The organism is Haemophilus sp. SZY H56, assembly GCF_054332415.1.
In genome coordinates, this window is sequence record NZ_JBTGNX010000004.1 from 57,672 (window position 1) to 115,342 (window position 57,671).

At 40.3% G+C, this 57,671-nt stretch carries 56 protein-coding genes and 2 pseudogenes (2 of these 58 cut by a window edge); 25 read left to right on the top strand and 33 right to left on the bottom strand.

The genetic code is table 11. The features are described from left to right. Nucleotides 1-1,534: the 3' portion of a translational GTPase TypA gene (gene typA, locus ACXVWP_RS04180; RefSeq protein ID WP_289902199.1), read on the top strand. The gene continues 317 nt to the left of window position 1, outside the view; the window shows 1,534 of its 1,851 coding nt (coding positions 318-1,851); the start codon falls outside the window, past its left edge; it ends in the stop codon at nt 1,532-1,534. 83 nt (nt 1,535-1,617) lie between these two features. On the opposite strand, the gene rdgC is transcribed toward typA, so the two are convergent. Beyond that, on the bottom strand, nt 1,618-2,529 hold the full coding sequence (rdgC, locus tag ACXVWP_RS04185; RefSeq protein WP_289902198.1) for a recombination-associated protein RdgC: 912 nt from the start codon (nt 2,527-2,529) through the stop codon (nt 1,618-1,620). Nucleotides 2,530-2,597: 68 nt separating this feature from the next. On the opposite strand from rdgC, the gene proC reads away from it, so the two are divergent. The 3 genes from proC to xerD are packed head-to-tail and all read left to right on the top strand — an operon-like array spanning nt 2,598 to nt 5,469. Further along, entirely contained in the window at nt 2,598-3,413 is an 816-nt protein-coding gene (gene proC, locus ACXVWP_RS04190; protein ID WP_289902241.1) for a pyrroline-5-carboxylate reductase, read from the top strand. After that, nucleotides 3,413-4,573: a 3-phenylpropionate MFS transporter gene (locus ACXVWP_RS04195; RefSeq protein ID WP_289902197.1), complete on the top strand. Its 1,161-nt coding sequence runs from the start codon at nt 3,413-3,415 to the stop codon at nt 4,571-4,573. Before proC ends, ACXVWP_RS04195 begins: the two co-directional genes overlap by 1 nt. A gap of 2 nt (nt 4,574-4,575) precedes the next feature. Then, complete coding sequence (gene xerD / locus ACXVWP_RS04200; RefSeq protein WP_049357954.1) at nt 4,576-5,469, top strand: site-specific tyrosine recombinase XerD; 894 nt, start codon at nt 4,576-4,578, stop codon at nt 5,467-5,469. Between the two features lie 58 nt (nt 5,470-5,527). Here the strand turns inward: xerD and ACXVWP_RS04205 are convergent, their stop codons facing one another. From ACXVWP_RS04205 to epmB, 9 genes are all read right to left on the bottom strand, one after another. Continuing rightward, on the bottom strand, nt 5,528-6,658 hold the full coding sequence (locus ACXVWP_RS04205) for a glycerate kinase (protein ID WP_289902196.1): 1,131 nt from the start codon (nt 6,656-6,658) through the stop codon (nt 5,528-5,530). Nucleotides 6,659-6,672: 14 nt separating this feature from the next. Next, complete coding sequence (locus tag ACXVWP_RS04210; RefSeq protein ID WP_289902195.1) at nt 6,673-7,929, bottom strand: GntP family permease; 1,257 nt, start codon at nt 7,927-7,929, stop codon at nt 6,673-6,675. Between the two features lie 114 nt (nt 7,930-8,043). After that, the gene (locus ACXVWP_RS04215; protein ID WP_128786865.1) at nt 8,044-8,400 is read right to left on the bottom strand and encodes a diacylglycerol kinase; all 357 of its coding nucleotides are present in this window, start codon (nt 8,398-8,400) and stop codon (nt 8,044-8,046) included. A 20-nt stretch (nt 8,401-8,420) separates the two neighbouring features. Then, on the bottom strand, nt 8,421-10,670 hold the full coding sequence (gene relA, locus ACXVWP_RS04220) for a GTP diphosphokinase (protein ID WP_297568181.1): 2,250 nt from the start codon (nt 10,668-10,670) through the stop codon (nt 8,421-8,423). A 102-nt stretch (nt 10,671-10,772) separates the two neighbouring features. Next, nucleotides 10,773-12,083, bottom strand: coding sequence for a 23S rRNA (uracil(1939)-C(5))-methyltransferase RlmD (gene rlmD, locus ACXVWP_RS04225; protein ID WP_289902193.1), 1,311 nt, complete (start codon nt 12,081-12,083; stop codon nt 10,773-10,775). 36 nt (nt 12,084-12,119) lie between these two features. Next, entirely contained in the window at nt 12,120-12,824 is a 705-nt protein-coding gene (gene recO / locus ACXVWP_RS04230) for a DNA repair protein RecO (protein WP_289902192.1), read from the bottom strand. A 32-nt stretch (nt 12,825-12,856) separates the two neighbouring features. Then, nucleotides 12,857-13,237: an Opacity-associated protein OapB gene (locus ACXVWP_RS04235; protein WP_289902191.1), complete on the bottom strand. Its 381-nt coding sequence runs from the start codon at nt 13,235-13,237 to the stop codon at nt 12,857-12,859. 103 nt (nt 13,238-13,340) lie between these two features. Then, nucleotides 13,341-14,717 (bottom strand): opacity-associated protein OapA, encoded by a 1,377-nt coding sequence (gene oapA, locus ACXVWP_RS04240; protein ID WP_297568185.1) that lies wholly within the window; start codon nt 14,715-14,717, stop codon nt 13,341-13,343. A gap of 73 nt (nt 14,718-14,790) precedes the next feature. Next, entirely contained in the window at nt 14,791-15,807 is a 1,017-nt protein-coding gene (epmB, locus tag ACXVWP_RS04245) for an EF-P beta-lysylation protein EpmB (protein WP_289902240.1), read from the bottom strand. A 36-nt stretch (nt 15,808-15,843) separates the two neighbouring features. Between epmB and efp the strand changes: the two genes are divergently transcribed. Beyond that, nucleotides 15,844-16,410 (top strand): elongation factor P, encoded by a 567-nt coding sequence (gene efp / locus ACXVWP_RS04250; protein ID WP_049357938.1) that lies wholly within the window; start codon nt 15,844-15,846, stop codon nt 16,408-16,410. Between the two features lie 121 nt (nt 16,411-16,531). On the opposite strand, the gene ACXVWP_RS04255 is transcribed toward efp, so the two are convergent. The 8 genes from ACXVWP_RS04255 to rdgB all read right to left on the bottom strand — a co-directional run bounded on the left by ACXVWP_RS04255 (nt 16,532) and on the right by rdgB (nt 23,203). Further along, on the bottom strand, nt 16,532-17,035 hold the full coding sequence (locus ACXVWP_RS04255; RefSeq protein WP_128786861.1) for a surface-adhesin E family protein: 504 nt from the start codon (nt 17,033-17,035) through the stop codon (nt 16,532-16,534). Nucleotides 17,036-17,089: 54 nt separating this feature from the next. Continuing rightward, nucleotides 17,090-17,830, bottom strand: coding sequence for a pyruvate formate lyase 1-activating protein (gene pflA / locus ACXVWP_RS04260; RefSeq protein WP_049357935.1), 741 nt, complete (start codon nt 17,828-17,830; stop codon nt 17,090-17,092). 116 nt (nt 17,831-17,946) lie between these two features. Further along, a complete protein-coding gene (locus ACXVWP_RS04265; RefSeq protein WP_128786860.1) occupies nt 17,947-18,237 on the bottom strand; it encodes a putative quinol monooxygenase in 291 nt (96 codons plus the stop codon). Nucleotides 18,238-18,319: 82 nt separating this feature from the next. Then, nucleotides 18,320-20,632, bottom strand: a complete 2,313-nt coding sequence (pflB, locus tag ACXVWP_RS04270) for a formate C-acetyltransferase (protein ID WP_172621991.1) — start codon at nt 20,630-20,632, stop codon at nt 18,320-18,322. A gap of 53 nt (nt 20,633-20,685) precedes the next feature. Then, nucleotides 20,686-21,540 (bottom strand): formate transporter FocA, encoded by an 855-nt coding sequence (gene focA / locus ACXVWP_RS04275; RefSeq protein ID WP_289902190.1) that lies wholly within the window; start codon nt 21,538-21,540, stop codon nt 20,686-20,688. Between the two features lie 213 nt (nt 21,541-21,753). Beyond that, nucleotides 21,754-22,104 carry a helix-hairpin-helix domain-containing protein gene (locus tag ACXVWP_RS04280; RefSeq protein ID WP_289902189.1) on the bottom strand — a complete coding sequence of 117 codons (351 nt, stop codon included), beginning with the start codon at nt 22,102-22,104 and terminating at the stop codon, nt 21,754-21,756. Nucleotides 22,105-22,247: 143 nt separating this feature from the next. After that, nucleotides 22,248-22,565, bottom strand: coding sequence for a heavy metal-binding domain-containing protein (locus ACXVWP_RS04285; RefSeq protein ID WP_128786856.1), 318 nt, complete (start codon nt 22,563-22,565; stop codon nt 22,248-22,250). A 38-nt stretch (nt 22,566-22,603) separates the two neighbouring features. Next, nucleotides 22,604-23,203 carry an RdgB/HAM1 family non-canonical purine NTP pyrophosphatase gene (rdgB, locus tag ACXVWP_RS04290; protein ID WP_049357925.1) on the bottom strand — a complete coding sequence of 200 codons (600 nt, stop codon included), beginning with the start codon at nt 23,201-23,203 and terminating at the stop codon, nt 22,604-22,606. A 131-nt stretch (nt 23,204-23,334) separates the two neighbouring features. Between rdgB and copM the strand changes: the two genes are divergently transcribed. After that, nucleotides 23,335-23,706: a CopM family metallochaperone gene (gene copM, locus ACXVWP_RS04295; RefSeq protein ID WP_049357924.1), complete on the top strand. Its 372-nt coding sequence runs from the start codon at nt 23,335-23,337 to the stop codon at nt 23,704-23,706. 48 nt (nt 23,707-23,754) lie between these two features. Here the strand turns inward: copM and ispH are convergent, their stop codons facing one another. From ispH to glmU, 3 genes are all read right to left on the bottom strand, one after another. Then, a complete protein-coding gene (gene ispH / locus ACXVWP_RS04300) occupies nt 23,755-24,699 on the bottom strand; it encodes a 4-hydroxy-3-methylbut-2-enyl diphosphate reductase (RefSeq protein ID WP_065244609.1) in 945 nt (314 codons plus the stop codon). Beyond that, nucleotides 24,696-25,187: a signal peptidase II gene (lspA, locus tag ACXVWP_RS04305; protein ID WP_289902188.1), complete on the bottom strand. Its 492-nt coding sequence runs from the start codon at nt 25,185-25,187 to the stop codon at nt 24,696-24,698. Before lspA ends, ispH begins: the two co-directional genes overlap by 4 nt. A 116-nt stretch (nt 25,188-25,303) precedes the next feature. After that, nucleotides 25,304-26,674, bottom strand: coding sequence for a bifunctional UDP-N-acetylglucosamine diphosphorylase/glucosamine-1-phosphate N-acetyltransferase GlmU (gene glmU, locus ACXVWP_RS04310; protein ID WP_065242722.1), 1,371 nt, complete (start codon nt 26,672-26,674; stop codon nt 25,304-25,306). Nucleotides 26,675-26,801: 127 nt separating this feature from the next. On the opposite strand from glmU, the gene ACXVWP_RS04315 reads away from it, so the two are divergent. The 8 genes from ACXVWP_RS04315 (at nt 26,802) to pyrG (ending at nt 36,646) form a co-directional block, all read left to right on the top strand. Continuing rightward, nucleotides 26,802-27,551: a DeoR/GlpR family DNA-binding transcription regulator gene (locus ACXVWP_RS04315; RefSeq protein ID WP_065242721.1), complete on the top strand. Its 750-nt coding sequence runs from the start codon at nt 26,802-26,804 to the stop codon at nt 27,549-27,551. A 225-nt stretch (nt 27,552-27,776) separates the two neighbouring features. Continuing rightward, the gene (fucI, locus tag ACXVWP_RS04320) at nt 27,777-29,546 is read left to right on the top strand and encodes an L-fucose isomerase (RefSeq protein WP_369866737.1); all 1,770 of its coding nucleotides are present in this window, start codon (nt 27,777-27,779) and stop codon (nt 29,544-29,546) included. Between the two features lie 109 nt (nt 29,547-29,655). Further along, nucleotides 29,656-31,080, top strand: a complete 1,425-nt coding sequence (gene fucK, locus ACXVWP_RS04325) for an L-fuculokinase (protein WP_289902187.1) — start codon at nt 29,656-29,658, stop codon at nt 31,078-31,080. Between the two features lie 57 nt (nt 31,081-31,137). After that, nucleotides 31,138-31,572 carry an L-fucose mutarotase gene (gene fucU, locus ACXVWP_RS04330; RefSeq protein ID WP_065242718.1) on the top strand — a complete coding sequence of 145 codons (435 nt, stop codon included), beginning with the start codon at nt 31,138-31,140 and terminating at the stop codon, nt 31,570-31,572. A gap of 20 nt (nt 31,573-31,592) precedes the next feature. Continuing rightward, nucleotides 31,593-32,240: an L-fuculose-phosphate aldolase gene (fucA, locus tag ACXVWP_RS04335; RefSeq protein WP_049357912.1), complete on the top strand. Its 648-nt coding sequence runs from the start codon at nt 31,593-31,595 to the stop codon at nt 32,238-32,240. 42 nt (nt 32,241-32,282) lie between these two features. Continuing rightward, entirely contained in the window at nt 32,283-33,572 is a 1,290-nt protein-coding gene (fucP, locus tag ACXVWP_RS04340) for an L-fucose:H+ symporter permease (RefSeq protein WP_065242717.1), read from the top strand. Between the two features lie 82 nt (nt 33,573-33,654). Next, a complete protein-coding gene (fucO, locus tag ACXVWP_RS04345) occupies nt 33,655-34,809 on the top strand; it encodes a lactaldehyde reductase (protein WP_289902186.1) in 1,155 nt (384 codons plus the stop codon). 199 nt (nt 34,810-35,008) lie between these two features. Continuing rightward, on the top strand, nt 35,009-36,646 hold the full coding sequence (gene pyrG / locus ACXVWP_RS04350) for a glutamine hydrolyzing CTP synthase (protein ID WP_065242715.1): 1,638 nt from the start codon (nt 35,009-35,011) through the stop codon (nt 36,644-36,646). Between the two features lie 84 nt (nt 36,647-36,730). On the opposite strand, the gene ACXVWP_RS04355 is transcribed toward pyrG, so the two are convergent. Next, complete coding sequence (locus ACXVWP_RS04355; RefSeq protein WP_049357906.1) at nt 36,731-38,497, bottom strand: DUF4153 domain-containing protein; 1,767 nt, start codon at nt 38,495-38,497, stop codon at nt 36,731-36,733. A gap of 287 nt (nt 38,498-38,784) precedes the next feature. Between ACXVWP_RS04355 and eno the strand changes: the two genes are divergently transcribed. From eno to ACXVWP_RS04390, 7 genes and pseudogenes are all read left to right on the top strand, one after another. Beyond that, entirely contained in the window at nt 38,785-40,095 is a 1,311-nt protein-coding gene (gene eno / locus ACXVWP_RS04360; protein ID WP_297568200.1) for a phosphopyruvate hydratase, read from the top strand. A gap of 71 nt (nt 40,096-40,166) precedes the next feature. Beyond that, nucleotides 40,167-40,805, top strand: a complete 639-nt coding sequence (locus tag ACXVWP_RS04365) for an NUDIX hydrolase N-terminal domain-containing protein (RefSeq protein WP_297568202.1) — start codon at nt 40,167-40,169, stop codon at nt 40,803-40,805. An 8-nt stretch (nt 40,806-40,813) separates the two neighbouring features. Beyond that, nucleotides 40,814-41,233 carry a DUF2251 domain-containing protein gene (locus ACXVWP_RS04370; protein ID WP_297568204.1) on the top strand — a complete coding sequence of 140 codons (420 nt, stop codon included), beginning with the start codon at nt 40,814-40,816 and terminating at the stop codon, nt 41,231-41,233. 8 nt (nt 41,234-41,241) lie between these two features. Next, nucleotides 41,242-41,949 (top strand): HAD-IA family hydrolase, encoded by a 708-nt coding sequence (locus ACXVWP_RS04375; protein WP_297568206.1) that lies wholly within the window; start codon nt 41,242-41,244, stop codon nt 41,947-41,949. 373 nt (nt 41,950-42,322) lie between these two features. Then, nucleotides 42,323-42,583: pseudogene (locus ACXVWP_RS04380) on the top strand (hypothetical protein); the annotation flags it as partial. A 2-nt stretch (nt 42,584-42,585) separates the two neighbouring features. Further along, nucleotides 42,586-43,767, top strand: a complete 1,182-nt coding sequence (locus tag ACXVWP_RS04385; protein WP_289902183.1) for a glutathionylspermidine synthase family protein — start codon at nt 42,586-42,588, stop codon at nt 43,765-43,767. Nucleotides 43,768-43,815: 48 nt separating this feature from the next. After that, nucleotides 43,816-44,961: an iron-containing alcohol dehydrogenase gene (locus tag ACXVWP_RS04390; protein WP_265469400.1), complete on the top strand. Its 1,146-nt coding sequence runs from the start codon at nt 43,816-43,818 to the stop codon at nt 44,959-44,961. A 155-nt stretch (nt 44,962-45,116) separates the two neighbouring features. Here the strand turns inward: ACXVWP_RS04390 and rplA are convergent, their stop codons facing one another. The 8 genes from rplA to lysM all read right to left on the bottom strand — a co-directional run bounded on the left by rplA (nt 45,117) and on the right by lysM (nt 51,434). After that, nucleotides 45,117-45,806, bottom strand: coding sequence for a 50S ribosomal protein L1 (rplA, locus tag ACXVWP_RS04395; protein ID WP_005695230.1), 690 nt, complete (start codon nt 45,804-45,806; stop codon nt 45,117-45,119). 4 nt (nt 45,807-45,810) lie between these two features. Then, nucleotides 45,811-46,239 (bottom strand): 50S ribosomal protein L11, encoded by a 429-nt coding sequence (gene rplK / locus ACXVWP_RS04400; RefSeq protein WP_014064251.1) that lies wholly within the window; start codon nt 46,237-46,239, stop codon nt 45,811-45,813. Nucleotides 46,240-46,409: 170 nt separating this feature from the next. Further along, nucleotides 46,410-46,967 (bottom strand): transcription termination/antitermination protein NusG, encoded by a 558-nt coding sequence (gene nusG / locus ACXVWP_RS04405; RefSeq protein ID WP_005695227.1) that lies wholly within the window; start codon nt 46,965-46,967, stop codon nt 46,410-46,412. A gap of 1 nt (nt 46,968) precedes the next feature. Continuing rightward, entirely contained in the window at nt 46,969-47,385 is a 417-nt protein-coding gene (gene secE / locus ACXVWP_RS04410; RefSeq protein ID WP_289902182.1) for a preprotein translocase subunit SecE, read from the bottom strand. A 121-nt stretch (nt 47,386-47,506) separates the two neighbouring features. Beyond that, nucleotides 47,507-48,745, bottom strand: a complete 1,239-nt coding sequence (gene clpX / locus ACXVWP_RS04415; RefSeq protein ID WP_289902181.1) for an ATP-dependent protease ATP-binding subunit ClpX — start codon at nt 48,743-48,745, stop codon at nt 47,507-47,509. A gap of 9 nt (nt 48,746-48,754) precedes the next feature. Beyond that, nucleotides 48,755-49,336, bottom strand: a complete 582-nt coding sequence (gene clpP, locus ACXVWP_RS04420; RefSeq protein ID WP_289902180.1) for an ATP-dependent Clp endopeptidase proteolytic subunit ClpP — start codon at nt 49,334-49,336, stop codon at nt 48,755-48,757. A gap of 145 nt (nt 49,337-49,481) precedes the next feature. Next, nucleotides 49,482-50,780: a trigger factor gene (gene tig / locus ACXVWP_RS04425; RefSeq protein WP_289902179.1), complete on the bottom strand. Its 1,299-nt coding sequence runs from the start codon at nt 50,778-50,780 to the stop codon at nt 49,482-49,484. Nucleotides 50,781-50,993: 213 nt separating this feature from the next. After that, nucleotides 50,994-51,434 (bottom strand): peptidoglycan-binding protein LysM, encoded by a 441-nt coding sequence (gene lysM / locus ACXVWP_RS04430; RefSeq protein WP_128786841.1) that lies wholly within the window; start codon nt 51,432-51,434, stop codon nt 50,994-50,996. A 177-nt stretch (nt 51,435-51,611) separates the two neighbouring features. On the opposite strand from lysM, the gene ypfJ reads away from it, so the two are divergent. Continuing rightward, entirely contained in the window at nt 51,612-52,448 is an 837-nt protein-coding gene (ypfJ, locus tag ACXVWP_RS04435) for a KPN_02809 family neutral zinc metallopeptidase (RefSeq protein ID WP_128786840.1), read from the top strand. Nucleotides 52,449-52,537: 89 nt separating this feature from the next. Here the strand turns inward: ypfJ and ACXVWP_RS04440 are convergent, their stop codons facing one another. Further along, nucleotides 52,538-53,083, bottom strand: coding sequence for a carboxymuconolactone decarboxylase family protein (locus tag ACXVWP_RS04440; RefSeq protein ID WP_128786839.1), 546 nt, complete (start codon nt 53,081-53,083; stop codon nt 52,538-52,540). A gap of 127 nt (nt 53,084-53,210) precedes the next feature. Next, nucleotides 53,211-53,497: pseudogene (locus tag ACXVWP_RS04445) on the bottom strand (PTS sugar transporter subunit IIC); the annotation flags it as partial. A 133-nt stretch (nt 53,498-53,630) separates the two neighbouring features. Between ACXVWP_RS04445 and ACXVWP_RS04450 the strand changes: the two are divergent. Genes ACXVWP_RS04450 through ACXVWP_RS04460 form a run of 3 tightly spaced genes read left to right on the top strand, consistent with a single transcriptional unit; the run spans nt 53,631 to nt 57,094 of the window. Further along, nucleotides 53,631-54,107 carry a DMT family transporter gene (locus ACXVWP_RS04450; RefSeq protein ID WP_289902178.1) on the top strand — a complete coding sequence of 159 codons (477 nt, stop codon included), beginning with the start codon at nt 53,631-53,633 and terminating at the stop codon, nt 54,105-54,107. Nucleotides 54,108-54,155: 48 nt separating this feature from the next. Further along, nucleotides 54,156-56,891 carry a YdbH family protein gene (locus ACXVWP_RS04455; RefSeq protein ID WP_289902177.1) on the top strand — a complete coding sequence of 912 codons (2,736 nt, stop codon included), beginning with the start codon at nt 54,156-54,158 and terminating at the stop codon, nt 56,889-56,891. Further along, the gene (locus ACXVWP_RS04460) at nt 56,888-57,094 is read left to right on the top strand and encodes a YnbE family lipoprotein (RefSeq protein ID WP_289902176.1); all 207 of its coding nucleotides are present in this window, start codon (nt 56,888-56,890) and stop codon (nt 57,092-57,094) included. Before ACXVWP_RS04455 ends, ACXVWP_RS04460 begins: the two co-directional genes overlap by 4 nt. 526 nt (nt 57,095-57,620) lie before the next feature. Here ACXVWP_RS04460 and ACXVWP_RS04465 read toward each other — a convergent pair. Further along, nucleotides 57,621-57,671, bottom strand: the 3' end of a protein-coding gene (locus ACXVWP_RS04465; protein ID WP_289902175.1) for a GNAT family N-acetyltransferase. Its footprint extends 390 nt past the window's final position; 51 of the gene's 441 nt are visible here — the last part of the coding sequence; the start codon falls outside the window, past its right edge; its stop codon occupies nt 57,621-57,623.

Here is a 57,671-nt window from a genome sequence, read left to right on the forward strand (position 1 = left end):
TGCTTTTGACGGTCCAATGCCACAAACGCGTTTCGTGACACAAAAAGCCTTTGCTCACGGTTTAAAACCAATCGTAGTTATCAACAAAGTTGACCGTCCTGGTGCACGTCCTGATTGGGTGGTGGATCAAGTTTTCGATTTATTCGTTAACCTTGGTGCAACCGATGAGCAATTAGACTTCCCTATTATCTATGCTTCAGCATTAAATGGTGTAGCTGGTCTTGAACACGAAGATTTAGCGGAAGACATGACCCCATTATTTGAAGCGATTGTTCAACACGTTGAACCGCCAAAAGTGGAACTTGATGCCCCATTCCAAATGCAAATTTCCCAATTAGACTATAACAGCTATGTGGGTGTTATCGGTATCGGCCGTATCAAACGTGGATCAATCAAACCAAATCAACCTGTAACGATCATTGATGGCGAAGGTAAAACTCGTCAAGGCCGTGTCGGTCAAGTATTAGGTCACCTTGGTTTACAACGTTATGAAGAAGATGTTGCTTATGCGGGCGACATCATTGCGATTACCGGTTTAGGTGAATTAAATATTTCTGACACCCTTTGTGATATCAATGCGGTTGAAGCCTTACCTTCATTAACCGTTGATGAACCAACCGTAACCATGTTCTTCTGTGTAAATACTTCACCGTTTGCGGGTCAAGAAGGTAAATACGTGACTTCTCGTCAAATTCTTGAACGTTTAAACAAAGAATTAGTTCACAACGTGGCATTACGTGTAGAAGAAACACCAAATCCAGATGAATTCCGTGTTTCTGGTCGTGGCGAATTACACCTTTCTGTATTAATTGAAAATATGCGTCGCGAAGGTTACGAGCTTGCGGTTTCTCGTCCTAAAGTAATCTACCGTGAAATCAACGGCAAAAAACAAGAGCCTTATGAGCAAGTAACTATCGACGTAGAAGAACAACATCAAGGTTCTGTTATGGAAGCATTAGGTATTCGTAAAGGTGAAGTTCGTGACATGATGCCGGATGGCAAAGGTCGTGTACGTTTAGAATACATCATCCCAAGCCGTGGCTTAATCGGTTTCCGCGGTGAATTCATGACCATGACATCAGGTACCGGTTTACTTTACTCTAGTTTCGATCACTACGATGACATCAAACCAGGTGAAATCGGTCAACGTAAAAACGGTGTATTAATTTCTAACGCAACCGGTAAAGCATTAGCTTATGCGCTATTTGGTTTACAAGAGCGTGGCAAATTACTGATCGAAGCCAACGTAGAAGTTTACGAAGGTCAAATCATCGGTATTCACAGCCGCACAAACGACTTAACCGTAAACTGTTTACAAGGTAAAAAACTCACCAATATGCGTGCGTCAGGTAAAGATGATGCCATCGTCTTAACTACACCGGTGAAATTATCCCTTGAACAAGCCATCGAATTTATCGATGACGACGAGTTAGTGGAAGTCACACCTGAATCGATCCGTATCCGTAAAAAACTCTTAACGGAAAACGATCGTAAACGTGCAAACCGTACGACAACCAGTACGAGTACACACTAATTAAAAACGTGCGGAAATTTGACCGCACTTTTAAACAAACAAAAGGCGAACATGATGTTCGCCTTTTTTATTTTATGATTAAACTAACCTAATCTGACTTTCTCGCCACCGAATTCATCGAGTAAATTTTCGGTCAGTTTAGATAAAATACCTGTCATTAATACAAAATCAGCATCAAAGCGTTGCGCATAGTCTTCTTTTAAAATATCGGCATTTTTCTCACGCACCGCATCAGCAAATTTTAAACGTTTGAGCGTGCAATCTTCATTAAATACAAAAGTCAGCGTATCTTCCCATTCCAATGCGAGCTTGCTCACCACTTTTTTGCCATCTTGTAAAAGCGCTAAGATCTCCTCATTTTCCAAAGGCTGTTTCTTACAACGGATCACACTGTCTTCTTGGCTTCCACGCAGTTCAGCCTCTTCTAACGCCACCAACCAATGCGGAATTTTTTCCTGCACAATCCAATCCGTTAAAATGGTCGAAGGTTCATTCGCAAAAGCCAACGGCACAACCGGTAACGAACCAAGTGATTTACGTAATAATGCTAAGGCATCTTCTGCACGTTTACTGGATGCCGCATCAACATGAACAAGGTTATTTTCGGTATCAATCCACACGGCAGTTTGCTGATTTTTACTGAACGCACGCGGCAATAAATTCATCACCACATCATCTTTTAACGTTTGTTTTTCCGTTTTCTTCAATTTACGGTTTTCTTTTTGCTCAAGGCTTTCAATGCGTTCATCTAATTCACGTTTCACCACATTCGCCGGCAACATTTTCTCTTCTTTTTTCGCAACCAATAAAATGTGTTTACCGACAGAAAAATGCAATAATTCGCTGCCTTTCAAGGGATTCGTCCAACCGAATTTGCTTTGATCTTGTGAGCCACAAGGATGAAATTCACAATCTGACAACTGGCGTTGCAATTCATTAAGATCCCAATCTAGAGGCTTAGTCAGCCTATATGTCATTAAATTTTTAAACCACATCGTAACACTTCCTTCATAATAGGGTAAAATACACAGCATTGTAGCCCATAAACTCACGGGAAAAAATGATGCAACAGAAATTAATTGCCTTCATCGGCGGTGGCAATATGGCACAAGCCATTGTGTTAGGCCTATTAAAACAAGGTTATCCAGCCGATAAAATTATCGTTAATGATCCTAATGAAGAAAAACGTGCTTTTTTTGCTCAATATGGCATTTCCGTTTCGACTGACAACGAGCAATCCATCACACAATCTCAAGTAGTCTTATTTGCGGTTAAGCCACAAGTCCTCGCTGATGTTTGCAAGCCATTAAGTGCGGTTGATTTTTCTAACAAATTAATCATTTCTATTGCTGCGGGGATTTCGACCATCCGATTAGCCGAATTCATCCCAACAGCAAAATCCATTGTTCGTGTCATGCCAAACACGCCTGCATTAGTAGGTGAAGGAATGGCTGGCTTATTTGCCGATAAAAACACGCCTGAAACTGACCGCACTTTTGCGGAAGATTTGCTTTCTGCGGTCGGACAAACCACTTGGGTGGAGAATGAAGATCAAATGCATGCAGTCACTGCCGCATCTGGTAGTAGCCCTGCTTACTTCTTCCAATTTTTAGAGGCTATGCAACAAGGCTTAATAGAAATGGGCTTAGATGAAAAGCAAGCTCGTGAGTTGGTACAACAAGCCATGTTAGGCTCGGCGAAGTTGGTGATTGAAAATCCTCAAACTGCCCTTTCCACTTTACGAGAAAATGTCACCTCAAAAGGCGGTACCACCGCAGCCGCATTAAATGTGTTCAATCAACATCAATTTAACGACATCATTAAACAAGCGATGCAAGCCTGCGTGGCACGCTCACAAGAAATGGAAAAATTATTCTAATGCAAGTTCGTCCTTTTACTTGGCTCACCCTGAGCTTTTTTGGTTACTATTGTGCCTACGGTGTGTTTCTTCCCCTTTTCCCTGCGTGGTTGAAAACACAATCTTATAGTGAAGAAAGCATCGGTTTATTGCTGGCCTGTGGTTATATTTTCCGTTTTAGTGGCAGTATTTTATTTTCTGGCTTGATAAAACGCGTTTCTCTTTTAGTGAATGGCTTACGTTACTTAGCTGTTGCCAGCGCTGTCACCATGGCGTTAATCGGGCTCATGTCGCATAATTTTTGGTTATTATTTATTGGACTTGCCTTGTATTCCATGGTGAATGCGGCTGGCATGCCGATTGGTGATAGCCTCGCTAGCACGTGGCAACAACAAATTCATTTAGATTACGGCAAAGTACGCTTAATTGGCTCCTTTGCATTTGTTGTTGGTGTGATGGTGTTTGGGTATTTAGCGGGGATGATTGGTGAGCAATACATCACATGGATGATTACGGGAATCCTTATTTTCTATAGCATTGTGCAATTACTTCATCCCAATCCAATGCCACAAGATGAGCCACAAAGTGCGGTCGAAAATTCTGTTGGATTTTTAGGCTTACTCAAAAATAAAACGACACTTCGTTTATTTATCGCTATTGCACTGATTCAAGGATCACATGCCGCTTATTACTCATACAGCACTATCTTCTGGACAAGCCACGGTCATTCTGTTTCCGATGCGGGCTTATTTTGGGGAATTAGCGTATTAGTAGAAATTGTCGTCTTTTTCTTCTCCACCCGATTATTCAAAAATTGGAGCATTACGGCCCTTTTCTATCTCACTGGCATCGCTGCTATCGTACGTTGGCTTGCTTTCGGTTATGCCGACACCTTTGTTGAAATCGTTCTATTGCAATGTTTTCACAGCCTCACTTATGTGGCGGGGCATTACGCAACAGTGCGTTATATCACGACTCAACCACAAAACCATATTGCAAAATTACAAGGTTTATACAATGCTTTAGCGGGATGTGCAGCCATTGCTATTTTCACTGCACTTTCTGGCGTACTTTATCCAATTTCTCCAGTTTATGCTTTCAGCTTAATGGCTGCTTTTGCATTCATTGGTTTATTTATCACTCCGCGTGGCGTGAAAGCCTTTTTGGTACATAGAGTGTAAACATGAATAATCTCACGCTAGTCGATTTATTCTTAAATGAATATTGGATCGAAAAAGGGTTGTCCGAAAACACTGTGCAGTCTTATCGTCTCGATTTGACCGCACTTTGTGATTGGTTAGATAAACAAAATTTATCCCTCGAAACCCTTGAACCATTAGATCTGCAACAATTTCTAGGCAGCCGTTTAGAGCAAGGTTACAAAGCTACCAGTACTGCACGAATGTTGAGTGCGATGCGAAAATTGTTTCAATATTTATATCGTGAGAAATATCGTACGGATGATCCAAGTGCCGTACTGAGTTCGCCTAAACTACCAAGCCGTTTGCCTAAGTATTTAACCGAGCAACAAGTCACAGATTTATTAAATACGCCAGATGTAGAAATTCCGCTCGAGTTACGCGATAAAGCCATGTTGGAATTGCTGTACGCCACAGGATTACGTGTCACGGAATTGGTCACGCTCACTATTGAGAATATGAACCTGCAACAAGGTGTCGTGCGAGTGATTGGTAAAGGTAACAAAGAACGCATTGTGCCAATGGGAGAAGAAGCCGCATTTTGGGTGCGACAATTCGTGCTTTACGGTCGTCCTATTTTGCTTAATGGACAAAGCTCTGATGTGGTCTTTCCAAGTCAACGAGCTCAGCAAATGACTCGCCAAACCTTTTGGCATCGTATAAAACATTATGCGGTGTTAGCGGAAATCGATACAGATGCCCTTTCACCACATGTTCTCCGTCATGCCTTTGCGACGCATTTAGTGAACCACGGTGCAGATCTCCGTGTTGTGCAAATGCTCCTCGGACACAGCGATCTCTCCACTACGCAAATCTATACTCATGTGGCTAAAGAACGCTTGAAACACCTTCATGAAAGATTTCATCCGAGAGGATAAGATCAAAAAGTGCGGTCAAATTTATTGTTATTTTTGATCGCACTTTAGTATGAAAAGCTTATTTCAATGACAACAATCTCGCCACATTTTGAGCTGTTGAGATTAAATTCTGCTCGCCCTGTTTGAGAATTGTCGGTAAATCATCCAGATTACGGATAATTGGGAACACCGCATCAATGCCATGTTCATACACCACTTCATAATCCTCACGTAAACAACCTACGATCGCGATGACTGGCTTATTAAATTGTTTTGCTGTGCGTGCCACACCAATTGGGGTCTTACCTAAAATACTTTGTGCATCCATACGGCCTTCACCGGTAATGACTAAATCAGCCTCTTTAACTTGCTCAGCAAGTTTCAAATTATCCAAGACAATCTGCACACCGGCTTTGAGCTGCACATTGGGTAAAAGCAATAAACCACCGCCCATACCACCTGCCGCCCCCGCGCCTGGTTGTTCTTGAATTTGTTTACCACAATCCCGCTCGGCAATTTTAGCAAAATGGGCTAATGCAGCATCGAGTTCTTTCACCATATCAGGCGTCGCACCTTTTTGTGGACCAAAAATCGCAGAGGCACCTCGTTCACCACAAAGTGGATTATTCACGTCACAAGCTACTTCAATTTCCACATGTTGCAATCGAGGATCTAAATCAGTCATTTGGATTTCAGCAAGATTGGATAACGCTGCACCACCAAAGCCAATGGATTGACCATTTTTATCCAATAAACGTAAGCCTAACGCTTGCAACATACCCGCGCCACCATCATTTGTAGCACTCCCGCCAATTCCTAAAATGATATGCTGTACGCCAAGATCAAGGGCTTGCTTAATTAGCTCACCCGTACCAAAACTGGTGGTTTGACAAGGATTTCGTTTATCTATCGGGACAAGATGCAATCCCGATGCGGCCGCCATTTCGATAATCGCTGTTTTACCATCACCCGATAAACCGAAAAAGCTTTTTACTTGATTGCCTAACGGTGCAGTGACTTCTGTTTCAATCAGGCGACCTTGAGTGGCATCCACTAAGGATTGCACGGTTCCCTCACCTCCATCTGCCATCGGTAATTTCACATATTCGGCATTCGGGAAAATTCGTTTAAAGCCCGTTTCAATTGCATTTGCCACTTCGAGCGCGGTTAAACTTTCTTTAAATGAATCAGGCGCAATCACAATTTTCATACACTCTCCTGACATCAATAAAACACTCCGAAAATGAGCGTAGAAACGACCGTCATAATCAAACCAATCGCGCTTTCATAAGGAATCAGTTTTAAGCGTTCTTTCATATTCATATTCACACTGCCGCCAGTCGCATGGAAGAAAGAACCGTGTGGCATATTGTCGAATACAATCGCTCCCGCATGGATCATGGCGGCGGCCGCAAGGCTGCTTACACCCAGTTCTAATAATGTTGAGCTGAATACATTGGATGCGACTGCCGTGCCTGCCGTCGTTGACGAAGTCGCAAGAGACATCAATACACCAGAAATCGGGGCGAGAATATAAGGAGGCAAACCAGAGTGTTTTAAGCCCTCGATTAGCACATCTTTCATACCCGAGTTACCAATAATGCCCGATAAAGCACCGGTACCGAGCAACATAATCGCCACAGGTGCCATTTTTCCTAAGCCACTAATCGCATAGCTATTTGCGTGGCGAAGTTTTCCCATACATAACGCACCAATTAAACCACCTAGTGGTAATGCAATGAGAGGATCGACTTTAATGTCCGCCAATGGACGTAGCGCCAGTAATAAGATGGCCACTAATGGCGCTACAAGTGCGGTCAAAAATGAGGGTAAATTTTGAGTATCAACGGCAACGCTCTCTTGTTCGGATACAAAAGAGCCTTTATTTTTTAAACGTTTCGCTAAGAAATAGGTTAAGGCTAACCCAAAGATCCCGGGGATAATCCCCGCTACCATTACCGACGTTAAAGGCAGATGAAAGGTATCTGCAGCAGCAATGGCATTGGGATTCGGTGACATCAAGTTTCCAGCTTTCCCCCCACCAATCATCGCTAATAAAACAGCTGATTTTGATAAATTGGTGCGACGAGCTAACGCGAGCGCAATCGGGGAAACGGTAATAACAGCCACATCAATAAACACACCTACAGCGGTTAAAATCAGTGTTGCTAAAGCTAAGGCCAATAACGCTCTTGCTTCACCAAGTTTATGTGTAATAGTTTCGGCAATCGTGCTGGCCGCCCCCGATTCAATGAGTACACCTGCTAGTACGCCCGCCGCTAAAATTCGCATAACGGCTGTCGTAATGCCCTTTGCCCCACCGATCATTAAGTTCACCGTTTCGGATAAATCTGCGCCTCCAATTAGTCCGCCTATCAAGGCCCCCGTCAACATGCCATAGACTGGTGAGACTTTTTTCAAAATAAGAAAAATGGCCACAATAAGCGCAACTAATGCACCGAAAGATGAAACTGTTGTCATAAATACCTACTTATATCCAATACCGCTGAGATATATAAATGTTTGTGTACATTATACAAAAACGGCTTATGTAAAACACATAAGCCGAAATTGTTACTGAAAATTGACCGCACTTTAGAAAAATAAAATACTTCCCCAAATAACGGCAACGATGCAAAGCGCAATGAATACCGCTGCTGAGCCTTGGTCTTTCGCTCTTCCTGAAAGCTCGTGGCGTTCTGTACCGATACGATCCACCACCGCTTCAACTGCACTATTTAACAGCTCCACTGCCATCACGAGTAAAACCGATGAAATCATCAGCGCGATTTCAATTTTAGTGTCACCTAACAAAAATGCGAGCGGAATCAGAATGCACGCAAGAAAACATTCGTGGCGAAATGCAGTTTCATTTTTGAATGCACTCTTTAAACCTTGTAAGGAATATTTTGTAGAGTTAATTAAATGGGTTAATCCCGTGGTTTTATACATAAAAGTTCCTATGTTGCAATCTATAAACGTTTTGCTTCGATAACGTCGTCTAACTTCGCTAATCTGGCCAGTATTTTACTTAAACTTTCGACATTTTTCAGTTCAATTTCCATATCCATCGTTGCTACTTGTTTTTTTGTATCGGCACGACTTGAAACACCTAGCACACTGACTTTTTCATTCGCCAATACAGTGGTAATATCACGTAATAAACCATTGCGATCACTCGCTATAATACGAATATTAATATGAAAACCTGCTGCATAATTATCTCCCCAAATAGCATCCACTACACGTTCAGGATGAACGACTTGTAATTCAAGGAATTGTTCACAATCGCTACGATGAATAGAGATCCCTCGCCCCACAGTAATATAGCCTGTAATTGCATCACCTGGAATAGGTTGACAACAACGCGCCATGTGATGCATCAAATTGCCTACACCTTCAACAATTACATAACTTTTATTCTGTTGTTGTTCTGCTTTCTGTTGTGCCTTTTGTTGTGCGGTATTCGCGCTTTTGCTCGCAACATGACGAAGAATCTCTTGATCAGCCTCTTCTGCCGTCACTTTAATCAGCCGACTTTGTAAGAAGTTCATCAACTGATTTAAACGAATATCTCCACTACCTATACCCGCATATAAATCTTCTAGATTTTTTAAGTTATAACGTGGTAAAGCAAGCTGTTCTACTTGTTTTAAGCTGATATTCAAACGAGCAAGTTCATTATCTAACAGCTCTTTACCCGCTGGAACATTTTTATCGCGATCTTGTTTTTTGAACCAGGCTTGAATTTTCGCACGTGCTTTTGACGTATGGGTAAAACCTAAGTTTGGATTCACCCAATCTCGGCTTGGATTTGGATTTTTCTGTGTGATGATATCCACTTGCTCACCCATCTGTAGGTGATAAGTGAATGGCACGATACGCCCCCCAACTTTCGCCCCAATACAACGATGACCAATTTCACTGTGGATCGCATAAGCAAAATCGAGAGGGGTTGATCCAGCGGGTAAATCAACCACTTCACCTTTTGGCGTAAACACATAGACTCGATCATCAAACACTTGGCTACGCAATTCGGCCATCACTTCGCCAGAATCTGTAATATCATCTTGCCATGCAAGTAATTTACGCAACCAAGTGATTTTTTCTTCATAAGCAGAAAGACTACCTGTCGTTCCCTCTTTGTATTTCCAGTGTGCTGCAACCCCAAGTTCCGCATCATCATGCATTTGTTGAGTACGAATTTGCACTTCAATCGGCTTGCCGCCTTTACCTAATACGACGGTATGAATAGATTGATAGCCATTCGGTTTTGGATTGGCGACATAGTCATCAAATTCTTTTGGTAAATGTTTGAAATGAGTGTGCACGATACCAAGCGCGGTATAACAATCCTGCAATTTTTGCACGATAATTCTGACCGCTCTTACATCATATAAACCACTGAATTCCAAATGTTTCTTTTGCATTTTTCGCCAAATACTATAAATATGTTTTGGACGACCGTAAACCTCAACCTGCTCGATATTTTCTTTTAAATAACCGGTTAATTCTGTTACAAAATCAGCAATATATTGCTCACGGTCTAAACGACGCTCGTGCAATAATTGAGCAATATTTCGATATTGTTCTGGATGTAAATAACGGAAGCAGTAATCTTCAAGCTCCCATTTTAATTGACCGATACCTAAACGATTTGCCAACGGGGCATAAATATTGGAACATTCTTTCGCTGCTAACACTTTTTCTTCTTCGTAAACATGATTTTCTGCATTACGAAGAAAGGTAATACGTTCAGCAAGTTTGATTATCACGCAACGAAAATCATCTACCATCGCAAGGAGCATTCGGCGCATATTATCTACTTGAGAGGCATTAGCAGAATGACTGGCGTTGAGCTGACGAATATTATCCATCTCTTCTACGCCTTTGAGTAGTTTAGTGATTTTTGGACCGAAATCTTCTTGAATTTGTTCCCAATCGACGAGTTGGTTGGCCACTAATGGAAATAGCATCGCAGTGAGCAAACTTTCACTGTCCATATTCATTTCATGCAGGATTTCCACCATCTCCACGCCGGATTGCAACGTAAGAATTGCATTTTTCATTTGAGCTGCGTGTTCAGCCATCTTAGCTTGAGCATAATACCAGGCATTAATTAGGGATTTTTCAGTTGAAGTTAGAAGTTTAAGGCTCGAACACCATTGTTCGATCACAAAATCTTGCGGATTTGATAAGTGAGAACCACGAACTGCAACCATAATACCCCCTTGTTGATGAATATGGCTCGGCGACATCCTGTCAACCGAGTTGTCTTTTTTAAGACAACAAAAAAGCCTGATTATTCTATCAGAATTTATAGCTTATTTAAGAAATAATGTCACCGACTCCAAATGGCTGGTATGGGGAAACATATCAATCATGGACGTTTTGATGATACGATACCCAAAAGATCGGAGAATTTCAGCATCTCGTACTAAAGTGGCGGGATTGCAAGATACGTAAAGAATGCTTTCTGCACCCAGTTCACATAACGCATTCAGTGCAAAAGCCGCACCACTGCGAGGCGGGTCGAGAAGAATTTTATTGAAATGTTGTTTTGCCCAAGGTTGTTCTGAAAAAGCTTGGTCTAAATCGGCTTGATAAAATTCAATATTATCGATGTGATTAAACTGTGCATTCGCTTGGGCTTTTTGCACCATATCAAAAACACCTTCAATTCCAACCGCACTTTTCACGCGTTTAGCTAAAGGCAACGTGAAATTGCCCATGCCGCAGAATAAATCTAAGACATGATCATCCTGATTCAAATCAAGCCAATCTAAAGCCGTCTCAACCATTTGTTGATTTAAGTGGGTATTCACTTGAATAAAATCGCGAACATCAAAAGATAAACGAATACCATTTAATGCATAATAAGGCATTTCACCATGCACAAGTTGAATACCTTGATCATCTTGCAGGAACAAATTGACGGCATTTATACGAGCAAACTCAAGCAACAAAGTGCGGTCAGTTTCAGCTAAATTTCCTTTGTAACGTAACAACATAGCTATGCCATTCTCAGCAGAAACCAATTCAATATGCCCTAATTGTTTCGGGGCTGAATATTGCGCCCAAAGTGCGGTCAATTTGGGGATAAGATCATTGATTGCTTGCTCTGCGACTAAGCATTGCTGAATGCTGACTAACTGATTGGAGTTTTTCTGACGAAATCCCATTTCAATGATTTTATTTTTCGCATTCCACAGTAAACTTAATCGTACTCGACGACGATAAGCCCATTGTTCGCCACAAATCATGGGCATTAATTGAATAGGCGCTGCTTGCAGTTTACTTAAACGAGAAAAAAGGGCTTTCTCTTTCGCTTTACGTTGCATTTCCACAGGAATATGCTGGCCTTGGCATCCACCACAACACCCATAATAACGACATTGTGGCTCAACACGCTGATTACTTTCTTGTAGCCATTTTTGTGCAGTCGCTAATCCATATTGACGTTTTTCATCGGTCACTACCGCTTCCACTTTTTCCGTTGGCAAGGCATTTTCAATGAACCAGGTTTTACCTTGAATTTTGGCGACACCTAGCCCTTGATAATCCAAATCCTGAATTTCTGCGACGATTCTTTGCGTGGTTTTCTGTTTTTTTTGTGGAGCGTAAAGTAAAGCCATGATGGTGTTTTAATCTATTTATATCAAAGAAAGAGATTATTTTAAATAAAGTACATTTTGCGTAAATAATTCTCGGCTTTTCAGCGGCTTATCACCTAAATAAGGTTTAAGCGCGATGCGGGTAAAACGCTTTGCCGCTTGCAAGACTGCCTCATCAGTAAATTCCAAACGCTCAAAGGCGAGTAAATCTCGACCATAAAAGGTCAAGTTATCTTTCACCAACGAAGCGATAAAACCCTTTTCCGCACGATATTGGTAAGTCATCGATTCATCCACAGGCAAACCCGAGCCAGCACAATGCAAAAAATCAATACCATAACCTAAGATTTTAAGTAGATGAAATTCAAATAGACGTAATGTAGGCTCAACCTGTGGTTGAGTGGCTAAGCCGGTTAAGCATTGCAGATAATGCTGAAAAAGCTGTAGATTGGCAGTTTCTGGCTCGATCACTCGCGTAATCAACTCATTTACATAAAACCCGCTGTATAGAGCCGTCTGTTGTAAAGGTAATGTAATCGCTGCCGGCTCAGCTTTGGTGAGTGTTTTTAATGCGCCTTTCCCCGCCCAACGTAAAAGCAATGGCGTAAAAGGCTGTAAAACAGATTTCCATGCAGAACGTTTCGCTCGAGCACCTTTTGCAATAACTGTCAAACGTCCTGTTTCCTCCGTAAATAAATCTACCAAAAGACTGGTTTCACTATAAGGACGACGATGTAGCACAAAGCCGCGTTGGAGATCCATAAAGAATGACTTACCTGATTTTAATTGATTTGTTATTTAACACAGCGTTCCGCAAGTACTTCGCCTACGCTAGTTTGTAATTGGCTGAAGTCATCACGTTCCTGCCAGTACCAACGAATATTCGCATAATTTCTACCTCGTTCCGAAATCACGCGCATTAGCTTTTCAGTTACACCATTAAAGGTTACTGTTACTTGACTTAATATTTTTTTACTCTTTTTTTTCTGTCTAATATGCATCACGCTCACTTCTTTATTTCCTTCACACAGATAAACTGTTACTAATCCCTTTTGAGATTTCTTATCAAGCGTTTGCACTTTCATTTTTTGTAAAGTTGGTTGATTTAAGACCATGTTTTGGGTACAAGCTGACAACCCAACTATGGTCAAAATTAAAATTAATTTTCTTAACATAAATATTATTTCCATAAAAATTTTTATCATTGTTCACTTCATAAAATGAACAGAGATAAACAATCTTATCTAGAAAAAAGGGCGATTGCTCGCCCATTAAAAATTATTTTTTATATTGATATGAACCATCAGATTGACGAATAAACTTACCGCCATTCGATAAACGAAGTTGATTCACTCGTCCTTGACTGTTCAATAAAACCTGTACTCTATCACCAGGTTTGAAACTGCTTAAGACATTACCTGCACCAGGTGCTTTAGTCATCGCATTTACATCAGCAATATTCAATTTATTATCACGGAATACTTGCATCAATGAAACCCCTTGCGGCACAGTTAATGTTTTAGTTGCGCCAGACAGCGGTGTTTTTTCTTCTGCTGGTCCAATTTTCACTCTATCACTTGTTGGTTTAGCCTCAACAATCTGAACATTCTTATTTTTCGTCACAACAGGTTTAGCCTCTTGAATTTTAGCTTGCTCTTTTCTTACCGTTTGAGTAGATGGAGCGCTCGCTTTGTCAGCTGATTTAAACTGTTTTTTCTCTTGAATAACTTGTGTCTGTTCACGACGTAGTTCTGCTTTATGTTCAACCGTTGCATTATTTTTTTCTACGGCTGGTTGTGCAGTTTTCACTGGCTCTTTAACTGGAGCTGGAGCAACAGTTGGTTGTGTAGGAGCTTCTGTTGCAGGTTGTTGAGCAACAGTTTGTTTTGCTGGTTCTGCAGTTTGAGGTTTAGTTGCATCTGCTTTGTCACCTACATATTGCATCGCTGGAGGCGTATCTGATTTAGCCTCATTTGCTGCTTGTTCTGTTGTTGCCGGAGCGGTTGTATTGTTGTTATCTAATACGGTTGTTTCAACCGGTTGAGATTGATCCAATGATTGAAACTGGACAGGGATTTCATTACCATTTTGTTGTTCAAAGCTCTCCACCGTATCGGAGTTTGGTTTCAACGCAAAGAAAATGATCAGTAATACCACTAAACCTAAAATAGCAATGAATAAACGGCGATGTTTTTCTGGTAACATTTGTAAAACTTTCCATTTTTCGGGAGATTTCAAACTCGTTGTGGCTGCCGGCGCAACGCTTTCAGCTTGAGTTGTCACTTCTGCCACAATCTCTTCTGCAGGAGCATTTTCAAAAATCACTTTTTCTTCCGCTACGTTTTCTACTTGAACATTTTCAATAGACTCTTGAGTTCTGAAAGCACTTGATGGTGCTGACTGTTCAGCATTTTCACTTTGAAATGCTTGAGCTGGTGAAAAATGTTCACTTGTTGTCGTGCCAAAAGTCGGCTCTCGACGAACATGAAATTGCGTATCTGGTTGTTCTTTTTTACCAAAAAGGCCTTTGGCTTTATCAAAAATTGAGTCACTTGATTGAACCCGTTTTCTTAGTGTAATAGCGTCAGAATGATTAAGTCCTAAATCTAATTCATTTTGAGATGAATTGTCATCAGATTGATTTTGCTTATCCACGATGTTACCTCGATTTGCTAAACTAAAGATCACACAAAAGTGCGGTGAAAAACTAAGCCCATTTTATCGGATCTTAAGATGTGTATAAAGTTTTATTTGGTTCCCCTCCGATTTCTCTCGCTAATTTGGGCACTAAATAACCTGAGGTGAGTGTCTGTAATTCTTTGTAAATTTGTAACGCTTTCTCATCTGAAATATAGAAATGGCTTGCGCCCTGCACTTTATCCAACAAATGCAAGTAATAAGGCAGAATTCCCGCTTGAAACAACTTATCGCTCAATGCTTTTAATGTATGTGGGTTATCATTCACCTCCTTTAAAAGGACTGATTGATTGAGTAACGTGACCTTAGCGCCTACCAGTTTTTGCATCGCCAAAGCGAGTTCTTCATCAATTTCATTTGGGTGATTGATATGCGTCACAAACACTGTTTGTAATGGGCTTTTTAGCAATAAATCACAAAATTCATCCGTAATACGTTCTGGAATTACGACAGGTAAACGAGAGTGAATACGCAAACGTTGTAAGTGCGGTATCTTTTTAAGGTGTTCTAATAGCCATGCCCATTCACTATCCTTCGCCATCATCGGATCACCACCTGAGAAAATGACTTCTTCAATTTCAGGATGTGCAGCAATATAGTCTATTGCTTGCTGCCAACTCGTTTTATTGCCTGGATTTTGGTCATAAGGAAAATGACGACGGAAGCAATAACGGCAATTGACTGCACAGCCTCCTTTTGTCATGAACAGCAAGCGATTTTGATATTTATGCAGAATATTAGGTACCGCATTTTTTTGCTGCTCATCTAAAGGATCTTGGCTAAAACCTTCGGCCTCAATAAATTCTTGTTGAGCCGTCATTACCTGTAAAAAAAGTGGGTCTTTAGGATTCCCTTTTTCCATTTTTTCAACAAAAGGTAAAGGTACTCGCATAGCAAAAAGTTTACGAGCGACGATGTCCTCGGCAAAATCTTCAACAGACAAATTTAAGGTTTTTAGCAAGATTTTCGGATCAGAAATCGCATTTTTTAGGGTTTCTAACCAATTTTGTTCTTCTCTAATCGCAATATTTCGGGTTAAAATACGCACTTTCAAACAATCTCTATTTTTTAGGATATTTTTAATATGGCTACATATACTACCAGTGATTTCAAACCAGGTCTAAAATTTATGCAAGACGGTGAGCCTTGTGTGATCGTTGAAAACGAATTCGTTAAACCAGGTAAAGGCCAAGCTTTTACTCGTACTCGTATTCGTAAATTAATTTCAGGCAAAGTATTAGACGTAAACTTCAAATCTGGTACTTCGGTTGAAGCTGCTGATGTTATGGATCTTAACCTCACTTATTCATACAAAGATGATGCATTCTGGTATTTCATGCACCCAGAAACATTCGAACAATACTCTGCTGATGCAAAAGCAGTAGGTGATTCAGAAAAATGGTTGTTAGATCAAGCAGATTGTATCGTGACTTTATGGAATGGTGCACCAATCAGCATCACACCACCAAACTTCGTAGAATTAGAAATCATCGATACTGATCCGGGCCTTAAAGGTGATACAGCCGGTACAGGCGGTAAACCAGCAACATTAAGCACTGGCGCTGTAGTGAAAGTACCTCTTTTCGTTCAAATCGGCGAAGTGATTAAAGTCGATACTCGTTCAGGCGAATACGTTTCTCGTGTGAAATAATCTTTTATAATGAGATAAAAAGAGCGGTCAATATTTGATGAATATTGGCCGTTTTTTATTGCTTGCTCATTAGTTTTATAGATATAAAAAATGCGGTTATTTCTAACCGCACTTTGATTGATTATTTTGCTTTTGAGCCTTCTAACTCTAAAGAAGGTTTTCTATCTGAGTTCACACAAATGATTTGTGCGGCAGCATAGAGCGTTGTATTCGGCTTTAAACTAATGGTGTATTTCTCTTGTTTTTTCGGTGCTGCACGTAAACCTTCGCCCCAGAAATCATCATAAAAATCGGTACGAACTTGGGTTAAATGGTAGTTCTTACAGTTTAAGATTTTATATTGGCGAACAGAACGTGCATAACGTCTAGTTTCGTTTGGATACACATATAAACCTTTATCCAAATTTACGACTGCATCAAAATGCACTTGGTTTAAATCTTGGTTATCGACCCAAATAGAATCAGCATCAATATAGTAATTTTTATCTTTTACCAATCGAACATAACCCACTCTATCTTTAGAAGGTGGGCTTAGTTTCACCTCTTCTTGAGAAAGTGTCGGTTGGACAGCTGAACAGCCTGCTAAAAGGGCTATACCTAAAAACGTTAATGCTAATTTTTTCATTTTTCTCTCCTTAAAGCTTACTGAAGCTTGCTGTTTACCATTTCATACTATCGCTTAATATTTTACGGTGTGTCCGTATCCCTCTAAGATATTTTTAATATGCTCAAGCGACTCTTTTGTCGGTGGCAATACATCTTCGAGTTCATAGTCAAACCCAAGGGTTTTCCATTTGTGGGCACCTAATCGATGATAAGGTAGAAGTTCGACTTTTTCAATATTGGTCATACCTTCAATAAACTGTCCGAGCAGATGAACATCATGATCGTTATCGGTATAGCCTGGAACTACTACATAACGAATCCAGGTACGCTGATTACGTTTTTGCAAATATTTCGCAAATTCCAGCGTCCGTTTATTCGGTACGCCGATCAAATTCTGGTGTACTTTGTCGTTCAGTTCTTTTAAATCAAGCAAAACGAGATCAGTTACATCGAGTAGTTCATCAATAATATGGTCATAATGACGTACAAACCCATTAGTATCTAAACAAGTATTAATCCCTTCTGCTTTACAAGCTCGGAACCAGTCACGCACAAATTCTGCTTGAAGAATTGCCTCACCACCTGATGCTGTCACACCACCACCAGTTGCATTCATAAAATGGCGATAGCTCACGACTTCTTTCATGAGTTCTTCCACACTGATTTCGCGCCCACCATCAAGATCCCAAGTATCACGGTTATGGCAATATTTGCAACGCATTAAACAGCCTTGCATAAATAAAATAAAACGAATACCGGGGCCATCCACGGTTCCACAGGATTCAAAGGAGTGAATTCTTCCTAGCACAGACATACATAAATTTCCAAAAAATTAATCTAGCTAAATTTTACCAAAAATATCATCTATAAAAAATGAGCCTGACTTAAAATCAGGCTCATAATTAAAATATATTTATCAAAGTGCGGTCATTATTCGCTAACTTTTTGAAAGGTTTGCACCACTGGCGCTTGTTCACAATACTCGACCAATACAGGTACAATTGAGGTAAAGTGTGACGTTGCAAAATGTTGTTCTAAATCGGCTTTGCTTTTCCATTGCTCAATAAAAACATAATGATTAGCCTGCTCACTATTTTGTTGTAATTCATAAGATACGCATCCTGTTTCTTGACGAGTATGCTTAATTAATTCTTTGCATTGAGTTAGAAAATCATTAATTTTGTCTGCTTTTACTGAAAATTGGGCAATAACTGTTAGCATAATTTGCTCTCCTATATATAAAAATAAACCACTCACAAAACTAGTCTGTGAGTGGTTTATATTAAAACATAATATTATTTACTTAGAAAGACTCAGTAAATGTACGAGTTACGACGTCTTGTTGTTGCTCTTTAGTTAAAGAGTTGAAACGTACTGCGTAACCAGATACACGGATAGTCAATTGTGGATATTTATCCGGATTTTCCATTGCATCTAACAACATTTCACGGTTTAACACGTTCACATTTAAGTGTTGGCCACCTTCAACTGTTGCTTCGTGGTGGAAGTAACCATCCATTAAGCCAGCAAGATTACGACGTTGTGCTTCTGCATCTTTACCTAACGCATTTGGTACGATTGAGAAGGTATAAGAAATACCATCTTTCGCGTAAGCAAATGGAAGTTTAGCTACAGAAGTTAATGATGCTACCGCACCTTTTTGGTCACGACCGTGCATTGGGTTTGCTCCTGGTCCGAATGGTGCACCAGCACGACGACCATCTGGAGTATTACCCGTTTTCTTACCATAAACCACGTTAGAAGTAATGGTTAATACAGATTGTGTAGGCACTGCATTGCGGTAAGTTTTAAGTTTTTGAATTTTCTTCATGAAACGTTCAACTAAGTCACAAGCGATGTCATCAACACGGTTATCGTTGTTACCATATTGTGGATATTCACCTTCGATTTCAAAGTCGATTGCTACGTTACTTGCTACAACATTGCCATCTTTATCTTTGATGTCACCACGAACCGGTTTAACTTTCGCATATTTAATTGCTGAAAGTGAGTCTGCCGCAACAGAAAGACCAGCAATACCACAAGCCATGGTACGGTATACATCACGATCATGTAATGCCATTAATGCTGCTTCGTATGAATATTTATCGTGCATATAGTGGATTACGTTTAATGCAGTCACATATTGTTTTGCCAACCAATCCATAAAGCTATCCATACGAGTCATTACTGTATCAAAATCTAACACTTCATCAGTAATTGGTGCTGTTTTCGGACCTACTTGCATACCTAATTTTTCATCGATACCGCCGTTGATTGCGTATAACAATGTTTTCGCTAAGTTTGCACGTGCACCGAAGAATTGCATTTGTTTACCCACAACCATTGGTGATACACAACATGCGATTGCGTAGTCATCATTGTTGAAGTCTGGACGCATTAAATCATCATTTTCGTATTGAACTGATGAGGTATCAATCGATACTTTCGCACAGAAACGTTTGAAGTTTTCAGGTAATTGTTCAGACCAAAGGATAGTTAAGTTTGGTTCTGGAGAAGTACCCATGTTGTAAAGGGTGTGTAAAATACGGAATGTATTTTTGGTTACTAATGTACGACCGTCTAACCCCATACCTGCGATGGTTTCAGTTGCCCACATTGGGTCGCCTGAGAATAATTGATCGTATTCAGGTGTACGTAAGAAACGAACCATACGGAGTTTCATAACTAAGTGGTCAACTAATTCTTGCGCTTCAGTTTCAGTAATTTTACCTGCTTGTAAATCACGTTCGATATAGATATCGATAAAGGTTGCAGTACGACCGAATGACATCGCTGCACCGTTTTGTGATTTGATTGCAGCAAGATAAGCAAAGTACATCCATTGAATGGCTTCTTTAGCATTAGTTGCAGGGTTAGAAATATCATAACCGTAGCTTGCCGCCATTTGTTTCATTTGACCTAATGCACGGTGTTGTTCTGCGATTTCTTCACGTAAACGAATAGTTGCTTCAAGATTTACGCCATCTTCTAAGTCTTTTTGTAAAGAAGAGAACTGTGCGTATTTATCTTTCATTAAGAAGTCAACACCATAAAGTGCGACACGACGGTAGTCACCAATGATACGACCACGGCCGTAAGCATCTGGAAGACCAGTTAATACACCCGATTTACGACAACGTAAAATGTCTGGCGTATAAACATCAAATACACCTTGGTTGTGGGTTTTACGATATTCAGTAAAGATTTTTTTCACTTCAGGATCTAATTCACGACCGTAAATTTTGCATGATCCTTCCACCATTTTAATGCCACCAAATGGCATAATGGCACGTTTTAATGGCGCATCTGTTTGAAGACCAACTATTTTTTCTAAATCTTTATTGATATAGCCTGGCGCGTGAGAAATAATCGTTGAAGGCGTATGTTCGTCAAAGTCTAATGGCGCGTGAGTGCGGTTTTCAACTTTGATCCCTTCCATTACGGTTTCCCAAAGTTTTGTTGTCGCTTCGGTTGGACCAGCTAAGAAAGAATCATCACCTTCATACGGGGTGTAGTTTTTCTGAATAAAATCACGCACGTTGACGTTTTCTTGCCAATCACCGGCAACGAACCCTGTCCACGCCACTTTTTGTGCTTCATTAAGTTCTGACATAGTCATTTCCTTTTTTAATTGATAAAAAATAAGTCTGTTAGTTCGTTAGTACATTAGTGAGCTTTAGTTAAATAACGTTGGAATAAGCCGATACAAACTGCGCCGCCCACAATGTTGCCCAACGTTACGGGAATTAAATTCTTCACAATGAAATGATAAAGATCTAAGTCTGCATATTTCATTGGATCCACACCAATTTGTTGCCAAAATTCTGGTGTACTAAAATGAGCTGTGATAATGCCTAGTGGAATCATAAACATATTTGCCACACAGTGTTCAAAACCTGATGCGACAAATAAACCAATCGGCATGATCATAATAAATGCTTTGTCTGTAACAGTTTTACCGGAATAAGACATCCATACCGCTACACACACCATAATGTTACATAAAATACCAAGGTTAAATGCTTCAAACCAAGTATGATGAATCTTATGTTGAGCGGTTGCCAAAATGGTTAAACCCCATTGACCATTTGCTGCCATGGTTTGTCCTCCAAACCAAATCACCGCAGCAATAAATAAACCGCCTATGAAGTTGCCCAAATATACTACAATCCAATTTCGAATCATTTGGGTTGTGGTTATTTTTCCGCCTACACGGGCAACTAAGGTTAAAGTAGAAGAGGTGAATAATTCTGAACCTAAAATCACCACCATAATTACGCCCAAGGAGAAGACTAATCCACCAACTAATTTGGTTAATCCCCAAGGCGCACCAGCGCTCGCTGTTTGAGTTGTCGTATAAAATACAAAGGCTAATGCAATACAAGCCCCAGCACTAATACCAGACATGAATGATAAAAATGGACGTTTTTGCGCTTTATACGCAGCGATGTTTTCAGCATAATCCGTTGCTTCAACTGATGTGAGAGCAACAGAAGATTGATTTAAATTTTCTGATGCCATATCTGACTCCAAATAATTAATTTATTCTTTTTATACTTCAACATAGGTATTTTTATACCTATTGGTATTCTACTCTCTTAAAAAACCTTTGCAAGAAATCCCCCATTTATTTCAAAAAAATTTGATATTTTGCAAGTTTTGGTAAATTTTCTACTCAAATACAAAAAAAAGCGAGATATCTCTATCCCGCTTTTTATATATAAATAACAGAGATTAAAACACGATGCGATCGCGATTTTTCTCTAAGGTTGCTTTACCTATGCCTTGTACTTCAAGCAATTGTTCTGCCATAGTGAAATTACCGTGCTTTTCACGATACTGTACAATGGCTTCCGCCTTTTTCGCACCAATACCAATTAGCGCTTTTTGAATTTCTGATGCGCTGGCGGTATTGATATTTAATTTATCACTCACTGCTTGTTGTGTCGTTTGTGATGCAGTTTGTTGCTGAACTTGCGCTTGAGGTAGAGCCTGTTCAGCCACTTGTTCTTCTGCAAACACTTGCGAGCTCAACATTGTGGTTGCAACAAATAATGAACTAAATAAATGTTTCATCAATTTCATAAAAATGCCCTTTATTAATAAAAAGTACCGTTGATTTATATCAACAGCGACATTTTTAAGAAAGACCAAAAACACGCAAGAAATTGACCGCACTTTTGCGATCATGATCGCAAAAATTACATTTAAGTAAATGAAAAACGACCTTAGCGCACCACCACTGCCGTGCCACTTGCAATCACCATAAACATGCTTTTCGTGCCTACCGTTGTGTAATTAACCTCTACGCCAACAATGGCATTAGCACCCAAGGCATTTGCTTTTTCTTCAAGTTCTTTCAACGCATCTTGACGCGCGCGACTAATACGACGCTCATAAACACTAGAACGCCCACCAATCACATCTGTGATGCCAGCAAAAAAATCACGCATGAAGTTTGCCCCCGCAATCACCTCACCAAAGACGACTTGTTTGTATTCTACGATTTGTTTCCCTTCAACACTAGGGGTTGTTGTCACAATCATTTTGTATCCTTAAATTCTCGTTAAAAATTAACCGCACTTTAGACGCTTAATTTTGATTTTAAAATGGCTAATGCCTTAGCACGATGAGAAATTTTCTTTTTCTCTACGGTTTCTAATTCTGCAAAAGTACAACCTTTTTCAGGGCTAAAAAAGAGCGAATCGTAACCAAAGCCGTTTTCACCTCGTTCTTCATAAATGATATTCCCTTCACATTCACCTTGAGCAATGATCGGAGAAGGATCACTTGGGTATTGTAATAACACAATCGTACTCACAAATTTTGCTTGGCGACGTTCAGTTGGTACATCAGCTAATTCTGCCAGTAATTTTTCACGATTTTTCGCATCGGCTTCCTCACCATCTACACCCGCATAGCGTGCAGAATACAATCCTGGCGCACCATTTAACACATCCACCACAAGACCGGAATCATCTGCAATAGCCGGTAAACCTGATTTTTCAGATGCATAACGCGCTTTCAGGATCGCATTTTCGACAAACGTTAAGCCAGTTTCCTCTGGGCTTTCGATGCCTAAATCCGTTTGAGCAATCACTTCAAAACCGAAATCGGCTAATACGTCTGCCATTTCTTTTACTTTGCCTTTATTGCCCGTGGCAAGCACAATTTTTTGCTTCATGATTCTGTTCCTCATATCAAATATTGTCTTATTCTAGCACCTCACCAAAAATTTTCGGAATAAATATTGACTTTAACCTTAGGTCAAAGTTTATGATTGGTGCTCATTCAGTTATCACATAGGAGAAAAACATGAAAAAACTTATGACTTTTATCACACTTAGCGCTGCTGCAGTTTCAATTTATGCCCAAGCTAATGAACAACCGCATCAAGCACACATGAATATGCCAATGTCGACAGATTCTGCAATGCAACAAGAATTAATGCAAGGTATGAGTCAAATGCATCAAGACATGATGGCAGCTGCGCAATATAAAGATCCTGATGTTGCTTTTGCAGCAGGTATGTTGCCACACCATATTGGCGCAGTAAAAATGGCAGAAGTTGAATTAAAATACGGAAAAGATCCTGAGATGCGTAAGCTTGCTGAGAATATTATTAACGCTCAACAGGCAGAAATTGAACAAATGCAAAAATGGCTTAAAGTGCACAATAAAAAATAAAATAACACCAAAAAAGTGCGGTAAATTAACCGCACTTTTTTAATAGAATTAGTTTACTTCTTTTATTCGTAGCTCTTTTGGCACTTCAAAGAACATATTTTCTTCTAAGCCTTGAAGCTCTTCAATGCTATCCGCACCAAATTCTTTTAATCGAGCAATCACAGATTGCACCAACTCTTCGGGTGCTGAGGCCCCTGCTGTTACGCCAATTGTTTCAACGCCTTCAAACCAATCTGCTGTCACATCATTTGGATCATCAATCAATTTTGATTTCACACCCATACGCGATGCCAACTCAGCTAAACGATTAGAATTCGATGAGTTTTTAGAGCCTACAACGACCACTAAATCACATTGTTTCGCTAATTCACGCACTGCTTCTTGGCGATTGGTTGTCGCATAGCAAATATCGTTTTTATGTGGGCCTTGAATAGCTGGATATTTGTCTTTCAATGCACTGATAGTTTCCGCCGTATCATCAAGAGAAAGCGTAGTTTGTGTCATAAAGGTTAAATCATCATTTTCTTGAACCGGCAAACGAGCAATATCTTCCACGCTTTCAATTAAGAAAATACCACCTTCCTCGTTGTTGTACTGTCCCATTGTGCCTTCCACTTCGGGATGGCCTTTGTGTCCGATCAAAATCGCTTTCGTCCCTTTACGGCTCGCACGAGCCACTTGCATATGTACTTTGGTTACCAACGGACAAGTTGCATCAAATACTTTTAACTGACGATCTTTCGCTTCCTGACGAACAGCTTGTGACACGCCATGAGCAGAGAAAATCACAATGGCGCCATCTGGCACTTCGCTCAGTTCTTCTACAAAAATCGCCCCACGCTCACGCAAACCATTCACCACAAAACGGTTATGCACCACTTCATGACGTACATAAATTGGTGCACCATGAATTTCAAGTGCTAATTCAACAATGCTAATGGCTCGATCGACACCCGCGCAAAATCCGCGAGGGTTAGCTAAAATTATCTTCATTTTTGACCGCTCTTTTTATCACCTTTAAAGGCATCTAATGCTAATAAACCCGCACCAATACAAATCGCAATATCTGCCACATTGAATACCGGATAATGATAAATATCCCAATAAAAATCTAAGAAATCCACCACAAAACCGTTATACGCACGGTCCACCATATTGGCTAATGCGCCACCGATAATCAGTGCATAAGCTGAATTTTGTAATTTTTGCTCTGCCGAATTCTTTTTCATAAAGTAAGCCAGCATTAAAGAAATCCCAATCGCAAGCACAATAAAGAAATATTTCTGCCAACCATCATGCTCAGCTAAAAAACTAAACGCTGCGCCATAGTTACGCACATAGGTTAAATTAAAAATGGGTAATAGGTTCACACTTTCATATAAATCAAAGCGCTGTACCACAATATATTTGGTCAGTAAATCAAGGATAAAAGCGACCGCACTTAGCCAAAGGAATGAAAGTCCTGTTTTATTTTTTGTCATAGGAAATTATCTGTCTTTATAAATGGACGATGATTTTAGCAACTCGAACAACCTTTATAAAGTAAAAGGCATCAAATCATAAAAGGCGAACACATTGGTTCGCCTTGCAATGTTAATTACTTTTTCTTCACCGGTCTTTGCCAACCTTGAATATGACGTTGTGGCACACGAGTGATCACCAGCTCATCTCTCTCAATATTTTGAGTGATCGTTGAACCAGCTCCAATGGTTGCACCATCTGCCACAGTAACTGGCGCGACTAATTGTGTATCCGATCCAACAAATACATTGTTACCAATGATTGTTTTAAATTTATTTGCACCGTCATAGTTACAAGTAATGACACCTGCACCAATGTTACAGTTCTCTCCGATTTCGGTATCACCTACATAAGTGAGATGATTTACTTTAGAACCTTTACCTACTGTAGATTTTTTAATTTCCACGAAGTTGCCCACATGGGTTTCAGCCGCTAATTCAGCACCTGGACGTAAACGAGAGAATGGGCCAATCGCCGCTTTCTCACCAATTGTTGCATCTTCTAAAACAGAATAAGGCTTGATCTCAACATCATCACCAATAGTCACGTTTTTCAATACACAACCAGCGCCAATTTTCACACGATCGCCCAAGCGCACATTACCTTCCACAATCACGTTCACATCAATTTCAACATCTTTACCGTGCTCTAATGTGCCGCGTAAATCAAAACGTTCAAGGTCAATCAACATCACACCTGCAAGTAAAAGTTTTTCTGCTTGTTTACGTTGATAATAGCGTTCCATTTTGGCTAATTGTAGGCGATTATTTACCCCTTCAACTTCCATAAAATCAGTTGCTTGCACAGCTACAATCGGACAACCATCTTGATGAGCTAAGCCAATTACATCAGTAATATAAAACTCGCCTTGTGCATTATTATTATCTAAACGCGCTAACCATTTTTTGAAACTTGCACCATCTGAAACTAACACACCTGTATTAATCTCTTGAATTTTAAGCTGCTCAGGCGTTGCATCTTTTTGTTCAACAATCCCTACAACTTTGCCATTTTCACGTACGATTCGACCATAACCTGTTGGGTTATCTAATACGACGGTTAACACTGCGATACCATTTTCAGGTTTCGCATCGATTAATTTTTGCAATGTTTCCGGTGTGATCATTGGGCCATCGCCATACACCATTAAAACATTTTCATCATCACGGAAAAAAGGCATTGCTTGTTGCATAGCATGTCCTGTACCCAATTGTTCCGCTTGGAATACCCAGTTCACACTTTCATTTGCCAAACGCTCACGCATTAATTCGCCACCGTGACCATAAATCAAATGCACATTTTCTGCACCTAATTGATTCGCTGTATCGATCACATGTTTTACCATTGGTTTTCCTGCCACTTTATGTAAGACTTTTGGTAAATCAGAATACATACGAGTGCCTTTACCGGCTGCTAAAATCACAACACTTAATGCTTTATTTGTCATAAATTCTTCTCTTCTTGATAAAAAATTTTTGGGCGTATTCTATCGTAGAAAGGGTTGAATGATAAGTTGTTTATCTTTTTAAGAAAATCCTATAATAGAAAAAACTTTTCAACCCATAGAGGTACGCATGCGTAATCGAGACGAAATCATCTTACAACTACTAAATCACCAAGGGAAAGTTAGTGTGCAAGAACTTGCCCAGCAATGCGAAATGTCAGTAGAGACCATTCGTAGAGATCTTAATCGATTAGAAAAAAAAGGTTTACTCTATCGCATTCATGGTGGCGCTGTTAGCGGAAAAACGAATGATATAGGATCTTTTTTTCAAATACGACAACATATCAATGCTGCAGCCAAAAGACATATTGCCCAAAATGCCCTTGAATTACTTTATGAAAATGCTGTGATTGGCCTCGATGCAAGCTCCACCAGTTGGTACTTTGCATATCTCATGCCTGATATCCCCTGCACGGTTGTGACAAACTCAATTTTTAACATCAATGCTCTCGTAAATAAGCCCAATATCAAAACAATAGTGACTGGTGGAGTTTACTCTCCAAAATATGAAGCTTTCTATGGGCCTTTATCCGAATATTTATTACAGCGCTTACATATCAATTTTTCTATTCTTTCCTGCTCAGGCATTGATAACGAAGGTAATATTTGGGAATCAAACGAACTCAATGCCTCACTAAAACGAAAAATGATGGAAGCATCAGAAAAATGCTATTTACTTGCAGATCAGTCAAAATTTGAGAAAAAAAGCCTCATACAATTAAGCGAGCTAAATAAAATGGATACCATTTTTACGGATTCCCCCCTTTCGCCACTCTTACAACAATATTGTGATAAAACAGATACAATGACTGTTTTATAGATAAATATGCCCGAATTGACTGTTTTTAGGATAAAAATAAGAAAATCGGGCATCTACTTTATAAAAAAAATAATTCTTTTGTGTGATCTCTTTCACAAATCTGAAATCTACTTTGCATTTCGTCTATCTTATTACATTCTTTTTATCAAAAATAATACCAAGTTAAGTTGATATCAGCTTATTCACCTTTCATCATAAATGTTAAACGTAAGGAGGATTTTTATAATGACATCTTTCGCTCAATCAAATCGTGTAAAAATTGGTATTCGTCCAACTATTGATGGGCGTCGTATGGGAGTTCGAGAATCATTAGAAGAACAAACCATGCAAATGGCCAAATCCGTTGCTGAGTTATTGCAAACTCACATTCGTCACACCGATGGTTCCTTCGTGGAATGTGTGATTGCTGACACCTGTATCGGTGGTGTTGCTGAAGCTGCCGCTTGCGCAGAAAAATTTAAACTCAATAATGTTGGTTTAACAATTACGGTTACCCCTTGTTGGTGCTACGGTTCCGAAACTATCGACATGGATCCGCACATGCCGAAAGCTATTTGGGGTTTTAACGGCACCGAACGTCCAGGAGCTGTTTATCTTGCTGCCGCCCTTGCTGGCCATTCTCAACTAGGTTTACCGGCTTTCTCTATTTATGGCACCGAAGTACAAGAAGCAGATGACACTAGTATTCCTGCCGATGTTAAAGAAAAACTGTTACGCTTCGCACGTGCCGGTCTTGCCGTTGCAACTATTCGCGGCAAATCCTACTTATCTATCGGTTCCGTTTCCATGGGTATCGCCGGTTCTATCGTCAACCAACAATTCTTCCAAGAATACCTCGGCATGCGTAACGAATATGTGGACATGACCGAAATCAAACGCCGCTTGGATCGCAAAATTTACGATCAGGAAGAAGTGGACTTAGCGCTTTCTTGGGTGAAACAATATTGCAAAGACGGGATTGACGTAAACAGCCCGGAAAATCAACGCTCACCGGAAGAACGCGCTGAACTTTGGGAAAATGTGGTGAAAATGACCATCATTGCCCGTGATTTAATGGTGGGTAATCCGAAATTAGCTAAATTAAACTTTGGTGAAGAAGCACTTGGTCATAACGCCATTGCTGCCGGTTTCCAAGGTCAACGCCATTGGACCGATCATTTACCGAACGGCGACTTTATGGAAGCCATCCTAAACTCCACCTACGATTGGAATGGCGTACGTCCTCCATACATTCTTGCAACAGAAAACGATAGTTTAAACGCAGTCTGTATGTTACTTGGTAATCAACTCACTGGTCAGGCGCAAATCTTTGCCGACGTACGGACTTACTGGAGCCCAGATTCCGTAGAACGCGTTACCGGTTTCCGTCCGGAACAAGGCTTCTTGCATTTAATTAACTCAGGATCTGCTGCCCTTGACGGTACAGGTCAACATCAAGACGCCAATGGCAATCCGATCATCAAACCTGCATGGGAAGTCACGGAAGAAGACGGCAAACGTTGTTTGGAACATACCCATTGGTGTCCTGCGGTACACGAATACTTCCGTGGGGGCGGTTTATCCTCTCAATTCTTAACCAAAGGCGGCATGCCGTTTACTATGCATCGTATTAACCTTATTAAAGGCTTAGGTCCGGTGCTACAAATTGCCGAAGGTTGGTCTATTGATTTACCGAAAGAAGTCAATGATGCCCTTGACCATCGTACAAACGAAACCTGGCCGACGACTTGGTTTACGCCTCGTTTAACTGGTAAAGGAGCATTTACTGATGTTTATTCTGTAATGGCGAACTGGGGAGCTAACCACTGTGTAGCCACTTACGGACACATCGGTGCTGATCTCATCACGCTAGCTTCAATGTTGCGTATTCCTGTTTGCATGCACAACGTTGAAGATGCCAATGTGTTCCGCCCAAGCTCTTGGAACGGTTTTGGTCAAGACAAAGAAGGTCAAGACTACCGCGCCTGCCAAAACTTCGGACCACTTTATAAATAACCTATGACTGGCGCAAGCTTCCCTAACTTGCGCCATCATCCCATAAAAATTCAAATACAAGTGCGGTTGAAAAACAAATGAATTTTAAACCGCACTTAGGAGAGCTTTTATGTCTATCGTACTGATTTTTGATTGCGGTGCGACTAATTTACGCACCATTGCCATGAATGATAAAGGCAAAATCATGGCATCCCATCACCTTGCTAATAATACTCAACAGGGTAGCGAATCACCCGATTATCATATTTGGGATTTTGAAGAAATTTGGCAAAAACTCACCATGTGTGCAGATAATACGATCACTCAATTAAAGCAACAACAGGTTGATTTAAAAGAAATCGTAGGCATTTCCGTCACGACTTTTGGTGTGGATGGCGCAGCATTTGATAAAAACGGACAACAACTTTACCCGATTATTTCGTGGAAATGCCCGCGCACAGTGCCGGTGATGGAAAACCTCCCTCAGTTGCTAGACATAAAAGCCCTTTATCAACGCAACGGCATTGGTCAATATAGTTTCAACACTTTATTTAAACTACTTTGGTTGAAAGAAAATAAACCGGATATTTTCCAAAAAATGGATAAATTCGTGTTCATTTCCTCCATGCTAACCCAGCGATTAACTGGCAAATTTACCACCGATCGCACTATGGCAGGCACATCCATGATGACCAATCTCGCAACAGGCAATTGGGACGAGGATATCTTAAAACTGCTTGGTTTAAGCCAAAAACACTTTCCACCATTGCATAACGCAGGTGAAAAAGTGGGGGAGTTAACTAGTGCGCTTGCCGACCATTGGGGTTTAAATCGTATTCCAGTTATATCCTGTGGTCACGACACCCAATTTGCCGTATTTGGCTCCGGTGCGGGATTGAATCAACCAGTACTCAGTTCAGGCACGTGGGAAATCTTAATGGCCCGTACAGAACACGCCAAACCGCAATTCGATTTTGTGCCGCAAGGCTTAACCACCGAATTTGACGCACAACCGAATTGTTTTAACCCCGCCGTACAATGGGTCGGCTCAGGCATTATGGAATGGCTCGGTAAATTGTTGTTCGCCGATATATATGGCACCGACCAATATTACCCGACCATGATCGCCGAAGGTATCGCTGCCGGTGAAAAAGGCTCGCAAAGTGCGGTCAATTTTCAGGGTGTATTTAGCCAACTCGGACAAGGCAATATCAGTGGACTTTCCATGTTCTCCACTCGTGGTGAAATCTACCGTGCCGCACTTTATTACATGGCAAACCAACTCAAGCAGGGCTTGGACGTATTACAACAAGTCAGCCACTTCAAAGCGGAAAGCTTGCTTTGCGTCGGTGGCGGCTCGAAAAATCCACTTTGGAACCAAATCCGTGCTGATGTTTTAGGTTTACCGATTGATGTCGTGGATGTCGCAGAAAGCACTGTGCTCGGCGCTGCAATGTTTACCTTCGCAGGCGTTGGGATATACGCAACGCCAGAACAAGCACAGAAAGCAATGCAACCAAATAGAACGCGTGTTAATCCAGCTAGAAAGAATTAATCCCTCCTCTTTCTAAGAGGCAATAAAACTTGAAAAGAATAAATAGGAGAAATCAATATGTTAAAAGGTATCCACCCGGCAATCTCCCCTGAGTTACTCAAAATTCTTGCCGAAATGGGACATGGCGATGAAATTGTACTGTCCGATGCCCATTTTCCCGCACACTCATTACATTCAAACGTAATTCGTGCAGATGGCATCACCGTATCTACATTACTCAAAGGCATTGCACCATTATTTGAGTTTGATGCTTATGTCGATGCGCCGTTAATTATGATGCAAGTGGTGCCTGGTGATACTCTCGATCCACAAGTAGAAGAAAATTATCTAACGGCGATTAAAAATGCGATTGGTTTTACACCTAATTTAGAGCGTATTGAACGCTTTGCCTTTTACGAACGTGCCAAACAAGCTTATGCCGTCGTAATCAGTGGCGAAACAGCTAAATACGGCAACATTATCATCAAAAAAGGGGTTACCCCCATTCTATAACAGCTTAGAGGTACTAAAAAATGAACAGACAAGAACTTTCACAAAAAATTATTGATACTTGCCTTGAAATGACTCGACTAGGGTTAAACCAAGGTACAGCGGGAAATGTCAGTGTACGTTACAAAGACGGCATGCTGATCACCCCGACAGGAATGCCATATCATTTAATGAAACCGGAAAACATTGTGTATGTAGACGGCAAAGGTAAACACGAAGAAAACAAACTGCCGTCTAGTGAATGGCAATTCCATTTAGCTGTCTATCAAGCACGCCCTGAAGCCAATGCGGTGGTGCATAACCATTCTATAAACTGCGCAGGGCTTTCTATTTTGGAAAAACCGATTCCGGCCATTCATTACATGGTCGCGGTTGGTGGCACCGATCATATCCCTTGTGTGCCTTATGCAACGTTCGGTACTCACGAATTAGCGTCCTATGTGGGCGAAGGCATTAAAGAAAGCAAAGCGATTTTACTTTCTCATCACGGTTTGATCGCTTGTGGTGAAAACCTAGACAAAGCCTTATGGTTAGCACAAGAAGTCGAAGTATTAGCATCTTGGTATTTGAAATTGTTATCAACGGGCTTAGAAATTCCATTATTAAGCAAAGAACAAATGAACGTGGTTTTAGGAAAATTCCACACTTATGGGCTGCGCATTGAAGAATAGTCCGCAAATAGATTCATCACTTATTTAAACAAGGAAAAGATTATGAGCGCTAAAGTTTTAGAAAAAAAATATCTTGTGCCCTTCATTCTTATTACAAGCTTATTTGCATTGTGGGGCTTTGCGAATGATATTACCAATCCTATGGTTGCCGTATTCCAAACAGTCATGGAAATTCCGGCATCTGAAGCAGCTTTAGTACAATTTGCTTTTTATGGTGGTTATGGAACCATGGCAATTCCGGCTGCATTATTTGCCAGTCGCTATAGTTATAAAGCAGGTATCCTTCTAGGTTTAGCGCTCTATGCGGTCGGTGCATTCTTATTCTGGCCAGCTGCTAAATATGAAGTGTTCAATTTCTTCTTAATTTCTCTTTATATTTTGACTTTTGGCTTGGCATTTCTTGAAACAACAGCAAATCCTTACATTTTAGCCATGGGTGATCCGCAAACGGCTACCCGTCGCTTAAACTTTGCCCAATCCTTTAATCCACTTGGTTCTATTACCGGGATGTTCGTCGCATCTCAATTAGTCTTAACCAATTTGGAATCCGATAAACGGGATGCTGCTGGAAACTTGATTTACCATACTTTATCCGAAACAGAAAAAATGGGCATTCGCACCCACGACTTAGCCGAAATCCGTGACCCTTACGTTGCACTTGGTTTTGTCGTTGTTGCAGTGTTAGTCATCATCGCCTTATATAAAATGCCTTCAGTGAAGGTAGAGGAGAGTGATACCCGCCTTTCTTTTAAAGAGGCCGTAGCTCGCTTAATTAAGAAGCCGAAATATCGCGAAGGTGTGATTGCTCAAGTATTCTACGTTGGCGTACAAATTATGTGCTGGACTTTCATCGTACAATATGCCGAACGTTTAGGCTTCACCAAAGCGGAAGGGCAAAACTTCAACATCATCGCTATGGGGATTTTTATTACCAGCCGTTTCATCAGCACAAGCTTAATGAAATATCTTAAAGCCGAATTCATGCTCATGTTGTTCGCTATCGGCGGTTTCTTCAGCATCCTCGGTGTGATTTTCATTGACGGTGTGTGGGGCTTGTACTGCTTAATTTTAACTTCTGGCTTTATGTCACTCATGTTCCCAACCATTTACGGCATTGCACTCTACGGCTTAAAAGAAGAATCTACCTTAGGTGCCGCCGGTTTAGTGATGGCAATTGTAGGCGGTGCGTTAATGCCTCCGTTGCAAGGTATGATCATCGACCAAGGCGAAGTGATGGGATTACCGGCTGTCAACTTCTCATTTATCCTACCGTTAATCTGCTTCGTCGTTATCGCGATTTACGGCTTCAGAAGTTGGAAAGTTCTAAAATAATGTAAAACATGACCGTACTTCGCTTAAAAGTGCGGTCGTTTTTTTACGCATTTTTATCATCTTAAGTAAAGGAGTATATTTTATGGCTAATCGAATGATTCTTAACGAAACCAGCTATCACGGTGCCGGCGCTATTCAACATATTGTGGATGAAGTCAAAATCCGTAGCTTTAAAAAAGCCTTAGTGGTGACGGACAAGGATTTGATTAAATTCAAAGTGGTGGAAAAAGTCACCGCACTTTTGGACAACGCAGGGCTTGCTTACGAGATTTTTGACGAAGTGAAAGCTAACCCAAGCGTCGATGTCATCAAAAAAGGTGTGGCAAAATTCAAACAAAGTGGCGCAGATTATCTAATTGCTATCGGAGGAGGTTCTCCTACAGATACTTCAAAAGCTATCGGCATTATTATCAATAACCCTGAATTTGAAGACGTTCTGTCTCTTGAAGGTGTTGCGCCTACCAAGAACAAATGTGTACCCATTATTGCTGTTCCGACTACAGCAGGCACTGCCGCTGAAGTCACCATCAACTATGTGATTACCGATGAAGCGAATAAACGCAAATTTGTTTGCGTAGATGTACACGACATACCAGTAGTCGCTGTAGTCGATCTTGACATGATGTCCAGCATGCCTAAAGGTTTGACCGCTGCCACCGGCATGGATGCACTAACCCATGCTATTGAAGGTTACACCACCAAAGCCGCTTGGGCACTTACCGATGCTTTGCATTTGGAAGCGATTCGTTTAATTGCTAAACATTTACGTGGTGCGGTAGAAAACACCAAAGAAGGACGCGAAGGCATGGCGCTTGGTCAATATGTTGCCGGGATGGGCTTTTCAAACGTAGGCTTAGGTATCGTACACAGCATGGCACACCCGCTTTCTGCCTATTATGACACTCCGCATGGTATCGCCAATGCTGTCTTATTGCCTTATGTTATGGAATTCAATGCGCCTGAAACGGGTGAAAAATTCCGTGAAATTGCCCGAGCAATGGGTGTAAAAGGCGTAGATGACATGAGCCAAGATGAATATCGCAAAGCGGCAATTAATGCTGTAAGACAACTTTCTAAAGATGTCGGAATTCCAGAAAAATTACACACGATAGGCGTTCAAGAAAAAGATCTTCTCTCTCTTTCTCAAGATGCACTTAATGATGTGTGTACTGGAGGCAATCCGCGTGATTGCACAGCAGAGGATATTTTAGAAATCTATAGATTAGCGTTTAAATAATTCATTGATAAAAATTAATCTAGAGCGATTATTCTTCCGTTGAGTTAACTCAATAAATAAGGTAGACTATCCTCCCGTCTTGATAGCTAGTCATCTTTTTCTTTTATTTTTGACCGCACTTTTCAGCATCCTGCAGAAATTTGCATAAAAGATGATTGGCTATAATCATTTTTATCCCAACATTTTTAGGTCTCTCACTATGGCTACAAATTATATTTTCGTCACAGGCGGTGTGGTTTCATCGTTAGGTAAAGGTATTGCTGCAGCATCATTGGCAGCCATTTTAGAAGCACGTGGCTTAAACGTGACTATTATGAAATTAGACCCTTACATCAACGTGGATCCGGGTACAATGAGCCCAACCCAACACGGCGAAGTGTTCGTGACACAAGACGGGGCGGAAACCGATTTAGACTTAGGTCACTACGAGCGTTTTATTCGTACCAAAATGACCAAACGCAACAACTTCACCACAGGTAAAATTTATTCTGAAGTATTACGCAAAGAGCGTCGTGGTGATTATTTAGGTGCGACAATTCAAGTTATTCCACACATCACCAATGAAATCAAAGATCGTGTGATTGCCGGTGCACAAGGCCATGATGTGGTAATCGTGGAAGTGGGCGGAACAGTGGGTGATATTGAATCACTTCCATTCTTAGAAGCCCTTCGTCAACTTGCCGTACAAGTGGGCCGTGAGCATACTCTCTTTATGCACTTAACATTAGTGCCATATATCCCAACTGCAGGCGAAGTAAAAACCAAACCGACACAACATTCTGTAAAAGAATTACTTTCAATTGGTATTCAACCGGATGTGCTTATCTGCCGTTCAGATCGCATGATTCCACCAAACGAGCGTGCAAAAATCGCCTTATTCTGTAACGTACCAGAACGTGCGGTCATCTCATTAAAAGATGTGAATTCAATCTACCAAATTCCGGCGTTATTGAAATCACAAGGTTTAGATGAATTCATTTGTCAACGTTTCCACTTAGACTGTCCTGAAGCCGATCTTTCTGAATGGGAACAAGTGCTTTATCAAGAAGCCAACCCTGTGGGCGATGTGACCATCGGTATGGTTGGTAAATACATTGAATTACCTGATGCTTATAAATCAGTGAATGAAGCCTTAAAACATGCAGGCTTGAAAAACCGTTTAAGTGTTCATATCAAATACATTGATTCTCAAGATGTTGAAACCAAAGGCACTGACGTATTAAAAGGCGTAGATGGTATTTTAGTACCTGGCGGCTTTGGCTATCGCGGTGTAGAAGGTAAAATTTTGACAGCAAAATATGCGCGTGAAAACAATATTCCTTACCTCGGTATTTGTTTAGGGATGCAAATTGCGTTAATCGAATACGCGCGCAACGTTGCTGGTCTTGAAAAAGCCAACTCATCTGAATTTGATCGTAACTGCGAACAACCAGTAGTTGGTTTGATTACAGAATGGCAAGATGCGGAAGGCCACATTGAAACTCGTGACGACAATTCAGATCTCGGTGGCACGATGCGTTTAGGGGCACAGCAATGCCATTTAATTGAAGGCTCAAAAGCGCGTGCATTATATGGCAAAGAAACGATTGAAGAACGTCACCGTCACCGTTATGAAGTGAACAATAACCTGCTTCCACAAATTGAAAAAGCGGGTCTTAAAGTGACAGGTTTATCGGCTGATCGTAAATTAGTGGAAATCATCGAAGTACCAAACCACCCATGGTTTGTGGCATGTCAATTCCACCCAGAATTTACCTCAACGCCACGTGATGGTCACCCATTATTTGAAGGCTTTGTCAAAGCAGCCAGAGAAAATCAGTTAAAAACTGAAAAGTAATTTACTGATAATTCCATAAACAAGTGATCTGCACCCCAAAATCGGGACACCTACTTTGGGTCCAGATCACTTTTTATATATGGTCTATTTATCGAAAATAGCTTCGACGGTTAATTCCTTGTAGTAATAGCCTTTTTCTTGACTAAATTGCATATCAAGCTCACTCAAATAAATCGTAAAGCTTGGTCTATCAATTTTTAATAAATCTTGGCTAAGCGATTTAAATTCAGCTTGAGAGATTTTTTTCATCGGGTCTAGCTGATGTTCTTTGAATACTTTGTGAATATGTTCATCCATATTCGTACAATATCTGTCATGATCTTCAACAAAGCAAACCTCTGGCTTCTCTTTGTGCTTATCCGCTTTTTCATCAGATTTCATATAAGTCTGAATCTCTGTACGAGCAAATCCAGGCATCGGTACATGAATCCATTTTTTATACGGCGTGACATCAATTGATTTCCATTCAAATCCCACTGTTGTTTTTCGGTCGCTAATTATTCGCTCATTGATGCGGATCTCATCACGATAAATATTGAATGCCAAAAGTTCTTTCGATTTTTCACCATATTGCTTCTTAAATACCTCTCGTCTTTCTTGATAAGCATCTTCCACAGAAGAGTCTAGCTCTATACTGTAAAGCAAATAGTCTGATACACTATCTAATTCTTCCCAATCTTTAAGCTCGCTCTTCGGCATATTCTCTAAACGCTCTACAAAATCTACATCATCACGAATTTTTCCTTGTCCATCAGATAAATTTAGTTTTGTTAATAACTGTTCAAAACGTTCCGTTTGGCTTTGATAAGCAATTTCTTTCGGACTCACCACCCAAGTCATGGCAAAAATTGCCACCATTACAACTCCAGAAATCAGCCGGTATTGACGTGCTTTTGGCACAATCAGGATCGCATAAGCAATCGTAATCGCCGTAGCCAAAGCCACTAAATAAATACGCTGTTCCGTCCAAGCATAGGCACTAATACGGCGATCAATCGCCAGCCATAGCAACACGATTGACACAATAGCAAGATATGGATAGAACTTAAAGAAAGTTTCCCAGCTGGCTTTAGCACAAATAGAACGTAATGCATATACGCCTAAACCACCAAGCAGGTAAGGCAAGGAAATATTCGCCAGCATGCCTTTTGGTAATACGCCTTCAAAAATAATTTGAACAACATAAGCATAAAGCAACACAGTGAAAATAATCAATGCTGGTGCTAATACGAAATTAACTAAAATGTCAAAAATGCGATTTAACGTCATTTCCGATTTAACTTGGCGCTGTTGGAATACTAAGAAAAACAGTGGCTGAGTAAAAATGCCTAAAGACATATAAACGTGACTATAGAAACTATCAGAAAACGCTATATTAAAGAGTGTTGTAATCGTAAATAAAATAGCCGCTATTAATCCAAATACCAATAACCATACTGCCGTTGCTAAGCCAAGATGGAATAGATTGATAAAATTACGGTAGGTAAACCCTTGATTATTTTTTTCAAATGGAAACCCTAATAACATCAGTAACGCAATAAAATTTGCGCCCCAAAACTTAGGGCTATAGCAATAAAAATCAGCATTATCATTCACTTGCCAAATGGTGAAAACAGTAATGAGAGGCACAATCCATGAAAAACGATACCAAGAATATGGGCGAGATAAATAAATAAAGGCAAGCAGCATCGGCTCAAATAGCCAATAAGCTAAATGATCTTTTTCTGAATTCATATCTACAAACCAAATTCCAAGAGCAAACGCAGCAATCATGAATATTTCGATCGGATGGGTAGATATCACTGATTTTATTTGTGTTTTGGTTTGCTGAAAAAAAGTCGAAAGAGACATAATGATTCCTTTTTCAATGCAACAAAGTCTCAATTAAGAATAAATAATTGTTCGTAAAATAATACGAAATTTCGTGCAACTGTAACCAACTTTTGAAGGCAATTCCACTGAAATAAAAGAAATAATTGGCGAAAAAGAGATAAAAACTTACCGCACTTAATTAAAAAATAAGATACAGATCAAAGTGCGATCATTTTTCCAAGACAAATTTCTAAATTTGCTTTATTATATTGCCACTTTAGGTTCGCCTAACTAATTTTAATTAACTTTAAACAGAGGAAAACAAAATGGCAAAAATCGTTAAAGTCATTGGTCGTGAAATCATCGACTCTCGTGGTAACCCAACTGTAGAAGCTGAAGTTCATCTTGAAGGTGGTTTCGTTGGTTTAGCAGCTGCTCCATCAGGTGCATCTACCGGTTCTCGTGAAGCATTAGAATTACGTGACGGCGACAAATCTCGTTTCTTAGGTAAAGGTGTATTAAAAGCGGTTGCTGCAGTAAACGGTCCTATCGCAGATGCATTAGTGGGTAAAGAAGCGTCTAACCAAGCTGAAATCGACCAAATCATGATCGATTTAGACGGTACTGAAAACAAATCTAACTTCGGTGCAAACGCAATCTTAGCGGTATCTTTAGCAAACGCAAAAGCCGCTGCAGCGTCTAAAGGTTTACCTCTTTACGCTTACATCGCAGAACTTAACGGCACGCCAGGCGTTTACTCTATGCCATTACCAATGATGAACATCATCAACGGTGGTGAGCACGCAGATAACAACGTTGATATCCAAGAATTCATGATTCAACCAGTTGGCGCGAAAACGTTACGTGAAGCACTTCGTATCGGTGCAGAAGTATTCCACAACCTTGCGAAAGTATTAAAATCTAAGGGCATGAGCACTGCTGTAGGTGATGAAGGTGGTTTTGCACCTAACTTAGCATCTAACGCAGACGCTTTAGCATGTATCAAAGAAGCTGTAGAAAAAGCAGGTTATGTATTAGGTAAAGACGTCACTTTAGCAATGGACTGTGCATCTTCTGAGTTCTACAACAAAGAAACTGGCAAATACGAAATGAAAGGCGAAGGCCGTTCATTCACTTCTCAGGAGTTCACACACTATCTTGAAGAATTAACCAAACAATACCCAATCGTGTCTATCGAAGATGGTCAAGATGAATCTGACTGGGAAGGTTTTGCATACCAAACTAAAGTGTTAGGCGATCGCGTTCAATTAGTGGGCGACGACTTATTCGTCACTAACACCAAAATCTTAAAAGAAGGTATCGAAAAAGGTATCGCAAACTCTATCTTAATCAAATTCAACCAAATCGGTTCTTTAACTGAAACTTTAGCGGCAATTAAAATGGCTAAAGATGCAGGTTACACTGCGGTTATCTCTCACCGTTCAGGTGAAACCGAAGATGCGACTATCGCTGATTTAGCGGTTGGTACAGCAGCAGGTCAAATCAAAACTGGTTCTATGAGCCGTTCTGACCGTATTGCGAAATACAACCAATTAATCCGTATTGAAGAAGCATTAGAACGCGCAGGTACTCCAGCAGCATTCCCAGGCTTAAAAGCGGTTAAAGGTCAAGCGTAATTCACGCTGAATTTACTGTAAAATCTCACCGCACTTTGTATAAAAGTGCGGTGTTTTTTTAGGGAGTTTTTATGAATACTCAATCTAATTCATTGCTTACTGAACCTTGGTTATCTTGGGCTATCGAAATTCAAAGCATTGCACAAAACGGGCTAACTTATTGCAAAAATATCTATGATATTGAACGCTATGAACGCTTGCGGGATTTGTCTGCTGAAATGCTCGCTTATAAAACAGCCATACCCAAAGAAACTGTCAAATCGTTTTTCTGCAATGGGTCTGGTTATCAAACCCCTAAAATCGATTCGCGCGCAGCTATTTTCAAAGATGATAAAATTTTATTAGTACAAGAAAATGATGGACTTTGGTCACTGCCTGGCGGCTGGATAGATGTGCTAGAAACCATTCATAGTAATACGATTAAAGAAGTACGCGAAGAAGCGGGGCTTAATGTTAAACCGACTTTCATTATTGCTATTCACGAACAACATAAACGCAATTTTCCGCCTTTTGCGCATCCTGTACTCAAAACCTTTGTCATGTGCGAACCATTAAGTGGCGAATTTCAACCAAATAGTGAAACCGTTCAATCTGCCTATTTTACGTTGAATGAACTGCCACCAATGAATGAAGAAAAAAATACGCCCGCACAGGTTGAACTTTGCTTTCAAGCACACCATAGTAGTCACTGGACTACACAATTTGATTAGGAAATACCATGTTACATTTAACCCTCGAAGATCAACTCTTTCTCGGTCAAGCAAAGCAAGTAGGCACACATTCAACTGTACATGACCATTTGGCGGTAATGTTTGAAGATGACGGTGAAACGGGCTATTTTTATGCATTAGATATGCGTCAAAATGCGCAGCCTGTTGTCGATTGCTTACATGTTTATAACGTCGATAACACAAGCAATCACCACGAAGCACGTAAATTAGAAATCTGCTGGGATGAAAGTGGTTATTTAGCCTTATTGCTCATTAACGGCTATCCGCATGCCGTATTTGATTTTGCTCATTTGATCGGCTATAACACTAACAAACATCCTCAGCCTGACTTAATGAGCATGTGGACACACGAAGAAATCACCAATGAACGTGCGACAGCATGGCTTGGTGTCAATACCATTAAATAGGATTAACTATGCGATTTTACCGAGGTCTTCAGCCTTTCAAGGTCATGAGTTTTGATCTTGATGACACCCTTTACGATAATAGTGATGTCATTCGTTTGGCCGAAGAACGCTTTCTTCAATGTGTACAAGAACACGCACAACTGAGTGAGCTTACCTCAGAATATTGGCGAGAATGGAAATGGCAACTGGCGGAGAAAGATCCCTTGATTGCTGAAGATGTGATCGCCTGGCGGGTCGAAACGTTACGACACTTACTGGCGCATCATAGTAAAAGTGCGGTTGAAATTGACCGCACTTTGGCCATCGCTATGGAAGAATTTATTGAATGGCGGCATAAAATTGACGTACCCGCAGAAAGCATTGAAGTGCTGAATCAACTGAAAGATCGCTATCTGCTAAGCGTAATTACTAACGGCAATGTGATTGCAACACGTATTGGATTTGAACACTTTCAACTGAGTTTACGTGGAGGAGAGCAAGGCAGAGCGAAACCTCATCAAGATTTGTTCCACCAAACCGCCGATCATTTTGGCATAAAACCGAGTGAAATTTTACATATTGGTGATAACTTAACCACGGATGTTCAAGGCGCCATTCAAGCTGGCTGCCAAGCTGTATGGATTAATTTATCAGGCAAAGCTCTCAATTCATTTACTGAAGCAAGTGTTTTGCCTACATTAGAAATCAATCATTTAACTGAATTATTAACACTTTAACCCTATGATAAAAAAGAAAAATCAAGTTCTCGTCAGCCTTTCTATTGTGGCTTTATTGGGCGGCTGCTCAGAAGAGCAAGTTCAACGTGATGTTTATAACAGCCTTGAGGATTGTTTAGCTGATTGGCAAAAAATTGAATTATGCGAAGCTGACCAATCTAATGAAAATAACAGCAGCACAACTACACATGCTGGATCTGGCTCCTCTCTCTCGGGCAATTTAAATACACGTCCAAGCAATAATAGTGAATGGTCAGAAGACAATCAGACCGTCAAACAAACCTTAAATCCAGATGGCGCAACTCACTCTGGCAACTCAAGCGGTTCTGAGGGAACAAGCCACACGAGTTCTGCAACAGGAGAAGGACACGGTAGTATGGGCAGTGCGATTGCAGGTGCCGCAATGGGTTATATGATCGCGCGTACGATGGGCTCATTTTTAGGTCCAAGCTACAATCCAAGTAACCGTGCCGTTTCAACGCCAACGGGCCAAGTTATTCAACCGCAAACTAATCGTTCCGTCGGTAAACCTGTATTAGTGAAAGGTAATGCAGGCAGCACTTACAGCAAACCAGTTTCACGCGGTGGCTTTAAAAGCTCAAATTCAAGCAGCAGCCGTAGCTCAGGCGGTTAAATATGAAACGAATCACCGGTTTTCCCACTCGCCCCGATATGGTGCAACAATTATTAGATGTGGGCTTTGATTACTATAATCTGCCTTCCTCTGATGGCTCGCATTATTGGTCGGATAATGTAGCGTATGAATTTACCTTAGCTGAAATCGATCACATTGAAGATGCTACCAACGAATTGCATGCAATGTGTATGGATTTTGTTGCCGATGAAATTAAACAAGGTGATTATGCCCATTATCGCTTCACCGATTTACAGAAAAATCTGATTGAACAAACATGGGCTAAAAACGTACCGCACTTATATGGCCGTTTTGATTTTGGTTATGACGGCGAAAACCTCAAAATGTTTGAATACAATGCCGACACCCCTACTTCCCTGCTTGAAGCTGCTGTGGTGCAATGGCAATGGTTAGAGCAAATTGAAGGCTTAGCACATCGTGACCAATTCAATTGGATTCACGAAGAATTACTCAATCGCTTTCAGTTTATTCAACAGCAAACAGGGCTAAACGATTTCCATTTTAGTGCCATGCAAGAAGCGGGCCGTGAAGATTGGGGCAATATCGATTACTTGGCGGATGTGGCTTACAACGCAGGTTGGCATATTCATCAACTTGCCATTGAAGATGTTGGCTACGATAAAGACAGTCAGCAATTCCTCGATCTGAATAATCAACCTATTGATTGTTTATTTAAACTCTATCCGCTTGAATGGATGACTACGACAGAATATGCACCACACATGCTTAATTCATCCACCACTTTTATTGAACCCGCGTGGAAATTACTATTAAGTAATAAAGTGCTATTAGAGAAATTGTGGCAAAAACATCCAAACCACCCTTTATTACTACCCGCTTACTTTAGTAAACATGATATTACCGATCGCCAATCAATATGGGTGAAAAAACCGACGTTAGGTCGTGAAGGCGCCAATGTTTCTTACTATGAAAAACGTAATGGTCTGGAATTTGCCGCCAAAGGTAGCGAACATTCAGCCTTTTACGATCAAGCTGGTTACATCTATCAACAAAAATTTGAACTGCCAAATTTTGATGGCATGTACCCTATGATTGGTTCTTGGGTAGTGGGTGATGTGGCTTGTGGCATTGGATTGAGAGAAGATTTTACCCCAGTTACTGGCAATGATAGTCACTTCATTCCGCATTACTTTGTGGAATAAAAACAACGCAAAAACTGACCGCACTTAACAGATAATAAGGAGATAAATATGTATCCATTTAGTTTTCAAAACCCTACTCGCATTGAATTTGGTCTCGATAAAGAAAAAGAGATGGGTAAATATATGCATGAATACGGTGCAAAAAAGGCCTTAATTATCTATGGTAGTGAACGTGTCAAACAATCCGGTTTATTTGAAGATGTGGCGAAAAGCTTACGTGAACATGGCATTGAATACATTGAATGTGGTGGCGTAAAAAGCAACCCGACAATCAGTAAAGTTCGTGAAGCCGTTGCAATGGCGAAAGACTTTGGAGCTGACAGCGTGTTGAGTATCGGTGGTGGCTCTTGCCTTGATAGTGCGAAAGCGATCGCAGCGGGTGCGTGCTATGAGGGTGATACTTGGGACTTTTTTAAAGGCACACCGGTGCAAAAAGCATTAATGATTTTCGATGTAATCACCCTTGCGGCAACAGGCAGTGAAATGAACTGGGGAGCCGTCATTACCAATGAAGAAACACAGCAAAAATATTCAATTCACAGCAATCATTTATTCCCAAAAGTATCTGTCATTAACCCGAAATTGCAAGCGACCGTCAGTCGTGATTATTTAGTGTATTCTGCCGCAGATATTATTGCTCATTCTATTGAAGCCTATTTCACAGCTGAATATCGTCCTGAAATTATTGATTTCTTAGTAGAAAGCAATATTAAAACTGTTATTCGTACGACTGAAATCTTGCTCAATGATCCACAAGATCTCAATGCGCGTGGCGAATTTGCCTGGGCGGCTACACTGGCGTTGAACGGTTTAACGCATTTAGGTATCTCACCTTACGGTTTCCCAAATCATATGATTGAGCATTCCATGAGTGCGATTTCAGATGTACCCCATGGCGCAGGGCTCTCTGTAATTATGACTGCGTGGATGCAATGGTATCAATCTCAAAGACCTGCTCAATTCAAACGCTTTGCTAAAGAAATATTTGGCTTAGATAAGGCTGAAGAGGGTATTCAAGCCTTAAAAGCTTGGTTTGATAAAATCGGTACACCAACCCGCCTTGAACAACTTAACATTGATGATAAAACCTTAGCTGAAATTGTTGATAATGCGGTTCAAACTGCGATTAAGGCGAAAATGGATAAGATTTATACCAAAGAAGCTATTGAAGCAATTTTCGCTTTAGCGAAGTAATCTCTCATAAGAAAGAGCGGTCAAATTCAAAATATAATGAAATTTGAGCGCTCTTTTTATATTCTCAACATTTCACTTATTGAAAAGCATGTAAAAAATAACCGCACTTTAGTTACCCAAAGTGCGGTTAATTTGAATTAAGTTTTAACGCTTAATTATAGTGAAGCTTGATCAACAGCCACACCAGCACCCATAGTTGTAGAGATGCTTACTTTCTTGATAAAGATACCTTTTGCAGTAGTTGGTTTTGCTTTGTTTAAAGCAGCCAATAATGCTTGAAGGTTTTCTTTTAATTGAACTTCAGAGAAGTTTGCTTTACCAATTGTTGTGTGGATGATACCGTTTTTATCGTTACGATAACGGATCTGACCAGATTTAGCATTTTTAACTGCTTCAGCAACGTTTGGTGTTACGGTACCAACTTTAGGGTTTGGCATTAAACCACGTGGGCCTAATACTTGACCTAATTGACCAACAACACGCATTGCATCAGGAGAAGCGATAACAACGTCAAAGTTCATTTCGCCTTTTTTGATTTGCTCTGCTAAATCTTCCATACCGACTAAATCAGCGCCAGCTTCTTTAGCTGCATCTGCGTTAGCACCTTGGGTGAACACAGCTACGCGTACTTCACGACCTGTACCGTGTGGTAATACAGTTGCACCACGAACGTTTTGGTCTGATTTACGAGGATCGATACCTAAGTTTACTGCAACGTCAACACTTTCAACGAATTTAGCCGTTGCGAATTGTTTTAATAACGCAATTGCTTCGTTGATTTCGTATGCTTTAGTAGAATCTACGCCAGCTTTGATTGCTTTCATTTTTTTAGTCAATTTAGCCATCGTATTATTCCTCCACCACTAAGCCCATTGAGCGAGCAGTACCAGCAATTGATTTCATTTTAGTTTCGATAGTCGCACCAGTCATATCTGCTGCTTTAGTTTCAGCGATTTGACGAACTTGATCTAAAGTTACTTTACCCACTTTATCTTTGTTCGGTTTACCAGAACCAGATTTGATACCTGCAGCTTTTTTCAATAATACTGCTGCTGGTGGAGTTTTAGTAATGAAAGTGAATGAACGGTCTGCATATACAGTGATAACAACCGGAATCGGTAAACCTTTTTCTAAGCTCTCAGTACGAGCGTTGAATGCTTTACAGAATTCCATGATGTTCACACCTTGTTGACCTAATGCAGGACCAACTGGTGGTGATGGGTTTGCCATACCCGCTGCAACTTGCAACTTAACGTATGCTTGGACTTTTTTTGCCATTTTTTAGTTTCCTCTAAATGGGTGATAACGCCGAAATCGGCTCCCCTGTTAATGAAAGGCTGTATTTTAATTAATCAGCCTCGAAATTTCAAGCAGAAAAACTACTCGAAAAACAACCGCACTTTATTTTTAAGTGCGGCCATTAAATTTCTTATTTTGGTAAAGGGAAATTAACGTGTTTTTTCTACTTGACCAAATTCAAGCTCAACGGGTGTTGCACGACCGAAGATAGATACAGACACTTTTAAGCGACCTTTTTCGTAATCCACTTCTTCAACCGTACCATTAAAGTCAGCAAATGGACCTTCTGTCACACGCACTTCTTCACCTGGTTGATATTCTTTACGATGACGTGGTTTTTCAGCACTTTGCTCTAAACGATTTAAAATTAAATCTGCTTCACGTTTAGAAATTGGCGCAGGCTTATCTGGTGTACCACCGATAAAGCCCATTACACGTGGTACGCTTTTCACTAAGTGCCATGTGTCATCATTCATTGCCATTTCAACTAATACATAGCCGGGGAAGAATTTACGTTCGCTTTTACGGCGCTTACCCGCAACATTTTCAACAACTTCTTCAGTCGGCACTAACACTTCACCAAACTGATCTTCCATTTGTTGTTGTTTGATATATTCACGCAATGTGATTGCAACACGACTCTCAAAGCCTGAGAATGCTTGCAATACATACCAACGTTTTTTGGATACGTTTTCAGTTTCGCTCATTTTAGAATCTCAAATCGGTTAAGAAGTTAATCAATGCAATGATAATTGAATCTATTGCCCAGAAGAATAAAGAGGTAAGCACGGTTACCCCAATAACGATTAAAGTTGTTTGACGTGTTTCTGCACGAGTGGGCCATACCACTTTACGACCTTCAACTTTTGCTTCGCTAAAGAATGTACGAGCTTTTGTACCTTGATTAGTAATTGCAGCTAAACCAAAGGCAATTAATAAAGCGACAACTACGCCAACTACACGTACAGGTAAAGAGAAGGCGTCTTTAAAATAAACGTTACCAATCGCTGCAGCAGTAAAAAATGCCACAGAAAGAATCCAAAGAAACGTATTTAAGCCTTTTGATTTTCCTTCTACGACTTGTTCTTGGTCGTGTTTCTTTTTCTCAACAATTTCAGTTGCCATAAGTGAATCCGTATAAAATAAGGGATAAATAATTTTTAGATTAATTTTAGAACGTGCGATTGTAGCATTTTCTTTCGGGATTGCCTATGAAAAATGTTAGAAAAAACAACCGCACTTTCTATTAGTTTTTATATTCGAGCTTCGGTGGTTTGTTATCAACGATAGTTTCTTCATCCACAATCACTTTTTGCAAGTTTTCGATTGAAGGTAAATCATACATCGTATCTAACAACACAGCCTCAACGATTGAGCGTAAACCACGTGCACCGGTTTTACGTTCAAGGGCTTTTTTCGCCATCGCTTTTAATGCTTCTGGGGTGAATTCAAGCTCCACATCTTCTAAGCCAAATAATGCTTGATATTGTTTGGTCAGTGCATTTTTTGGTTGAGTCAGGATCTGAATTAACGCCTCTTCATCTAATTCGCTTAATGGCGCAATCATTGGAAGACGACCAATAAATTCTGGAATCAAACCGAATTTCATTAAATCATCCGGCTCAACTTGGCGGAATAATTCAGAAAGATTTTCTTTCTCTTCTTCTTTCTCTACTTTCGCATCAAAACCAATCCCGGTGTCAGTTTGTGTACGCTTACCGATAATTTTATCTAAGCCGGCAAATGCCCCACCACAAATAAAGAGGATTTTTGAGGTATCCACTTTCAACATTTCTTGTTGAGGGTGTTTACGTCCACCTTGTGGCGGTACAGATGCGATAGTGCCTTCAATTAATTTTAACAAGGCTTGTTGCACACCTTCGCCAGATACATCACGAGTAATAGACGCACCTTCTGATTTACGGCTGATTTTATCAATTTCATCAATATAGATAATGCCCTGCTCTGCTTTTTCCGTATCGTAATCGCAGTTTTGCAATAATTTTTGCAGCACGTTTTCCACGTCTTCGCCCACATAACCAGCTTCAGTTAACGTCGTCGCATCAGCCATAGCAAAAGGTACATTTAAACGGCGCGCCAAAGTTTGAGCTAATAAGGTTTTACCACTACCTGTTGGACCGATTAACAAGATGTTACTTTTACCTAATTCCACATCATTGCTTTGGTGGTTCGTACGTAAGCGTTTATAGTGATTGTAAACCGCCACTGACAAGACTTTTTTCGCATAATCTTGTCCAATCACATAATCGTCTAAGTGAGCACGAATTTCGTGCGGTGTCGGTAATTTTTCTTCAACTGCTAGTTCGCTAGGTGTTTTGATTTCTCCACTGTCTTCCAACATACTGTGGCAAAGCTCGATACACTCGTTACAAATATAACCCTCTGTACCTGCAATTAATTTACCTACTTCACTTTTTTCTCTTCCGCAGAAAGAACAGTGAAGATCGTTATCATTTGTTGTCATGTTAAATCCTTAACGTTTCATCAACACATCGTCCACTAAGCCGTAAGCTTTTGCTTCTTCCGCCGACATAAAGTTGTCACGATCAGTGTCTTTTTCGATACGCTCGATGTTTTGACCAGTATGGAAAGCAAGGCGCTCGTTTAAAGTATGCTTAATTTTAAGAATCTCTTGTGCGTGAATCTGAATATCTGATGCTTGTCCACGGAAACCACCTAACGGTTGGTGAATCATCACTCGTGCATTCGGTAATGCAGCTCGTTTTCCTGCTGCGCCTCCTGCAAGTAAAAATGCGCCCATTGAGCAAGCTTGGCCAATGCAAAGAGTACGCACATCTGGTTTAATAAATTGCATGGTATCGTAAATTGCCATACCCGCAGTCACTGAACCGCCTGGTGAGTTAATATAAATATTGATATCTTTTTTCGGATCTTCTGATTCTAAGAAAAGTAGCTGTGCCACGATCAAATTTGCCATACGATCTTCTACTTCACCACTCAAAAAGATCACGCGCTCTTTTAATAGGCGGGAATAAATGTCATACGAACGTTCACCACGAGAGGTTTGTTCGACAACCATAGGAATTACACTCATTTTTGCCCCTAAATATGTGCTAAAAAATCGGGCAATATTCTACCCGAAAATCAGTAAAAACAAAAATGCGGTCGCTTTTCATTGAAAAAAACGACCGCACTTTTCGATGATATACCTGTGAATTTAATTCACGTGCTATCAATTATTATGCTTGTGGATTCATGATCTCATCAAATGAAGACGCTTTTTCAGTCACTTGAGCTTTAGCAAGAACGGCATCAACTGCTTGTTCTTCTAATACTACATTGCGAATGTTGTTCATTAACTCTTCATTTTTGCTGTAATATTCAACTACTTCAGCGGGTTGTTCGTAAGCAGAAGCGATATCCGCGATCATTGCTTTCGCACGTTCTTCATCCGCTTTCAATTCGTTTGATTTGATCACTTCAGAGAATAATAAACCGACTTGAACACGACGTTTTGCATCAGCTTCAAATAATTCGCGTGGTAATTGTGCAGCTTGTTGTGCATTGCCACCGAAGCGTTGTGCGGCTTGGTTACGTAATACGTTGATTTCTTCTTCTACTGCAGAAGCTGGAACATCAATTGGGTTTTGTTCGATTAAACCGTTGATGACTTGTTGTTTAACACGAGAAACTAACGCGTTTTTCAATTCACGTTCCATGTTTTTACGGATTTCTGCACGTAAATCTGCCACAGTTTTGGTGTTTGGACCAAATTTGGCAACGAACTCATCTGTTAATTCAGGTAATTCCATTTCTTCTACTTTTTTCAAGGTGATCGCAAATTTTGCATCTTTACCTTTTAAGTTTTCAGAATGATATTCTGCTGGGAAAGTCACATTGATATCGAATTGTTCCCCTGCTTTGTGGTCTACGATGCCCTCTTCAAAACCAGGGATCATACGACCTTGGCCCATGAATAGAACGAAATCAGTTGCTTTACCGCCTTCGAATTCTTCGCCATCTACTGAACCAACGAAGTCGATTGTTACGCGTGAATCTGCTTTCGCTGCAGCTTTGCTTTCAGCCCAAGTCGCTTGTTGTTTACGTAATACATCGATCATTTTATCGATATCAGCTTCAGTGATTTCAACAGTTGGTTTCTCAACTTTGATGTTTTCTAAGCCTTTTAATTCAACTTCTGGGTACACTTCGAAAGTTGCAGTGAATGATAAATCTTTACCAGGTTCGAACGTTTCGATAGCGAAAGTTGGACGACCTGCAATGTTGATTTTCTCAGCGATTACTGCATCAAAAAAATGACGTGGTAATAAATCGTTTAATACATCTTGGCGGATTGATGCGCCAAAACGTTGTTCAATGATGTGAGCTGGCACATGACCTTTACGGAAACCATCAACACGTACATTTTTTGCTGCACGTTTAAATTCTTCACGAGTTGCTTTTTCTACAGCTTCAGCTGGAACGGTGATCGTCACACGACGCTCTAAACCTTGAGTTATTTCAATATTTAATGACATTTGTAACCTCAATTAATGTTGCACTCGGTAAAAACCACACCGAACACGTTATTGTTTGTAAAAATAAAAAACCGCCAAATTATAGCGAAAGAAAATCAAACAGTCGATAGAAACCGGAAAAATCAATAGAAAACCGGCTAAAATTGCACAATTTATCAACAATTTTGAATAAAGAAAAAAGTGCGGTCAAAAATAACCGCACTTTTTATCGAATTATAAACCTTTCGGTAAACGAATTTTTTGACCTGGGAAAATCTTATCCGCATCTTTAATCACTTCTTTGTTCGCTTCAACGATAGCGGTATATTTCGCGCCATTTCCGTAAGCTTTCTCAGCGATTTTCCACAAAGTGTCACCTTTTTGGATTACATAGAATGTTTCATCACTGCTTAAGGTTTCACCGTTATTGATGCTTGCATCGCTTGTTACTGAGTGGATACCTTGAATGTTACCCGCCATTAATACTGCTTTTTCTAATGCTGCTGCAGTTGATGCCACACCTTGGATATTGGCTACACCATTTTCAACGGTAACAGATAAGTTTTCTACGCCTGGATTGTCTTCTGCAATGTGTTGAGTCACAGCTTTAGACGCCTCTTCTTCTTTAGAAAAAATTTTCTTACCGATGTCACTGACAAAATCAAATAAACCCATTTTAACGTTCCTTTTGTATGTTTGTTTAAGGGATTATTACGATACTGAAATTCCCTTAAGAAGTCTATAAACCAGAGTGTAAAGCTATGTAAATATTCCAAGAAAACTGATCTAAAATTGACCGCACTTTGATAGAATACGCCGATTTTCAATTTACTCACTCAGCAAGGACAAATTATGCGTTGGCAAGGTCGTAAAGAAAGCTCAAATATTGAAGATAGACGTGGCTCTGGCGGCGGTAACTTCGGTGGAGGAAGAGGCACTGGTGTTTTCGGTATTATTATCTTATTAGTTGGTGCTTATTATGGCGTGGATCTTTCAGGCTTAGTGGGCACACCGGATTTTTCAGGACAAAGCTCTCAACGATTAGAAACCCAAGAAGAACAGCAGCTTGCGAGTCTTTCTAAAGTTGTATTAGCGGATACTGAAACCGTTTGGGGACAATATTTTAGACAAATGGGTAAAACCTATAGCGAGCCAACCATGGTGCTTTACAATGGCGTAACCCCAACCGCTTGTGGTACGGGTCAATCTGCAATGGGCCCATTCTACTGTCCAAGCGATCGCAAAGTTTACCTTGATTTATCATTCTATAATGAAATGAAAAATAAACTGGGTGCAGCAGGTGATTCAGCCTTTGCTTATGTAATTGCGCACGAAGTCGGTCACCATGTGCAAAATATGCTTGGTATCCTGCCGCAAGTGAATCGCGCACAACAAAGCAGCGATCGCAAAACTGCAAATCGACTTTCTGTTCAATTAGAACTTCAAGCTGACTGTTTCGCCGGTGTTTGGGCGAGCCAAGCGGTGAAAAGTGGTTTATTTGAACGCGGCGATGAAGAGAAAGCATTTAATGCAGCAGAAGCTGTGGGCGATGACCGTTTACAAAAACGCAACCAAGGTTATGTGGTACCGGATAGTTTCACTCATGGTACATCGGCACAACGTCTAGAATGGTTCAGAAAAGGCTTGCAAAGCGCTAACCCTTCTATGTGTAATACCTTTAACCAATAAGATCTTTAAGGCTGATTCATATCAACCTTTTTATTTCAGCATAAAAAAAGTGCAGATCATTTTGAGCCACACTTTTATTATTGTCTTGATTATGCAAATGCCTGTAATTCAGGGTTGATTGGTGTTTCAGCGATGTTGTTCACATAGTTGCATAATGTGGCGAGGCTGACACCTAAAATCACATCAATAGCATTTTCTTGAGTATAACCTGCATCAAAGAATGCTTTAAGCTGCGCTTCAGTTAATTTTGCTTTTTGCAAAATAACGGCAAGGGTGAAACGTGCTAAAGTATCCAGTTTTTTATCACTTTCAATACGAGCTGTCGCACGAATTTGGTTTACAAGCTCTTCTTCAAGTTTTAATACTTTTAAAGCGATCTTCGTGTGGCCTGCTACACAGAAGCCACAACCATTGACTACCGCAGCAGTAATTTGCACCACTTCGCGTTCTGTTGCGGTTAAGCTGTTACGACCATTAATACCACCGACAGTGCGATAAGTTTCAAGTGCAGTAGGGGCATTCGCGAGAACACCAATTAAATTTGGAATAAAACCATTAGCATTTTGTACGGCTTTTAAAGTTTCTTGTGCTGCTTCAGGGGCTGATTCAATGGTGTGAATTTTAAATTGAGACATAAACTACTCCTACGGGATAAATCATAAATTTCCGTTTGATAATACCTTTCTAACTTAAATAATAAAAAGAAGAAAAGCTTATTTCATATAGCCAAAAGTTATGATTATTTTGGCGTCGCTATGCTGCCGTATCTGTACCTGCTACTAACGCAACGAAGAAGGTTGGAATCGCCACACGTAACGCTTGTAATGCAAGACCGCTGAAGTGACAGAATTCAATGCCACGGAAGTTCGCTTTTGCGGCAAAATCATCGGCTTTGTGTTGAAGGAAGATGATTAAAGTACGCACGAAGATAGTTAATACTTGACCTGCCGCGGCCACTGGAGACGATGAGTTTGACGTTCGTCCAATACACTCCCCATACCGCAAATGGCGGCAATGAGTGTGACTAAAATAATTTCCATTGTTGTCATAATGAATTTTTGAGGTATTTATAAATTAAGCGCAAAGTGCGGTTGATTTTGAAATAATTTTTGCTGAATAGAAAGCATTTCGCTCCAAATAAGAAACAGTTAAAATAAGCTAAATTTTATCTTTGGAGTTTTAATGTTTTTTGTTTATCTCATTATCGCTTTAGCAGCAGGTGTCGCACTCGCGACGCAATCAGCCATTAATACGCAATTAGCGAAAGCCATGAGTGGTGAAGCGGTGATTGCTACCTTTATTTCTTTTGCGGTAGGCACGATTTTTCTCTTTTTTATCGCCTTGGCTAAAACTGATTTATGGGGCAATTTATCCACGATTCCATCACAACCTTGGTGGAAATTAATTGGTGGGGTGCTTGGCGCTGTTGTCGTGTTCACAACCGTTTTGCTTGCACCTAAATTAGGGATTACTGCGATGTTATTTTTTATCATCATCGGGCAATTAATTACGGCTGCCACTATCGATCATTTTGGTCTTATCGGTATGCCGATTCGAGAAGTAAATATCACAAAATTTATTGGATTAATTATTGTTGGCTTTGGATTAGTATTTTATTTCTTTGGAGATAAGTTGGTTGAGCTATTTGGGGCGAGATAGGATAGAATACGTCTCTATTTATTGATTAATCGCGTAATTGGGGAATCTATGCGAAAGCGTTGCCTGTGGGCGTTGATTATTTTGTTGCTGTTGATTGTAGTAAGCGTTGGCTTAGTACGCGTTTTTGCGACCCCAAAACGTGTAGCGCAACTCACCAATCATTTTTTAGCACCGCATTATCACATTGAATTAGCCGATGACTGGCAATGGGAAACAACAGGTTTAACGCTGTCAGAGCTAAAAGTGAAAACCGACCACTGTACGCTTGTGAACCTGAATAATACTCAGGTGACTTGGTGGAATACGCATAGTCTTGATGTTGAAAAGGCGAGCTTGAATTATGATTGTTTAACTCATTTACCCAATGATAATGCTGAAAAAACACCGCCAAATTTGACCGCACTTTGGGCAGCATTGCCGATTTCTCATGTTAATGTTAAACACTTTCAATTAACGAATGCCGAAGCCTTAACACAAGAGGCTTTAAAACCTTTCTTATCGGCTGATTGGGCGTTAGACGCAAACTATAACGGCAACCAATTAGCACTTGAAGCGCAAGCCAATAATGACGGACTTGAGCTTCATCATCAATCGACTGTCACGCCAAAAGATGGTATTTTCCAATGGGCGGGCAGTACGAACATCAAACAAACAGATGATAAAACCTACGATCTTCATTTCTCTGCGAATTTTGATCCTGATCTTTCTCAACTCCCTCAACAAGGAAATGTTTTATTCAATTGGAATAACCCTGAACTGGCTGTAACCAAAGGCGAGGCAAAAGTGTCGTGGCAAGGGGCAGATGGCCAATTAAATGCCCAAGATTTAACAACTAATTCACTATTGTTGGATGTGCCTTTTGTGTTCACCAAAGACGGCTTGGATATTTCATGGGGGAAATTTTATTGGACCTTCGATAGCTATCAACCGGTCAAAGGCTTCCTTGGGTTATCTATTCACCGTGCTGCAGAAGGCTTATTGCCATTGAGCATTGATATGAACGTGATCCTACAAACCTTTGGTGAAATGGGCAAAGGGGAGATCGTGATTTCAGGCAAAAATGGTGAAATCGGTGGTGGCGATGACAATAATGAATTGGATTTTGAGCTGAAAACACGCGGGGATTTACGTTATAACGCAACCGTGGCGCAAACCAATTTAACCTATCATCTTGGCGGGCTCTTCACCCATCCAGTGGTGTATTTTTATCCGGGTTCCGTCTTTAAAATGGATACTGTTCAGCCAGATACCAAATTGCATGTTCGTTTACCGTTAGATGACATTATTATCGGTCGTTATGGCTTGGAAGGGCGTTTGCTCGCAACATTAAAGGGCACGACACCACAGTTTGAAAATCTCGATTTAAAATTAGATGGAAATGCCCATGAGTTTATTGCGGGTATTAAAACGGTGTTTGACTTGAGGGATGAAGAACATAAGTTGCAGTCGGTAGAGAAACAAGCGACAAACCGTTGGGATTGGACAATCAATGGCAGTGCAAACTGGAAATCTTTAAATACACCAGTCAAAATGGAAGGTAAAGGCTTTTGGGAATCCGATCATATTGAATTAAATCAACTTTCTGCCCATTCTAAAGAAGTGAAAATGAAAGAGGTAAAAATGGCACCACTTTCATTGGAACTTAAAGATCGACTCCGTTGGGATTATGAAGAAGGGCATATTCGAGGTTTGTTGCAAGCGAAAACAGATTGGATTGAACTGGCTTATGGCGGCCGTTTTGTTTCGCCTGTTTTCGGCTTAGGTATTGATGGTAAGAGTATCAGTAACTTCAATTTTGCAGGTGATTTAAAGGCTGGTTCGCTTGGGCCTTTAGATGTCTTGGGTGTATATCAGAATAGTGCACTTTCAGGCGAAATTAGCTGGAAAGAACAATCCGCAAAAGTGTTCCAATCACTTTTCCCTCAACAATGGAATTGGATAATTCATGAGGGCAGCATTAAAGGACAAAGTGAATTCGCAATCAATGACAATGGCATGAAGATGAAGGGGGAGCTGAATCTTAAAAATGGCAAAATTACTATGCCAGATGGTGAGATTTATGGCTTGAATATTCGCTTCCCGATGAATTATGAAAACTCGGCATTGCAAGTGGCTTCGGGTAAACCGATCCATATTTCGACTCAAAATATTCGCTATGGCGCGCTTTCTGTCGCAAATGGGGAATTGGATTTGTTTGGGCGTTATCCGAACACCATGAAAAATCCGCTTACTTTGAGAAATGTGAAAGTTTCCTTATTTGATGGCGTATTGACGGTGCCTCAGCTCACTTTCCCACAAAGTAAAATGGCGACACTTTCATTTACTAATATTGATTTAGCCCAAGTGTTAGCCTTGGCACAATATAACCAAGTAACCTTAACCGGCCGCGCCAATGCGACCCTGCCATTTTGGCTGGGACATAAGGAATGTTTGATTTGTAATGGCACATTGGAACAAGTGGGAAATGTATCCATCAAATTAACCGATGAAATGGTGAAAGGGCTGAAAAAAGGCGGTTGGACAGAAAATATTTTGGTGGATTTATTAAAAGAAATGGAACTGCAAAATTCCCATGCGGCGGTGACGCTCGATCCGAAAGGGCAAATGACATTGCGTGCTAGTATTAGCGGATTTAATCCAACCAAGCGAACCAATAATCCGATAACGTTAAATTATACGCACCAAGAAAATATGTTTGAATTGTGGAATATGATTGACTATGGCTCGCAATTTGAACAAAATCTGCAATATAAACTTTATAAGCAATTAGACAAAGACAAATGATAAAACACTTTAAATTTCAACCGCACTTTTTTATTTTGGCGGCAATGTTTACACTTATAGCTTGCACTCCGACCATTCAATTGGACACCCCAAAGGAAGGTATCACCATTAATATGAATGTGGTGGTGGACCACAATATTAAAGTGGAAATGGATGAGAAATCTCAAAAAGCTGTGAGCGAAGTTGATTCTTCGAAGAAATAATTGAATCAATTAAAAAGGCCATCTGTATGTTAGATTTCAGATGGCCTTTTTCTTTTAAAGTGCGGTTAGATTTCCAAATGTTTTTTGTAAATATTCTAGCCCAAATTTTATCAATCATTTTTCATTGATTTTGATTTACAAGCTTTTTGTTAATCAGAAGTGAATCACAAAATCTCTTATGAATCATTTTTCCATAAATTTGATTCACAAACTTGTTTGTTAATCATAAATAAGTGATAATGCAATTTATCAATCAAAAATTAGTTTTTTTGATTCGCAAAGGGATAATAGTATGTATAAGCTGCTTAACTTTGATGATGCTGTTCAGTATCACTATAATCAATTTCCTCCTAAATCATTAGATTACACCTTTTAACGATGAATACGTGCACCCCTTAGTGGGTGCATAATTTAACGATGCCGTGTTCATTTGCACACGATGATAACGATTGGGTGCATTAGTCACTGTTGCACTCATGAACACGGTCTCCTCTCGGTATTATCTCAGTAACAAACTGGGATTTGATTATTTCTCCATCACATAATTCGTTAAGGAAATTCCGTTTCTCATAACTTG

Coding starts and splice junctions, on each gene's coding strand:
- efp (WP_049357938.1), top strand. CDS start 15,844: ATGGCTACATATACTACCAGTGATTTCAAACCAGGTCTAAAATTTATG.
- lysM (WP_128786841.1), bottom strand. CDS start 51,434: ATGGGTTTATTTGATTTTGTCAGTGACATCGGTAAGAAAATTTTTTCT.
- lspA (WP_289902188.1), bottom strand. CDS start 25,187: ATGACAAAAAATAAAACAGGACTTTCATTCCTTTGGCTAAGTGCGGTC.
- ACXVWP_RS04195 (WP_289902197.1), top strand. CDS start 3,413: ATGCAAGTTCGTCCTTTTACTTGGCTCACCCTGAGCTTTTTTGGTTAC.
- fucU (WP_065242718.1), top strand. CDS start 31,138: ATGTTAAAAGGTATCCACCCGGCAATCTCCCCTGAGTTACTCAAAATT.
- xerD (WP_049357954.1), top strand. CDS start 4,576: ATGAATAATCTCACGCTAGTCGATTTATTCTTAAATGAATATTGGATC.
- ACXVWP_RS04210 (WP_289902195.1), bottom strand. CDS start 7,929: ATGACAACAGTTTCATCTTTCGGTGCATTAGTTGCGCTTATTGTGGCC.
- fucA (WP_049357912.1), top strand. CDS start 31,593: ATGAACAGACAAGAACTTTCACAAAAAATTATTGATACTTGCCTTGAA.
- glmU (WP_065242722.1), bottom strand. CDS start 26,674: ATGACAAATAAAGCATTAAGTGTTGTGATTTTAGCAGCCGGTAAAGGC.
- fucO (WP_289902186.1), top strand. CDS start 33,655: ATGGCTAATCGAATGATTCTTAACGAAACCAGCTATCACGGTGCCGGC.
- ACXVWP_RS04285 (WP_128786856.1), bottom strand. CDS start 22,565: ATGATTGTGACAACAACCCCTAGTGTTGAAGGGAAACAAATCGTAGAA.
- pflA (WP_049357935.1), bottom strand. CDS start 17,830: ATGTCTGTGCTAGGAAGAATTCACTCCTTTGAATCCTGTGGAACCGTG.
- ACXVWP_RS04355 (WP_049357906.1), bottom strand. CDS start 38,497: ATGTCTCTTTCGACTTTTTTTCAGCAAACCAAAACACAAATAAAATCA.
- ACXVWP_RS04315 (WP_065242721.1), top strand. CDS start 26,802: ATGCGTAATCGAGACGAAATCATCTTACAACTACTAAATCACCAAGGG.
- eno (WP_297568200.1), top strand. CDS start 38,785: ATGGCAAAAATCGTTAAAGTCATTGGTCGTGAAATCATCGACTCTCGT.
- nusG (WP_005695227.1), bottom strand. CDS start 46,967: ATGAGCGAAACTGAAAACGTATCCAAAAAACGTTGGTATGTATTGCAA.
- ypfJ (WP_128786840.1), top strand. CDS start 51,612: ATGCGTTGGCAAGGTCGTAAAGAAAGCTCAAATATTGAAGATAGACGT.
- fucK (WP_289902187.1), top strand. CDS start 29,656: ATGTCTATCGTACTGATTTTTGATTGCGGTGCGACTAATTTACGCACC.
- ACXVWP_RS04280 (WP_289902189.1), bottom strand. CDS start 22,104: ATGAAATTGATGAAACATTTATTTAGTTCATTATTTGTTGCAACCACA.
- pflB (WP_172621991.1), bottom strand. CDS start 20,632: ATGTCAGAACTTAATGAAGCACAAAAAGTGGCGTGGACAGGGTTCGTT.
- ACXVWP_RS04460 (WP_289902176.1), top strand. CDS start 56,888: ATGATAAAACACTTTAAATTTCAACCGCACTTTTTTATTTTGGCGGCA.
- rplA (WP_005695230.1), bottom strand. CDS start 45,806: ATGGCTAAATTGACTAAAAAAATGAAAGCAATCAAAGCTGGCGTAGAT.
- focA (WP_289902190.1), bottom strand. CDS start 21,540: ATGGCATCAGAAAATTTAAATCAATCTTCTGTTGCTCTCACATCAGTT.
- fucI (WP_369866737.1), top strand. CDS start 27,777: ATGACATCTTTCGCTCAATCAAATCGTGTAAAAATTGGTATTCGTCCA.
- ACXVWP_RS04365 (WP_297568202.1), top strand. CDS start 40,167: ATGAATACTCAATCTAATTCATTGCTTACTGAACCTTGGTTATCTTGG.
- ACXVWP_RS04390 (WP_265469400.1), top strand. CDS start 43,816: ATGTATCCATTTAGTTTTCAAAACCCTACTCGCATTGAATTTGGTCTC.
- ACXVWP_RS04375 (WP_297568206.1), top strand. CDS start 41,242: ATGCGATTTTACCGAGGTCTTCAGCCTTTCAAGGTCATGAGTTTTGAT.
- ACXVWP_RS04370 (WP_297568204.1), top strand. CDS start 40,814: ATGTTACATTTAACCCTCGAAGATCAACTCTTTCTCGGTCAAGCAAAG.
- rlmD (WP_289902193.1), bottom strand. CDS start 12,083: ATGGCTTTACTTTACGCTCCACAAAAAAAACAGAAAACCACGCAAAGA.
- ispH (WP_065244609.1), bottom strand. CDS start 24,699: ATGAAGATAATTTTAGCTAACCCTCGCGGATTTTGCGCGGGTGTCGAT.
- rdgC (WP_289902198.1), bottom strand. CDS start 2,529: ATGTGGTTTAAAAATTTAATGACATATAGGCTGACTAAGCCTCTAGAT.
- ACXVWP_RS04385 (WP_289902183.1), top strand. CDS start 42,586: ATGAAACGAATCACCGGTTTTCCCACTCGCCCCGATATGGTGCAACAA.
- secE (WP_289902182.1), bottom strand. CDS start 47,385: ATGGCAACTGAAATTGTTGAGAAAAAGAAACACGACCAAGAACAAGTC.
- rplK (WP_014064251.1), bottom strand. CDS start 46,239: ATGGCAAAAAAAGTCCAAGCATACGTTAAGTTGCAAGTTGCAGCGGGT.
- copM (WP_049357924.1), top strand. CDS start 23,335: ATGAAAAAACTTATGACTTTTATCACACTTAGCGCTGCTGCAGTTTCA.
- fucP (WP_065242717.1), top strand. CDS start 32,283: ATGAGCGCTAAAGTTTTAGAAAAAAAATATCTTGTGCCCTTCATTCTT.
- ACXVWP_RS04205 (WP_289902196.1), bottom strand. CDS start 6,658: ATGAAAATTGTGATTGCGCCTGATTCATTTAAAGAAAGTTTAACCGCG.
- pyrG (WP_065242715.1), top strand. CDS start 35,009: ATGGCTACAAATTATATTTTCGTCACAGGCGGTGTGGTTTCATCGTTA.
- ACXVWP_RS04215 (WP_128786865.1), bottom strand. CDS start 8,400: ATGTATAAAACCACGGGATTAACCCATTTAATTAACTCTACAAAATAT.
- rdgB (WP_049357925.1), bottom strand. CDS start 23,203: ATGAAGCAAAAAATTGTGCTTGCCACGGGCAATAAAGGCAAAGTAAAA.
- ACXVWP_RS04235 (WP_289902191.1), bottom strand. CDS start 13,237: ATGTTAAGAAAATTAATTTTAATTTTGACCATAGTTGGGTTGTCAGCT.
- ACXVWP_RS04450 (WP_289902178.1), top strand. CDS start 53,631: ATGTTTTTTGTTTATCTCATTATCGCTTTAGCAGCAGGTGTCGCACTC.
- ACXVWP_RS04440 (WP_128786839.1), bottom strand. CDS start 53,083: ATGTCTCAATTTAAAATTCACACCATTGAATCAGCCCCTGAAGCAGCA.
- clpP (WP_289902180.1), bottom strand. CDS start 49,336: ATGAGTGTAATTCCTATGGTTGTCGAACAAACCTCTCGTGGTGAACGT.
- ACXVWP_RS04265 (WP_128786860.1), bottom strand. CDS start 18,237: ATGCTAACAGTTATTGCCCAATTTTCAGTAAAAGCAGACAAAATTAAT.
- ACXVWP_RS04255 (WP_128786861.1), bottom strand. CDS start 17,035: ATGAAAAAATTAGCATTAACGTTTTTAGGTATAGCCCTTTTAGCAGGC.
- ACXVWP_RS04455 (WP_289902177.1), top strand. CDS start 54,156: ATGCGAAAGCGTTGCCTGTGGGCGTTGATTATTTTGTTGCTGTTGATT.
- proC (WP_289902241.1), top strand. CDS start 2,598: ATGCAACAGAAATTAATTGCCTTCATCGGCGGTGGCAATATGGCACAA.
- clpX (WP_289902181.1), bottom strand. CDS start 48,745: ATGACAACAAATGATAACGATCTTCACTGTTCTTTCTGCGGAAGAGAA.
- tig (WP_289902179.1), bottom strand. CDS start 50,780: ATGTCATTAAATATTGAAATAACTCAAGGTTTAGAGCGTCGTGTGACG.
- recO (WP_289902192.1), bottom strand. CDS start 12,824: ATGGATCTCCAACGCGGCTTTGTGCTACATCGTCGTCCTTATAGTGAA.
- relA (WP_297568181.1), bottom strand. CDS start 10,670: ATGGTTGCAGTTCGTGGTTCTCACTTATCAAATCCGCAAGATTTTGTG.